This window comes from Kurthia sp. YJT4 (genome assembly GCF_030219945.1).
GTDB lineage: Bacteria > Bacillota > Bacilli > Bacillales_A > Planococcaceae > Kurthia > Kurthia gibsonii.
On sequence record NZ_CP126689.1, the window covers coordinates 2945001 to 3002671 of the forward strand.

At 38.9% G+C, this 57671-nt stretch carries 69 protein-coding genes, 1 rRNA gene and 2 other annotated features (2 of these 72 cut by a window edge); of the genes, 3 read left to right on the top strand and 67 right to left on the bottom strand.

The annotated features are described in order from the left end of the window. Window positions 1-1425, bottom strand: a 16S ribosomal RNA gene (locus QN089_RS14710); it reaches 123 nt to the left of the window's first position. A 515-nt stretch (window positions 1426-1940) separates the two neighbouring features. After that, window positions 1941-3014: a P-loop NTPase gene (locus QN089_RS14715; protein WP_156422313.1), complete on the bottom strand. Its 1074-nt coding sequence runs from the start codon at window positions 3012-3014 to the stop codon at window positions 1941-1943. Between the two features lie 296 nt (window positions 3015-3310). Between QN089_RS14715 and QN089_RS14720 the strand changes: the two genes are divergently transcribed. After that, window positions 3311-3586, top strand: coding sequence for a nucleoside deaminase (locus QN089_RS14720; RefSeq protein WP_285215618.1), 276 nt, complete (start codon window positions 3311-3313; stop codon window positions 3584-3586). 183 nt (window positions 3587-3769) lie between these two features. On the opposite strand, the gene QN089_RS14725 is transcribed toward QN089_RS14720, so the two are convergent. The 65 genes from QN089_RS14725 to QN089_RS15045 all read right to left on the bottom strand — a co-directional run bounded on the left by QN089_RS14725 (window position 3770) and on the right by QN089_RS15045 (window position 55343). Then, window positions 3770-4300 (bottom strand): GNAT family N-acetyltransferase, encoded by a 531-nt coding sequence (locus QN089_RS14725; protein ID WP_285215619.1) that lies wholly within the window; start codon window positions 4298-4300, stop codon window positions 3770-3772. A 105-nt stretch (window positions 4301-4405) separates the two neighbouring features. Next, entirely contained in the window at window positions 4406-4798 is a 393-nt protein-coding gene (gene rpsI / locus QN089_RS14730; RefSeq protein ID WP_068450183.1) for a 30S ribosomal protein S9, read from the bottom strand. 21 nt (window positions 4799-4819) lie between these two features. Continuing rightward, the gene (rplM, locus tag QN089_RS14735; protein ID WP_068450181.1) at window positions 4820-5257 is read right to left on the bottom strand and encodes a 50S ribosomal protein L13; all 438 of its coding nucleotides are present in this window, start codon (window positions 5255-5257) and stop codon (window positions 4820-4822) included. Between the two features lie 175 nt (window positions 5258-5432). After that, the gene (gene truA / locus QN089_RS14740; RefSeq protein WP_285215620.1) at window positions 5433-6185 is read right to left on the bottom strand and encodes a tRNA pseudouridine(38-40) synthase TruA; all 753 of its coding nucleotides are present in this window, start codon (window positions 6183-6185) and stop codon (window positions 5433-5435) included. A gap of 15 nt (window positions 6186-6200) precedes the next feature. Then, window positions 6201-7004, bottom strand: a complete 804-nt coding sequence (locus QN089_RS14745) for an energy-coupling factor transporter transmembrane component T family protein (protein ID WP_068450177.1) — start codon at window positions 7002-7004, stop codon at window positions 6201-6203. Continuing rightward, window positions 7001-7873, bottom strand: coding sequence for an energy-coupling factor ABC transporter ATP-binding protein (locus tag QN089_RS14750; protein ID WP_121176048.1), 873 nt, complete (start codon window positions 7871-7873; stop codon window positions 7001-7003). Before QN089_RS14750 ends, QN089_RS14745 begins: the two co-directional genes overlap by 4 nt. Beyond that, window positions 7849-8694, bottom strand: a complete 846-nt coding sequence (locus QN089_RS14755; RefSeq protein ID WP_068450173.1) for an energy-coupling factor ABC transporter ATP-binding protein — start codon at window positions 8692-8694, stop codon at window positions 7849-7851. The genes QN089_RS14750 and QN089_RS14755 overlap by 25 nt, the downstream gene beginning before the upstream one ends. A 476-nt stretch (window positions 8695-9170) precedes the next feature. Then, on the bottom strand, window positions 9171-9551 hold the full coding sequence (gene rplQ / locus QN089_RS14760) for a 50S ribosomal protein L17 (protein ID WP_068450171.1): 381 nt from the start codon (window positions 9549-9551) through the stop codon (window positions 9171-9173). A gap of 56 nt (window positions 9552-9607) precedes the next feature. Then, a complete protein-coding gene (locus QN089_RS14765; RefSeq protein ID WP_068450169.1) occupies window positions 9608-10552 on the bottom strand; it encodes a DNA-directed RNA polymerase subunit alpha in 945 nt (314 codons plus the stop codon). Window positions 10553-10677: 125 nt separating this feature from the next. Then, window positions 10678-11067 (bottom strand): 30S ribosomal protein S11, encoded by a 390-nt coding sequence (gene rpsK / locus QN089_RS14770; protein WP_068450167.1) that lies wholly within the window; start codon window positions 11065-11067, stop codon window positions 10678-10680. Window positions 11068-11093: 26 nt separating this feature from the next. Beyond that, on the bottom strand, window positions 11094-11459 hold the full coding sequence (gene rpsM / locus QN089_RS14775; RefSeq protein WP_068450165.1) for a 30S ribosomal protein S13: 366 nt from the start codon (window positions 11457-11459) through the stop codon (window positions 11094-11096). Between the two features lie 24 nt (window positions 11460-11483). After that, entirely contained in the window at window positions 11484-11597 is a 114-nt protein-coding gene (gene rpmJ, locus QN089_RS14780; RefSeq protein WP_000868344.1) for a 50S ribosomal protein L36, read from the bottom strand. A 38-nt stretch (window positions 11598-11635) separates the two neighbouring features. Further along, window positions 11636-11854, bottom strand: a complete 219-nt coding sequence (infA, locus tag QN089_RS14785) for a translation initiation factor IF-1 (protein ID WP_038179110.1) — start codon at window positions 11852-11854, stop codon at window positions 11636-11638. Between the two features lie 456 nt (window positions 11855-12310). Continuing rightward, window positions 12311-12964, bottom strand: a complete 654-nt coding sequence (locus tag QN089_RS14790) for an adenylate kinase (RefSeq protein ID WP_068450164.1) — start codon at window positions 12962-12964, stop codon at window positions 12311-12313. A 65-nt stretch (window positions 12965-13029) separates the two neighbouring features. Next, the gene (secY, locus tag QN089_RS14795; RefSeq protein WP_068450162.1) at window positions 13030-14316 is read right to left on the bottom strand and encodes a preprotein translocase subunit SecY; all 1287 of its coding nucleotides are present in this window, start codon (window positions 14314-14316) and stop codon (window positions 13030-13032) included. Beyond that, window positions 14316-14756 carry a 50S ribosomal protein L15 gene (rplO, locus tag QN089_RS14800; RefSeq protein ID WP_068450160.1) on the bottom strand — a complete coding sequence of 147 codons (441 nt, stop codon included), beginning with the start codon at window positions 14754-14756 and terminating at the stop codon, window positions 14316-14318. Before rplO ends, secY begins: the two co-directional genes overlap by 1 nt. A 36-nt stretch (window positions 14757-14792) precedes the next feature. After that, the gene (gene rpmD, locus QN089_RS14805; RefSeq protein ID WP_068450158.1) at window positions 14793-14975 is read right to left on the bottom strand and encodes a 50S ribosomal protein L30; all 183 of its coding nucleotides are present in this window, start codon (window positions 14973-14975) and stop codon (window positions 14793-14795) included. Between the two features lie 15 nt (window positions 14976-14990). After that, the gene (gene rpsE, locus QN089_RS14810; RefSeq protein WP_068450156.1) at window positions 14991-15494 is read right to left on the bottom strand and encodes a 30S ribosomal protein S5; all 504 of its coding nucleotides are present in this window, start codon (window positions 15492-15494) and stop codon (window positions 14991-14993) included. A gap of 21 nt (window positions 15495-15515) precedes the next feature. After that, window positions 15516-15875, bottom strand: a complete 360-nt coding sequence (rplR, locus tag QN089_RS14815) for a 50S ribosomal protein L18 (RefSeq protein ID WP_068450154.1) — start codon at window positions 15873-15875, stop codon at window positions 15516-15518. Window positions 15876-15908: 33 nt separating this feature from the next. Next, window positions 15909-16448 (bottom strand): 50S ribosomal protein L6, encoded by a 540-nt coding sequence (rplF, locus tag QN089_RS14820; protein WP_068450152.1) that lies wholly within the window; start codon window positions 16446-16448, stop codon window positions 15909-15911. 32 nt (window positions 16449-16480) lie between these two features. After that, a complete protein-coding gene (gene rpsH, locus QN089_RS14825) occupies window positions 16481-16879 on the bottom strand; it encodes a 30S ribosomal protein S8 (RefSeq protein ID WP_068450150.1) in 399 nt (132 codons plus the stop codon). 30 nt (window positions 16880-16909) lie between these two features. Beyond that, the gene (locus QN089_RS14830; RefSeq protein WP_068450148.1) at window positions 16910-17095 is read right to left on the bottom strand and encodes a type Z 30S ribosomal protein S14; all 186 of its coding nucleotides are present in this window, start codon (window positions 17093-17095) and stop codon (window positions 16910-16912) included. A 16-nt stretch (window positions 17096-17111) separates the two neighbouring features. Beyond that, window positions 17112-17651: a 50S ribosomal protein L5 gene (gene rplE / locus QN089_RS14835; protein ID WP_068450146.1), complete on the bottom strand. Its 540-nt coding sequence runs from the start codon at window positions 17649-17651 to the stop codon at window positions 17112-17114. 24 nt (window positions 17652-17675) lie between these two features. Further along, complete coding sequence (rplX, locus tag QN089_RS14840) at window positions 17676-17984, bottom strand: 50S ribosomal protein L24 (protein ID WP_068450144.1); 309 nt, start codon at window positions 17982-17984, stop codon at window positions 17676-17678. A 34-nt stretch (window positions 17985-18018) separates the two neighbouring features. Further along, window positions 18019-18387, bottom strand: a complete 369-nt coding sequence (rplN, locus tag QN089_RS14845; protein ID WP_068450143.1) for a 50S ribosomal protein L14 — start codon at window positions 18385-18387, stop codon at window positions 18019-18021. A 39-nt stretch (window positions 18388-18426) separates the two neighbouring features. Further along, window positions 18427-18690 carry a 30S ribosomal protein S17 gene (gene rpsQ, locus QN089_RS14850; RefSeq protein ID WP_068450141.1) on the bottom strand — a complete coding sequence of 88 codons (264 nt, stop codon included), beginning with the start codon at window positions 18688-18690 and terminating at the stop codon, window positions 18427-18429. A 22-nt stretch (window positions 18691-18712) separates the two neighbouring features. Continuing rightward, the gene (gene rpmC, locus QN089_RS14855; RefSeq protein ID WP_068450139.1) at window positions 18713-18910 is read right to left on the bottom strand and encodes a 50S ribosomal protein L29; all 198 of its coding nucleotides are present in this window, start codon (window positions 18908-18910) and stop codon (window positions 18713-18715) included. After that, window positions 18900-19334, bottom strand: a complete 435-nt coding sequence (gene rplP / locus QN089_RS14860; RefSeq protein WP_068450137.1) for a 50S ribosomal protein L16 — start codon at window positions 19332-19334, stop codon at window positions 18900-18902. Before rplP ends, rpmC begins: the two co-directional genes overlap by 11 nt. Window positions 19335-19336: 2 nt before the next feature. Beyond that, on the bottom strand, window positions 19337-19993 hold the full coding sequence (gene rpsC / locus QN089_RS14865) for a 30S ribosomal protein S3 (protein WP_068450135.1): 657 nt from the start codon (window positions 19991-19993) through the stop codon (window positions 19337-19339). A 3-nt stretch (window positions 19994-19996) separates the two neighbouring features. Continuing rightward, window positions 19997-20341, bottom strand: a complete 345-nt coding sequence (rplV, locus tag QN089_RS14870; protein WP_068450132.1) for a 50S ribosomal protein L22 — start codon at window positions 20339-20341, stop codon at window positions 19997-19999. A gap of 22 nt (window positions 20342-20363) precedes the next feature. Beyond that, window positions 20364-20645: a 30S ribosomal protein S19 gene (gene rpsS / locus QN089_RS14875; protein WP_068450130.1), complete on the bottom strand. Its 282-nt coding sequence runs from the start codon at window positions 20643-20645 to the stop codon at window positions 20364-20366. Between the two features lie 60 nt (window positions 20646-20705). Continuing rightward, window positions 20706-21536, bottom strand: a complete 831-nt coding sequence (gene rplB / locus QN089_RS14880) for a 50S ribosomal protein L2 (RefSeq protein WP_068450128.1) — start codon at window positions 21534-21536, stop codon at window positions 20706-20708. 33 nt (window positions 21537-21569) lie between these two features. After that, window positions 21570-21848 (bottom strand): 50S ribosomal protein L23, encoded by a 279-nt coding sequence (gene rplW, locus QN089_RS14885; RefSeq protein ID WP_068450125.1) that lies wholly within the window; start codon window positions 21846-21848, stop codon window positions 21570-21572. Further along, on the bottom strand, window positions 21848-22471 hold the full coding sequence (rplD, locus tag QN089_RS14890; RefSeq protein ID WP_068450123.1) for a 50S ribosomal protein L4: 624 nt from the start codon (window positions 22469-22471) through the stop codon (window positions 21848-21850). The genes rplW and rplD overlap by 1 nt, the downstream gene beginning before the upstream one ends. A gap of 26 nt (window positions 22472-22497) precedes the next feature. Next, window positions 22498-23127, bottom strand: a complete 630-nt coding sequence (gene rplC / locus QN089_RS14895) for a 50S ribosomal protein L3 (protein ID WP_068450120.1) — start codon at window positions 23125-23127, stop codon at window positions 22498-22500. A 48-nt stretch (window positions 23128-23175) separates the two neighbouring features. Further along, window positions 23176-23484, bottom strand: coding sequence for a 30S ribosomal protein S10 (rpsJ, locus tag QN089_RS14900; protein ID WP_029500598.1), 309 nt, complete (start codon window positions 23482-23484; stop codon window positions 23176-23178). A 385-nt stretch (window positions 23485-23869) separates the two neighbouring features. Then, window positions 23870-25057: an elongation factor Tu gene (tuf, locus tag QN089_RS14905; protein WP_285215621.1), complete on the bottom strand. Its 1188-nt coding sequence runs from the start codon at window positions 25055-25057 to the stop codon at window positions 23870-23872. Between the two features lie 142 nt (window positions 25058-25199). Beyond that, window positions 25200-27281, bottom strand: a complete 2082-nt coding sequence (gene fusA / locus QN089_RS14910; protein ID WP_285215622.1) for an elongation factor G — start codon at window positions 27279-27281, stop codon at window positions 25200-25202. 42 nt (window positions 27282-27323) lie between these two features. After that, window positions 27324-27794, bottom strand: a complete 471-nt coding sequence (rpsG, locus tag QN089_RS14915) for a 30S ribosomal protein S7 (RefSeq protein WP_066790941.1) — start codon at window positions 27792-27794, stop codon at window positions 27324-27326. A gap of 37 nt (window positions 27795-27831) precedes the next feature. After that, complete coding sequence (gene rpsL / locus QN089_RS14920; protein ID WP_068450113.1) at window positions 27832-28251, bottom strand: 30S ribosomal protein S12; 420 nt, start codon at window positions 28249-28251, stop codon at window positions 27832-27834. Window positions 28252-28699: 448 nt separating this feature from the next. Continuing rightward, window positions 28700-32299 carry a DNA-directed RNA polymerase subunit beta' gene (rpoC, locus tag QN089_RS14925; protein ID WP_068450111.1) on the bottom strand — a complete coding sequence of 1200 codons (3600 nt, stop codon included), beginning with the start codon at window positions 32297-32299 and terminating at the stop codon, window positions 28700-28702. Window positions 32300-32427: 128 nt separating this feature from the next. Continuing rightward, a complete protein-coding gene (gene rpoB / locus QN089_RS14930) occupies window positions 32428-35988 on the bottom strand; it encodes a DNA-directed RNA polymerase subunit beta (protein WP_068450108.1) in 3561 nt (1186 codons plus the stop codon). A gap of 245 nt (window positions 35989-36233) precedes the next feature. Then, on the bottom strand, window positions 36234-36833 hold the full coding sequence (locus tag QN089_RS14935; RefSeq protein ID WP_285215623.1) for a class I SAM-dependent methyltransferase: 600 nt from the start codon (window positions 36831-36833) through the stop codon (window positions 36234-36236). An 82-nt stretch (window positions 36834-36915) separates the two neighbouring features. Then, window positions 36916-37275: a 50S ribosomal protein L7/L12 gene (rplL, locus tag QN089_RS14940; protein WP_068450104.1), complete on the bottom strand. Its 360-nt coding sequence runs from the start codon at window positions 37273-37275 to the stop codon at window positions 36916-36918. A 77-nt stretch (window positions 37276-37352) separates the two neighbouring features. After that, entirely contained in the window at window positions 37353-37853 is a 501-nt protein-coding gene (gene rplJ, locus QN089_RS14945; RefSeq protein WP_068450102.1) for a 50S ribosomal protein L10, read from the bottom strand. Window positions 37854-37887: 34 nt separating this feature from the next. After that, window positions 37888-38036, bottom strand: a sequence feature (ribosomal protein L10 leader region). Window positions 38037-38082: 46 nt separating this feature from the next. Continuing rightward, a complete protein-coding gene (gene rplA, locus QN089_RS14950) occupies window positions 38083-38778 on the bottom strand; it encodes a 50S ribosomal protein L1 (RefSeq protein ID WP_068450100.1) in 696 nt (231 codons plus the stop codon). A gap of 124 nt (window positions 38779-38902) precedes the next feature. Next, window positions 38903-39328, bottom strand: a complete 426-nt coding sequence (gene rplK, locus QN089_RS14955; RefSeq protein ID WP_068450098.1) for a 50S ribosomal protein L11 — start codon at window positions 39326-39328, stop codon at window positions 38903-38905. A 167-nt stretch (window positions 39329-39495) separates the two neighbouring features. Continuing rightward, window positions 39496-40029 (bottom strand): transcription termination/antitermination protein NusG, encoded by a 534-nt coding sequence (nusG, locus tag QN089_RS14960; protein ID WP_285215624.1) that lies wholly within the window; start codon window positions 40027-40029, stop codon window positions 39496-39498. Between the two features lie 97 nt (window positions 40030-40126). After that, entirely contained in the window at window positions 40127-40312 is a 186-nt protein-coding gene (gene secE / locus QN089_RS14965) for a preprotein translocase subunit SecE (protein WP_068450094.1), read from the bottom strand. A gap of 34 nt (window positions 40313-40346) precedes the next feature. Next, window positions 40347-40514, bottom strand: coding sequence for a 50S ribosomal protein L33 (gene rpmG, locus QN089_RS14970; RefSeq protein ID WP_255314689.1), 168 nt, complete (start codon window positions 40512-40514; stop codon window positions 40347-40349). A 47-nt stretch (window positions 40515-40561) separates the two neighbouring features. Then, complete coding sequence (gene sigH, locus QN089_RS14975) at window positions 40562-41200, bottom strand: RNA polymerase sporulation sigma factor SigH (RefSeq protein ID WP_373863103.1); 639 nt, start codon at window positions 41198-41200, stop codon at window positions 40562-40564. Window positions 41201-41273: 73 nt separating this feature from the next. Then, complete coding sequence (locus QN089_RS14980; RefSeq protein ID WP_068450092.1) at window positions 41274-41783, bottom strand: NYN domain-containing protein; 510 nt, start codon at window positions 41781-41783, stop codon at window positions 41274-41276. Window positions 41784-41793: 10 nt separating this feature from the next. Further along, the gene (gene rlmB / locus QN089_RS14985; RefSeq protein WP_285216442.1) at window positions 41794-42519 is read right to left on the bottom strand and encodes a 23S rRNA (guanosine(2251)-2'-O)-methyltransferase RlmB; all 726 of its coding nucleotides are present in this window, start codon (window positions 42517-42519) and stop codon (window positions 41794-41796) included. A gap of 165 nt (window positions 42520-42684) precedes the next feature. Then, window positions 42685-43092 (bottom strand): Mini-ribonuclease 3, encoded by a 408-nt coding sequence (locus QN089_RS14990; protein ID WP_276309703.1) that lies wholly within the window; start codon window positions 43090-43092, stop codon window positions 42685-42687. 4 nt (window positions 43093-43096) lie between these two features. After that, window positions 43097-44497, bottom strand: coding sequence for a cysteine--tRNA ligase (gene cysS / locus QN089_RS14995; RefSeq protein ID WP_087681984.1), 1401 nt, complete (start codon window positions 44495-44497; stop codon window positions 43097-43099). 59 nt (window positions 44498-44556) lie between these two features. Beyond that, window positions 44557-44792: a binding site (T-box leader), on the bottom strand. A gap of 46 nt (window positions 44793-44838) precedes the next feature. Next, the gene (gltX, locus tag QN089_RS15000; RefSeq protein WP_285215625.1) at window positions 44839-46299 is read right to left on the bottom strand and encodes a glutamate--tRNA ligase; all 1461 of its coding nucleotides are present in this window, start codon (window positions 46297-46299) and stop codon (window positions 44839-44841) included. A 78-nt stretch (window positions 46300-46377) separates the two neighbouring features. After that, on the bottom strand, window positions 46378-46854 hold the full coding sequence (gene ispF / locus QN089_RS15005) for a 2-C-methyl-D-erythritol 2,4-cyclodiphosphate synthase (RefSeq protein ID WP_068450084.1): 477 nt from the start codon (window positions 46852-46854) through the stop codon (window positions 46378-46380). Further along, entirely contained in the window at window positions 46847-47545 is a 699-nt protein-coding gene (ispD, locus tag QN089_RS15010) for a 2-C-methyl-D-erythritol 4-phosphate cytidylyltransferase (RefSeq protein WP_068450082.1), read from the bottom strand. The genes ispF and ispD overlap by 8 nt, the downstream gene beginning before the upstream one ends. 98 nt (window positions 47546-47643) lie before the next feature. After that, window positions 47644-48723: a PIN/TRAM domain-containing protein gene (locus QN089_RS15015; protein WP_068450080.1), complete on the bottom strand. Its 1080-nt coding sequence runs from the start codon at window positions 48721-48723 to the stop codon at window positions 47644-47646. Between the two features lie 91 nt (window positions 48724-48814). Then, on the bottom strand, window positions 48815-50194 hold the full coding sequence (radA, locus tag QN089_RS15020; protein WP_285215626.1) for a DNA repair protein RadA: 1380 nt from the start codon (window positions 50192-50194) through the stop codon (window positions 48815-48817). A gap of 109 nt (window positions 50195-50303) precedes the next feature. Further along, window positions 50304-52742, bottom strand: coding sequence for an ATP-dependent Clp protease ATP-binding subunit (locus QN089_RS15025; protein ID WP_068450076.1), 2439 nt, complete (start codon window positions 52740-52742; stop codon window positions 50304-50306). Then, the gene (gene mcsB / locus QN089_RS15030; RefSeq protein ID WP_087681988.1) at window positions 52732-53835 is read right to left on the bottom strand and encodes a protein-arginine kinase McsB; all 1104 of its coding nucleotides are present in this window, start codon (window positions 53833-53835) and stop codon (window positions 52732-52734) included. Before mcsB ends, QN089_RS15025 begins: the two co-directional genes overlap by 11 nt. Continuing rightward, a complete protein-coding gene (locus tag QN089_RS15035) occupies window positions 53825-54379 on the bottom strand; it encodes a UvrB/UvrC motif-containing protein (RefSeq protein WP_285215627.1) in 555 nt (184 codons plus the stop codon). The genes mcsB and QN089_RS15035 overlap by 11 nt, the downstream gene beginning before the upstream one ends. A 17-nt stretch (window positions 54380-54396) precedes the next feature. After that, the gene (locus tag QN089_RS15040; protein WP_068450070.1) at window positions 54397-54867 is read right to left on the bottom strand and encodes a CtsR family transcriptional regulator; all 471 of its coding nucleotides are present in this window, start codon (window positions 54865-54867) and stop codon (window positions 54397-54399) included. A gap of 161 nt (window positions 54868-55028) precedes the next feature. Then, window positions 55029-55343, bottom strand: a complete 315-nt coding sequence (locus tag QN089_RS15045) for a DUF4870 domain-containing protein (RefSeq protein ID WP_068450068.1) — start codon at window positions 55341-55343, stop codon at window positions 55029-55031. Between the two features lie 136 nt (window positions 55344-55479). On the opposite strand from QN089_RS15045, the gene corA reads away from it, so the two are divergent. Both corA and QN089_RS15055 read left to right on the top strand, forming a co-directional pair. Then, on the top strand, window positions 55480-56445 hold the full coding sequence (gene corA, locus QN089_RS15050) for a magnesium/cobalt transporter CorA (RefSeq protein WP_087681991.1): 966 nt from the start codon (window positions 55480-55482) through the stop codon (window positions 56443-56445). Window positions 56446-57070: 625 nt separating this feature from the next. After that, window positions 57071-57671, top strand: partial view of a globin-coupled sensor protein gene (locus tag QN089_RS15055; protein WP_087681992.1) — the start only. 704 nt of this gene lie beyond the right edge of the window; 601 of the gene's 1305 nt are visible here — the first part of the coding sequence; it begins with the start codon at window positions 57071-57073; the stop codon falls past the right edge of the window.

Genomic DNA, 57671 nt, shown 5'->3' on the forward strand with positions numbered 1-57671 from the left:
CTCTCGTGGTGTGACGGGCGGTGTGTACAAGGCCCGGGAACGTATTCACCGCGGCATGCTGATCCGCGATTACTAGCGATTCCGGCTTCATGCAGGCGAGTTGCAGCCTACAATCCGAACTGAGAACGATTTTATGAGATTAGCTTACCCTCGCGAGTTTGCGACTCTTTGTATCGTCCATTGTAGCACGTGTGTAGCCCAGGTCATAAGGGGCATGATGATTTGACGTCATCCCCACCTTCCTCCGGTTTGTCACCGGCAGTCTCCTTAGAGTGCCCAACTAAATGATGGCAACTAAGAATAAGGGTTGCGCTCGTTGCGGGACTTAACCCAACATCTCACGACACGAGCTGACGACAACCATGCACCACCTGTCACCAATGTCCCCGAAGGGAAAATCCTATCTCTAGAACGGTCATTGGGATGTCAAGACCTGGTAAGGTTCTTCGCGTTGCTTCGAATTAAACCACATGCTCCACCGCTTGTGCGGGCCCCCGTCAATTCCTTTGAGTTTCAACCTTGCGGTCGTACTCCCCAGGCGGAGTGCTTAATGCGTTAGCTGCAGCACTAAGGGGCGGAAACCCCCTAACACTTAGCACTCATCGTTTACGGCGTGGACTACCAGGGTATCTAATCCTGTTTGCTCCCCACGCTTTCGCGCCTCAGTGTCAGTTACAGACCAGACAGTCGCCTTCGCCACTGGTGTTCCTCCAAATCTCTACGCATTTCACCGCTACACTTGGAATTCCACTATCCTCTTCTGCACTCAAGTTCCCCAGTTTCCAATGACCCTCCACGGTTGAGCCGTGGGCTTTCACATCAGACTTAAGAAACCACCTGCGCGCGCTTTACGCCCAATAAATCCGGACAACGCTTGCCACCTACGTATTACCGCGGCTGCTGGCACGTAGTTAGCCGTGGCTTTCTAATAAGGTACCGTCAAGGTACGTTCATTTCCTAACGTACTTGTTCTTCCCTTACAACAGAGTTTTACGATCCGAAAACCTTCATCACTCACGCGGCGTTGCTCCATCAGACTTTCGTCCATTGTGGAAGATTCCCTACTGCTGCCTCCCGTAGGAGTTTGGGCCGTGTCTCAGTCCCAATGTGGCCGATCACCCTCTCAGGTCGGCTATGCATCGTTGCCTTGGTAGGCCGTTACCCCACCAACTAGCTAATGCACCGCGGGCCCATCCTACAGTGACGCCGAAGCGCCTTTCAACTTCAAAACATGTGATTCGAAGGATTATCCGGTATTAGCCCAGGTTTCCCTGAGTTATCCCGATCTGTAGGGCAGGTTGCCCACGTGTTACTCACCCGTCCGCCGCTAAATCAGAGAAGCAAGCTTCTCGTCATTCGCTCGACTTGCATGTATTAGGCACGCCGCCAGCGTTCGTCCTGAGCCAGGATCAAACTCTCCATAAAAGTAGTTTGAAAGCTCATTTGCTTTGCTAGCGTTATCTTTTTTGATAACAATTGCTTATTCACTTAATGTGATAAGACTTGTTTGTGATTATCTTCTTGCTTGTTTAGTTTTCAAGGTTCATGTTGTTTCGTTGTTTTCTTGTGACAACTTAAAATATCTTACCACATCTTCATTCAAGTTGTCAACAACTTTTTAAAAATGTTTTTTAGTTATTTAAAGCGTCTTTGTTAGCGACTCTTAATATTATAAATGTTTGTTATTTATAAGTCAACAACTTTTTTAAAGAAAGTTTTTCACAAGTTAAAGTGACTTGTTCGAACTGACTTTTACTACTATACGCGCAATTATTATGTAAGTCAATGCTTTTACGAAAAAAAGTTGAACAAAGGAAAAGAAATAGCATGAGAGAAAAGAAATAAGTGTTCTTTCTACTACGATAAAGAGTTTTATTATAAAGAAAAAATCGCGCCAAAGCGCGATTTCTAAATATCTATACACATCTATTCAAGCAATTTTACTGCTCTTGATCTAACTTATCTAAAGCATCAATTACTTTTTGAGCCATCTCTAAATATAATTGTCCTGTAGAATGATTCTTTGCATAAACTGAAGGAGCAAAGTCTTCTTCAAGGATATCTGGTTGGCCTAGTGGAATTTGCGCAAGTAACTCTGTACGTAATTCCTCTGCTAATTTAGGACCGCCGCCTTTACCGAATACATATTCCTTCTCACCCGATACATCTGATTGGAACCATGACATGTTTTCGACTACACCTAAAATGTGGTGTTCTGTTTTAATTGCCATTGCACCAGCACGAGCTGCTACAAATGCTGCTGTTGGATGTGGTGTTGTTACAACGATTTCATATGACTCTGGTAACATTTGGTGAATATCTAAAGCAACGTCGCCTGTGCCTGGAGGTAAATCTAATAGTAGATAATCTAATTCGCCCCACTCTACATCGCGGAAGAATTGATCTAATACTTTACCTAACATTGGTCCACGCCATACAACTGGTGCATTGTTTTCAACAAAGAATCCCATTGAAATCATTTTTACACCAAAGCGCTCTACTGGATAAATGCGATCTTCTTTAATGACAGGCATCGTTTGAACACCCATCATATCTGGAACACTAAATCCATAAATATCTGCATCAATTAAACCAACTTTTTTACCTTGGCGTGCTAGTGCTACTGCTAAGTTAACCGATACAGTTGATTTACCAACGCCACCTTTACCAGATGCGATTGAGATAAATTTTGTTTTATTTAATGGTGAAAGCATACCTTGCGCTTCTGCTGCAGTTGCTTGTCCACGGAATTTTTCTAAAACGGATGCGTCTAACTCAGTGAAACGAATACCTACTGACTTTGCACCTGCTCCTTTTAAAACGTTTACAATTTCCATTTGAAGATTAAGTTGTTCAGGTGTACCTGTCTTTGCTACAGCAATTTTAACACTCACATGTTCTTTTTCTTCTTTGATTGTTACTTCAACAATGCCATCTGTTTCAGCTAATGTTTTATGTAGAAAAGGATCATGTAAAGCACCTACTAATTCACGAACTTGTTGTTCATTGATCACGTCTAACACTCCTTATTTATATAAATCAATATCAATTGTTAGTATAACATATTCATTTATAAAACTATTTATATTTTGCCCACATATTACTACATTACATTTATGTAAAAAAATAGGTCAAAAAACCTCTTTCATTCGAAGTTGTTTTATATTTAATGTAGAAAAGAATCGTCGTCGCTATTCTGCTCGCATGGAAACCATTTGAGATGATATTACGAACTATTGAGAAAAATATTGCAAAACCATTCCAACCAAAAGATACATTAGTGAGTAAAAAACAATTTAGGAGAATTTAAATGGAACAAGATATTCTATTTTTACGAAAAGCCATTGAACTAGCCAAACAGGAAAAACAAGAAAAGGACGAACCATTCGGCGCACTACTCGTAAAGAATAGCGTAATCGTCGCTACAGGACAAAATTACGTAAAACGAAATCAGAACCCCATCGCACACGCTGAACTTGAAGCAATTTATACCTATTGCGCACAATCTGGAATGACAGATTTACAAGATTACACACTTTATAGTAGTTGTGAACCTTGTCCGATGTGTATGAGTGCGGCTATCTAGGCAAATGTTGGACGCATTGTTTACAGTGTTCCAGCAAAACAAGCAGCTGAAAAAATCGGCTCAATGTTTCAATTAAGTAGTGAAGATCTTGCTACACATAGTACCAACAAACCAAAATTAATTGGGCCATTACTTCAAGATGAAGGTATTCGAGTATTTGAATAAACGAAAAAAGAGCAGTTGCTACTCTAAAGCTCTGCTCTTTTTATATTCATCTGCTAAAATCGCATAATAAAATTCATCCCACCAACCATCAGCAGTTGGAATACACTGTTTAAATAATCCTTCTTTTCGCATACCAATCTTCTCCATAATTCGCCATGATGCGATATTTTCCGGCTGACATGTTGCGACAATCCGATGTAACCCTAATTCAGTGAACCCATAGTTGATCATTGCCGCAGCTGCTTCAGAAGCATATCCCTTACCTGTATAACAAGGATTCATTACCCATCCAATTTCATATGTATGCGTTCCAAAGTAAGGCTCAAAAAATAGATGACCCATTAATTGATTCGATGACTTCTCGATGATTGGAAAATATCGTGCCTTCTCTCCCTTATTTTCTAAAATAAAACGTTTCACATCCTCTTTTGAAAAAACACCTTCTGGTATATAGTGCATCACATCTGCTTGGGATGTATAAGCATATACTGCTTCACAGTCTTCTTCTGTAAACAAACGAAGGATTACTCTCTCTATTTGAATGTACATCTATATTTCCCCCTTTCTCTCACAATACAAATCTCTGTAAAAAAATACAAACAAAAAAGCCACTCCACAAAAGTGAAGTGACTTTTTGAATCGTAAATCGAATGATTAACGTTTTGAGAACTGAGGTGCACGACGAGCGCCGCGTAAACCTGGTTTTTTACGTTCTTTCATACGAGGGTCACGAGTAAGTAATCCTGCTGATTTAAGAGCTGGACGGAAATCAGGGTCAACAGTTAGTAACGCACGAGCGATACCGTGGCGAATAGCGCCAGCTTGACCTGTGAATCCACCACCGTTCACGTTAACGTGAACATCATAGCTACCTAGAGTTTCTGTAGCTACTAATGGTTGTTTAATAACTTCGCGTAAAGATGCGAATGGGACGTAGTTTTCAACGTCGCGGTTGTTGATAACGATTTTACCTTCGCCTGGTACTAAACGTACGCGGGCAGTAGAGCTTTTACGACGACCTGTGCCGATATATTGAACTTGTGCCAAGGGAATATCCTCCTCTATTAATTATCCGCGAAGCTCGTAAGCTTCTGGTTTTTGTGCTGCATGTGGGTGTTCTGCACCTGTGTAAACGTGAAGTTTACCGAACATTTGACGACCTAAAGAGTTTTTAGGAAGCATGCCTTTTACTGCTAGTTCCAACATTTGAGTTGGGTATTTTTCTTTCATTTCGCCAGCAGTACGAGTTTTTAAACCACCTGCAAATTGCGTGTGACGGTAGTAAATTTTACCTTGTAATTTATTACCTGTTAACTCGATTTTTTCAGCGTTGATGATGATTACATGATCACCTGTATCAACGTTTGGTGTGAATGTTGGTTTGTTTTTACCACGTAAAATAGCAGCTACTTCTGAAGCTAAGCGACCAAGAGTTTGGCCTTCAGCATCTACAACTAACCATTTACGTTCTACTTCGTGACCTTTAGCCATGAATGTTGTACGCATTTTAGTATCCTCCTACTAACTAATTGTTCTATAGTTCTGTTCCAATTGTTTTCTTTATCCTCAAAAGCTAAGATTCGGGGCTTATCTTGTGGGGTAATGAAAATACCATACGTTATCTTATAATAAAAAACAATGAAAGTCAAGTGCTTTAAGTAAAACACCAGGTGATGTTGTTTCACTGTGGATAATGAACTTTTTCAAGGTATAAACCCTGTGCTGGCGCGGTTTTACCGGCTTTCGAACGGTCCATCGAAGCAATGGTGGCAGATAATGTATTCACATCTCTTTTACCAATACCTACTTCCCATAATGTACCCGCAATAATGCGCACCATGTTATATAAAAAGCCATTCCCCTCAATGGTCATATGCAATTCCTCATCATGCCATTCAAAGTTAATTGCATGCACTGTACGTACTTTATCTTTTACTCCTGTATTTGCTGCACAAAAACAAGAAAAGTCATGTGTACCCAAAATATACTGTGCCGCTTCTTTCATTAAAGTCACATCTGGTTTCACCCCATTGGTGGGTGTTGCATAAAAACGTCGAAATGGATTTTGAATCTTTTCACAAGACCAAATATAGCGATAACGTTTTCCACTCACACCATAGCGCGCGTGAAAATCATCTGCTACTCCCTCTATTTCTAACACACGAATATCTCGTGGTAATTGAACGTTTAATGCGTGTGCATAACGATCAAGGGGAATGGATAAAGTCGTATCAAAGTGTAGTACTTGACCAGTTGCATGTACACGAGCATCTGTACGACCACTCGCTACTACATGCACGATTTCATCACTCTTATGCATCGCTGTCAGTACTTTCTCAATTTCTTCTTGGACTGTTCGCTGTTGAGGCTGAACCTGATATCCTGCGAAATTTGTACCGTCATATGCAATTGTAGCTTTCATTCTTCTTTTCATCGTTATGCAAGTCTCCTAATAATAAATTCTTAAATAAATTAAAATGGCTGCTAATACTACAAATACAACCATTGCAATTGTATCACGCCCCGTCCATTTCAACTGACGATAACGCGTTCTTCCTTCACCACCACGATAGCCTCTTACCTCCATCGCTGTAGCTAAGTCCTCTGCTCGTTTAAATGCACTAACGAACAATGGAATCAATAATGGTACAACTGCTTTAATACGCTCTTTAATCGGCCCTGACGTTACATCTGAACCTCGTGCCATCTGTGCTTTCATAATTTTATCTGTTTCATCCATTAATGTTGGAATAAAACGTAGCGCAATCGACATCATCAATGCTAATTCATGCACAGGTACTTTAATTTTCTTTAATGGATTCAGCAATGTCTCTAAACCATCTGTAATCGAAATAGGCGATGTTGTTAAAGTTAAGATGGATGTAACAAATACTAAAACTAAGAATCGAATCGAAATAAAAATCCCTTGTTTCAATCCTTCTTCATAAATCTTCACAAAACCAATCTCAACTAATAAATCGCCACCTTTTGTAAAGAATACATGGAGTAAAAAGGTGAAAATCATCAAAATTAAGACCGGCTTCAACCCATTAATTAAAAAGTACAAACGAATACGTGATACAAAGACAATAAAGAAAGTAAATACAACAAGTGCAATATAAGCTGGAATGTTATTTGCCACGAATACAACAAAGATGAAAGCAAAAACAAAAATCAATTTTGCACGCGGGTCCATCTTATGTACAAATGAATCCCCTGGAATAAATCGTCCGAAAATCATTTTTTCCATCATGATTGATCACGCTCCTCACGTACAAGCTGACCAATCTCTTTTGCTAATTCTTCTTCAGTTAGACATAGCGTATTCAACTTTCGCCCAATTTTCGCCTCTAATTGCTTTTGGAATTGAATAATGTGTGGCACTTCCAAACGATAAGCAGCGAGCTTCTCTGCATCGCTAAATACTTCTCTCGGTGTACCATGTAATACGCTCTCCCCGTCATACATAATTGTAATCGCATCTGCATAACGTGCTGCATCTTCCATGCTATGTGTCACAAGAATCATCGTTAGATTCTTCTCATGGTGTAGACGATTGAATAACTCCATAATTTCTTGGCGACCACGAGGATCAAGTCCTGCTGTTGGCTCATCCAACACAATAACTTCTGGGTCCATCGCTAACACACCTGCAATCGCAACACGACGCATTTGACCACCCGACAAATCAAATGGTGACTTTTCTAATATCGCTGGTGGCAAGCCGACTACTTCAATTAATTGACGTGCGCGCTGTTCTGCTTCTTGCTCTGGAACACCGAAGTTCATCGGACCAAAACAAATATCTTTCAAAACCGTTTCTTCAAACAGTTGATGTTCAGGAAATTGAAACACGATCCCTACTTTTTGACGTACAGCACGTAAATCTTTTTCTTTCTTACCTGCCACAATCGTCTTTTCACCAATTTGAATTTGCCCTTCAGTTGGTTTTAAAAGCGCATTTAAATGTTGTAGAACCGTTGATTTACCCGATCCTGTATGACCAATAATCGCGTGGAAAGTGCCATTTTCAATCGCAATATTCACATCATGTAATGCTCGCTTTTCAAAAGGCGTATTTTGAGCGTATGAAAAACCTACTTCTTGAAGTTTGATATCCATAGATCTTCCACCAACTCTCTCTCCGACATATGTGTTCCTTCTAACGAAACACCTTCCTGCATTAATAGATGAGCCATCTTCATTGAGAATGGTAAATCTAATCCCAATGCGATCAACTGCTCACCCAATGCAAAAATCTCTGAAGGTTTTCCTTCTGCAAACTTCTCACCTTGATTCATGAATAAAAGACGGTCTGCTAAAATCGCTTCTTCTAAATCATGTGTAATTGATAAAACCGTCAAACCGGTTTCTTCTCTTAATGTACGAACTGTATCTAAAACTTCTTGTCGCCCTTGTGGATCTAACATCGAAGTCGCTTCATCTAAAATTAATAATTTCGGTCTTAATGCTAACGCACCCGCAATCGCGACACGCTGCTTTTGACCACCAGATAAATGTTGTGGTTCATGATTCATGAAACCCGACATTTTTACTTGCTCTAACGCTTGCTCAACTCGACTCACCATATCTTCATATGGCACCCCATTATTTTCTAACGCAAAAGCAACATCATCTTGTACAGTTGCTCCAACAAATTGATTATCTGGATTTTGAAAAACCATGCCCAGTTGTGAACGAATCGACCATAGATTTTCTTCGTTCATTGGCATACCAAAAATTTCTACTGTTCCTTCTTGCGGAAACAATAAACCATTCATGATTTTGGCAATCGTCGATTTACCCGACCCATTATGACCAACAATGGCAATCCATTCGCCTTGTTCTACAGAAAATGAAACATCTTCTACAGCATTTTTCACTTCTGGCTGCTCCAGATCATATGTGAATGTTATGTTTTGTAAAGATAAAATCTCCGTCATATGACCATCTCCTCGTGCTAGTTTACTAAGCTCTGCTCATCTCTTTACGTTACACTGTTTTCTCTTTAAATGCTAGACAGAATTTTCTATGTATAAATAAACGAGGCTACCTAAAAGCCTCCGTAAGACGTCCTTCTCGAACTGTTAAGATGAAAAAACTTATGTTATAAGATTTTTGTCATTCAACTCAAAAAAACGTGCAACTTGGAAGTTTTTAAATAGCCTCGTGCATTAATGCAATAAAAAAGCGCGCACCCCATTCAAGAGAAATGCGCAATAATCGAATATTCTCACCTTCTAAGGTTGCTCAGACCTTAGAGTGAATGGGGTGCGTAGAGCTAAACGAGACAGCACTTATGTCCGCTCATCATAACGCTCGGCTTTTAAATTTGTCGTATAAATCTTGTTTTTATAAAAAAGAGGGTGCAAAGTTCATTTGCGTGAACAAGTACACCCTCCATCGCATTTCGCAATGATTAAACTAGTTCAATCACAACTACAGGCGCACCGTCACCACGGCGAGGTCCCATTTTCATAATGCGAGTATAACCGCCTTGACGGTCAGCGTAGCGTGGTGCTACATCATCAAACAATTTTTGTAATGCAAAAACTGTTGATTCATTACCTTCAGCGTCAGTGATTGTAGCCACTTCACGACGAATGTATGCTGCCGCTTGACGACGAGCATGTAAATCACCGCGTTTACCTAAAGTAATCATTTTTTCTACAACCGAGCGTAATTCTTTCGCACGCGTTTCAGTTGTTTGAATACGTTCGTTAATGATTAAGTCAGTTGCTAAATCACGTAACATCGCTTTACGTTGAGAACTTGTACGTCCAAGTTTTCTGTAACCCATGGATGTTTCCCTCCTTCGTTCAATTACTGATCATACATTTTTTTATATAAAATCGCTTAGTCTTCTTCTCGTAATCCTAAACCAAGCTCTTCTAACTTAGCTTTTACTTCTTCAAGTGATTTACGACCTAAGTTGCGAACTTTCATCATATCATCCTCAGACTTGTTAGCAAGTTCAAGAACAGTATTGATACCAGCACGTTTTAGGCAGTTGTAAGAACGAACAGAAAGATCAAGCTCTTCGATAGTCATCTCTAATACTTTTTCTTTTTGATCTTCTTCTTTTTCAACCATGATTTCAGCTGTTTTAGCTTCATCAGTTAAACCAACGAAGATATTTAGATGCTCGGTTAAAATTTTTGCTCCGAGCGAAATCGCCTCTTTAGGACCGATGCTGCCATCTGTCCACACATCTAGTGAAAGTTTGTCGAAATCAGACGATTGTCCAACACGAGTATTCTCCACAGTGAAGTTGACGCGTGAAACTGGAGTGTAAATAGAGTCGATCGGGATAACGCCGATAGGAAGATCCTCGCGTTTGTTTTGATCAGCTGGAGTGTATCCACGTCCACGTTGTGCGTGCATACGCATGCGCAAATGACCGTTTTTAGCAACAGTTGCGATATATAGATCTGGGTTTAACACTTCCACATCACTGTCATGCATGATGTCAGCAGCTGTGATAACACCTTCGCCTGCAAAATCAATTTCAATAACTTTTTCTTCGTCAGAGTAAATTTTTAATGCAAGTTTCTTTAAATTCAAAATGATTGAAGCAACATCTTCAACTACACCCTCAATAGTAGAGAACTCGTGAAGTACGCCGTCAATTTGAATAGAAGTTACAGCAGCGCCTGGTAAAGAAGACAGCAGAATGCGACGTAGTGAATTACCCAAAGTAGTACCATAACCACGTTCAAGTGGCTCTACAACAAATTTGCCATATTTAAGGTCATTACTGATCTCAACGGTTTCAATCTTTGGTTTTTCAATTTCGATCATTCAATTTACCCTCCTTAAAAACATCGAATATATATCTATTTCAACATAAAATCAAATGTCAATCAATCTTTACGATATTAAATATATGTGTACATTAAATCTAGTCGACAAGACAAGAAACTTAATTATACGCGACGACGTTTTGGTGGGCGGCAACCATTATGAGGAACTGGAGTTACGTCTTTAATAGCTGTAACTTCTAAACCTGCAGCTTGAAGTGCACGAATAGCAGCTTCACGACCTGCACCAGGACCTTTAACAGTTACTTCTAATGTTTTTAAACCGTGTTCCATTGCAGTTTTAGCAGCAGTTTCAGCAGCCATTTGAGAAGCGAATGGAGTAGATTTACGTGATCCACGGAAACCTAATGCACCAGCAGAAGACCAAGAAATAGCGTTACCTTGTACATCTGTGATGGTTACGATTGTATTATTAAATGTAGAACGGATGTGAGCGATACCAGATTCGATATTCTTTTTCACACGACGTTTACGTGATTGTTGTTTACGTACCATGTTAAGAAGAAACCTCCTTTACTTAATTATTTTTTCTTGTTCGCAACAGTTTTACGAGGACCTTTACGCGTACGCGCATTGTTCTTCGTATTTTGTCCACGAACTGGTAAACCACGACGGTGACGGATACCGCGGAATGAAGCGATCTCCATTAGACGTTTGATGTTAAGTGAGATTTCGCGACGTAAGTCACCCTCTACTTTATACTTGTCTAATTGTTCACGGATTTGGTTTAATTGATCTTCAGTTAGATCTTTTACACGAGTATCTTCTGAAACACCTGCGTCTGCAAGAACTTGTTTAGCAGTTGTGTTACCGATACCGTAAATGTATGTTAATGAAATTACAACGCGTTTTTCGCGTGGAATGTCAACACCAGCAATACGTGCCATGTACGATGTGCACCTCCTTTAGAATTATCCTTGTTTTTGTTTGTGTTTAGGATTTTCACAGATTACCATTACTTTACCGCGTCGACGAATAACTTTACATTTTTCGCAGATCGGTTTTACTGATGGTCTTACTTTCATCTTAACCTAACCTCCTTAGTGGTCCGGAGTGCAAAAGATTATTTAAAACGGTATGTGATACGACCGCGTGTTAAGTCATACGGAGATAATTCAATTGTAACTTTATCTCCAGGTAAAATACGGATAAAGTGCATACGGATTTTGCCAGATACATGAGCTAGCACTGTATGACCATTTTCTAATTCTACCTTAAACATCGCGTTTGGCAAAGTTTCAACAACTGTACCTTCGATTTCAATTACATCGTCTTTCGCCATCGAGCCTGTCTCCCTTCTATATGCAATTCAGGTTCTCATCGTCAAATTCAAACGGAATTTGCTGCAAGCTTCATCTTAAACAAGATAATTCGCATCAACAATGGTTTGGTTTATGAGGATGTTCGAAAGACGTTCATCAGGTTTCGCATCTCATAATCCCAGGATAATATGTCCCCGGAGAACCTTGTATCCCTTCATGTCAACACGATCACCCGGAATGTCCTAGATGAGATCCTGCATACCTGTTAAAAACAGATACTTTTCACGAAACCCATTATACCCTGTTCGAATACTGATTGCATCTAGGAAAAAGGGTATCCTTTAAACGAAACAATCCATTCTTCAGTGCATAGACCGGGCACAATATGCTTTTGCAGCTCTCGAAAATTAACTTTCCGTTGTGCCACCGCATACTACCTTGCCTCAGCAAAATCAATGCGCCCGAGACACGGGTTATTAGTTGCGGCTGCTCTGTAAAAGAGCGTCTACATCAGCAAACACTTTACCGATTTCTTGATCGCCATTAATGTTTGTTAAAACATTTTTAGCAGCGTAGAAATCTAATAATGGTTGTGATTGCTTAATATTTACTTCCAGACGGTTATTAACTGTCTCTGGATTATCGTCTGCTCTTTGATAAAGTTCTCCTCCATCTTTATCACATTTTCCTTCCTCTTTTGGAGGGTTGAAAATTAAATGATAAGATGAACCACATACTTTACAGATACGACGACCTGTTAAACGTTTAACCAGATCTTCTTTAGCTACTTCAATATTTACCACATGTTCAATTGATTTACCTAAATCAGCTAGAATTGCATCTAGTGCTTCAGCTTGCTCAATTGTACGTGGGAAACCATCAAGTAGGAATCCTTGGTTACAATCAGGTTGGCTTAAGCGCTCGCGAACGATACCAATCGTTACTTCATCCGGAACTAAAGAACCGTTATCCATAAACGATTTCGCTTGTAAGCCTAATTCCGTACCGTTACTAATAGCTGCACGGAACATATCGCCTGTAGAAATATGAGGGATATCGTACTTCTCAACAATTTTGTCTGCTTGAGTACCTTTACCAGCACCAGGCAAACCCATTAAAACGATATTCATACGGTGAGCCCCCTCTTTCAATTATGATGGTTCAAAGGAACGAAAACGCCCCTGAAAACCAACTTTTATTTCATAAAACCTTTGTAGTGACGTTTTACTAACTGTGATTCAAGTTGTTTCATTGTTTCGAGTGCAACACCCACAACGATGATTAAACTTGTACCGCCAATTTGAGCCGACTGCGGAAGATTAGCGATATTTACGAATAAAATCGGTAAAATTGCCACAACTGACAGATAAATAGCCCCAACAAAAGTTAAGCGATATAAGACACTTGTTAAATAACTTTCAGTACTTTTACCTGGGCGAATACCCGGGATATAAGCACCTTGTTTTTTCAAGTTGTCCGCTACTTTTTCCGGATTCACTTGTACGAAAGCATAGAAGTACGTAAATGCAACAATCAATGCAACGTAGATAATCATACCAACTGGTTTTGAATAATCAAAAGTGTTTTGGATAAAGATAGCTACTTTCCCATCACCGAAGAAACTAGCCAATGTTCTAGGTGTTACGATGAACGCAACCGCAAAGATTACTGGAATAACGCCGGCAGCGTTAACTTTCAATGGTAAATGAGATTGTTGTGCTCCACGATTAGCACTTGTGCCTTTTGCATATTGAATTGGAATTTTACGATCCGCTTGTTGGAAGTAAATGATTCCGACAATAATAAGAAGAGCTGCAAGAGCAATCAGTACGACTTTGATAATGTTGATGAACATTTGATCACCAGCATTTTCAAATTCTTGAGCATAAATTTGGTTCACTGTTGTTGGTAAAGCGGCTACGATACCTGCGAAGATAATGATTGAAACACCATTACCAACACCTTTATCAGTAATTTGCTCACCTAACCATAAAAGAAATGCTGTACCAGCAGTTAACACAATAGCAATTGTAAAGTAAGTTAGGAAACCTTCACCTTGAATCAATTCCCCACCGTACATACGGTTGAAACCGTAAGACATGGCGATTGATTGGATGAATGCAAGAATAATAGCAAAGTAACGAGTAAATTGCGCACTTTTCTTACGTCCTGCCTCACCTTGTTTTGACCACTCTGTAAACTTCTTAACAACGTCCATTTGCAACAGCTGTACGATGATCGATGCCGTAATGTAAGGCATAATCCCCATCGCAAAGATTGAGAAGTTTTGTAAGGCTCCTCCACCGAATGTATTTAAAAAGCCGACAAGACTATATTGGTCTGTTTGCTTTAATACGTCAGCGTTCACATTTGGCACTGGCACAAATGTTCCAATACGGAACACTACCAGCATCAAAAGTGTAAAGATGATTTTATTTCGAATATCTCTCACACGTAAAAAGCTCGAGATTGTCTGAAACATTAAATCACCTCAATGTTCCCGCCCGCATTTTCGATTGCTTCTTTTGCTGAAGCTGAGAATTTGTGGGCTTTAATAGAAAGCTTTTTATCAAGTGATCCATTACCTAGGATTTTGATACCAGATTTTTCATTGCCTACAACACCAGATTCGATAAGTAAAGCTGGTGTAACTTCTGTACCTTCTTCAAAACGGTTTAACGCATCAAGGTTCACGATAGCGAACTCTTTACGGTTAATGTTTGTGAAGCCGCGTTTTGGTAAACGACGGAATAAAGGGTTTTGACCACCTTCAAAGCCCGGACGAACGCCGCCGCCAGAACGTGCTTTTTGACCTTTATGACCACGACCAGAAGTTTTACCGTTACCAGTCGCGATACCACGACCTACACGGTTACGTTCTTTACGTGAACCAGCAGTTGGTTGTAACTCATGAAGTTTCATTATTAGATGGCACCTCCTTATATATAGAATAATGTATTATTTTTCAATAACAGTTACTAAGTGAGCAACTTTTGCAATCGCACCGCGAACAGCAACGTTATCGTTGTGTTCAACAGTTTGATTCATTTTGCGTAAACCTAGAGCTTGTGCAGTTGCACGTTGACCTGGTTTAGCGCCAATTAGGCTTTTTGTTAGGGTAACTTCTAATTTGTTTGCCATAGTCATTTCCCTCCCTTAACCTAATAACTCTTCTACTGATTTACCACGAAGTTTTGCAACTTCTTCAGCGTGTTTAAGTTCTGTTAAACCTTTAATAGTCGCACGTACCATGTTGATTGGTGTGTTTGAACCTAAAGATTTTGAAAGAATGTCCGTAATACCAGCTAACTCTAATACAGCACGCACTGGACCACCAGCGATAACTCCTGTACCAGGAGCAGCAGGTTTGATCATGATGTTTCCTGCACCGAATTTACCAATTACTAAATGAGGTGTAGTACCACCAACACGTGGAACTTCCACTAGGTTTTTCTTCGCATCTTCAACAGCTTTACGAATAGCATCAGGTACTTCTTGAGCTTTACCTGTACCAAAACCAACATGGCCATTGCGGTCTCCTACTACTACTAATGCAGTAAAACGGAAACGACGTCCACCTTTAACAACTTTAGCTACGCGGTTGATTGTAACAACGCGTTCTTCAAGTTCTAGTTTGTTTGCGTCAATAATGTGACCCATGAAATGTGTACCTCCTTCTTATTAAAATTCTAAACCGTTTTCGCGAGCAGCTTCAGCTAAAGCTTTTACGCGTCCGTGGTATAAGTAACCGCCGCGGTCAAATACAACAGCTTTGATGTTTTTTTCTGCAGCTTTTTTAGCGATAGTTTCACCAATTTTAGATGCAGCTTCTACGTTCCCTGCAGAACCTTCGAAACCTTTATCCATTGTTGAAGCTGAAACTAATGTTACGCCTTGAGAATCGTCGATGATTTGAGCGTAAATGTTTTTATTAGAACGGTACACGTTTAAACGAGGACGTTGTGTAGTACCAGAAATTTTTGAACGTACGCGTGCATGACGTTTTTTACGAACTTGATTCTTATCTTGTTTCGTAATCACAAAAGGTCACTCCTTTCTAATGCTTATGCAGCATTATTTACCTGTTTTACCTTCTTTACGACGAACGTATTCGCCTTCGTAACGGATCCCTTTACCTTTGTAAGGCTCTGGAGGACGAACGTCACGGATGTTAGATGCAAGAGCACCAACTTTTTCTTTTGAAATACCTTTAACGATAACTTTTGTGTTAGAAGGTACTTCAACTTCAACACCGTCTTCTGGTGTAAACTCAACTGGGTGAGAATAACCAACGTTAAGTACTAGTTTTTTGCCTTGTAATTGAGCACGGTAACCTACACCGATTAATTCTAATGATTTAGAGAATCCTTCAGATACACCAGTTACCATGTTAGCAAGTAACGCACGAGTTGTACCGTGGTTAGTACGGTGCTCTTTAGATTCAGAAGGACGAGTGATTGTAATCACGTTACCTTCTTGTTCGATTTTCATATCTTTGTGGAAAGAACGAACTAATTCGCCTTTTGGACCTTTAACAGTTGCTACGTTGTTTGCATCTACTGATACAGTAACACCTGCAGGTACCTCGATTGGTTTTTTACCTACGCGAGACATTTAATGTTGCACCTCCATTCATTTGTTGCTTATTACCAAACGTATGCTAAAACTTCGCCGCCAACTTTTTGAGCGCGAGCTTCTTTATCTGTTAATAAACCGTTTGAAGTAGAAACTAAAGCGATCCCTAGACCGTTTAATACTTTAGGTAATTCTTCAGTTTTAGCGTAAACGCGTAAACCCGGTTTAGAAATACGTTTTAAACCTGTAATAACACGTTCGTTATTTTGACCGTATTTTAAGAAGATACGGATAATTCCTTGTTTGTCATCTTCAACATACTCTACATCACGTACAAAACCTTCACGCTTTAAAATTTCAGCGATCTCTTTTTTGATATTAGAAGCTGGAAGCTCTAATTTTTCGTGACGAACCATGTTCGCGTTACGTACGCGAGTTAGCATGTCAGCGATTGGATCTGTCATTGTCATTACATTTACCTCCTTCCCAATATTAGGGGATTACCAGCTGGCTTTTTTCACGCCAGGAATTTGTCCCTTGTAAGCAAGTTCTCGGAAACAAATACGGCAAAGTTTAAATTTGCGGTATACAGAGTGTGGACGGCCACAGCGTTCACAGCGAGTATATTCTTGTACTTTGAATTTAGAACCGCGTTGTTGCTTGATGATCATAGATTTTTTTGCCACGATCTCGCCTCCCTTATTATTTTTGGAATGGCATACCGAATTGTGTTAACAACTCGCGAGCTTCTTCGTCAGAGTTCGCAGTAGTAACGATAACGATATCCATACCGCGTACTTTTGATACTTTATCATAGTCGATTTCTGGGAAAATTAATTGTTCCTTCACACCAAGAGTGTAGTTACCGCGACCGTCGAATGCTTTTTTAGAAACACCGTGGAAGTCACGTACACGTGGTAATGAAACAGCGATTAATTTATCTAAGAAGTCATACATACGCTCTCCACGTAATGTAACTTTTGCACCGATTGGCATACCTTCACGTAGACGGAAGCCAGCGATTGATTTTTTCGCTTTTGTGATAACTGGTTTTTGACCAGTGATTAAAGCTAATTCTTCAACAGCAGAGTCAAGAACTTTAGAGTTTTGAACAGCGTCACCAACACCCATGTTAACAACGATTTTCTCAACTTTTGGTACTTGCATTACTGATGTATATTCAAATTTGCTCATTAGAGCAGATGATACTTCATTTACAAATTTGTCTTTTAGGCGGCTCATTTGTATACCTCCTCTCTATTACTATTAGTCGATTACTTTACCTGATTTTTTTGAAACACGAACTTTTTTGCCATCTTCCATTTTGTAACCTACGCGAGTCGGCTCGCCAGTTTTCGGATCGATTAACATTACGTTCGATACGTGAATTGCAGCTTCTTGGCTTACAATTCCACCTTGTGGATTTAGTTGGTTAGGCTTAACGTGTTTTTTAACGATGTTAACACCTTCAACTAAAACGCGATCTTTTTTCGGGAATGCAGATAGGATAACGCCTTCTTTGCCTTTATCTTTACCTGTAATCACTTTTACTTTATCGCCTTTTTTAACGTGCATTTGTCGCACCTCCTTGATGGCTACTTTCATGTAATTAAAGAACTTCCGGAGCTAATGAAACGATTTTCATGTAGTTGCTATCACGTAGTTCACGAGCAACTGGTCCGAAAATACGAGTTCCACGTGGTGACTTGTCATCACGGATGATTACGCATGCGTTCTCATCGAATTTGATGTAAGTACCGTCTTTACGACGTGCACCGCTCTTAGTACGAACGATTACAGCTTTAACTACTTCGCCTTTCTTGACAACGCCACCTGGTGTTGCTTTCTTAACTGTACAAACAATAACATCACCGATATTAGCAGTTTTACGGCCAGAACCACCAAGTACTTTAATTGTAAGTACTTCTTTAGCACCTGAGTTGTCGGCAACTTTCAAACGACTTTCTTGTTGAATCACTTAGGTTACCTCCCTTCGGATCGAGTGTTCCGAAATTATTTAGATAATAACCGCTTTTTCTACAACTTCAACTAAACGGAAACGTTTAGTAGCTGATAGCGGACGAGTTTCCATAATGCGTACGATATCTCCAACTTTTGCTGTGTTGTTTTCATCATGCGCTTTGAACTTTTTAGAGTATTTTACACGTTTACCGTAAAGTGAGTGTTTCTTGTATGTTTCAACGACTACTGTGATCGTTTTATCCATTTTGTCAGAAACAACACGGCCTGTGTAAACTTTGCGTTGGTTACGCTCAGACATGCTTGCAAACCTCCTTTATCAGTTAATTAGCACTGATTTCTCTTTGACGAATAACAGTTTTCATACGAGCGATAGTTTTACGTACCTCACGAATGCGAGCTGTGTTTTCTAATTGACCAGTCGCTAATTGGAAGCGAAGGTTGAAAAGCTCTTCTTTCAGTGATTTTACTTGATCTTCAATTTCAACACTTGTAAGTTCACGAATTTCATTAGCTTTCATTAGATTCACCACCAATTTCTTCACGTTTAACAACTTTACACTTAACAGGTAACTTATGAGATGCTAAGCGAAGTGCTTCACGAGCGACTTCTTCCGAAACCCCACCGATTTCAAACATTACACGGCCTGGTTTTACAACTGCTACCCAACCTTCAGGAGCACCTTTACCAGAACCCATACGTACTTCTAGAGGCTTTTTAGTGTAAGGTTTGTGTGGGAAGATGTTAATCCATACTTTACCACCACGTTTTGTATAACGTGTCATTGCAATACGGGCTGCTTCAATTTGACGGTTAGTGATCCAGCTAGCTGATTGAGCTTGTAAACCGAATTCACCGAATGTTACTGTAGTACCGCCTTTTGCTTGGCCACGCATTTTACCACGGTGTACACGACGGTATTTAACGCGTTTTGGCAATAACATAATTATTTGCCTCCTTCCACAGAGTTCTTCTTAGTTGGAAGTACTTCTCCACGGTAGATCCATACTTTAACACCTAACTTACCATAAGTAGTGTCAGCTTCAGCGTGAGCATAATCGATGTCAGCGCGAAGTGTATGAAGTGGAACAGTTCCTTCACTGTAGTGCTCAGCACGAGCGATATCAGCGCCACCTAGACGACCAGATACTTGAGTTTTGATACCTTTAGCACCTGCACGCATAGTGCGTTGAATTGTTTGTTTTTGTGCACGACGGAATGATACACGGTTTTCTAATTGGCGAGCGATGTTCTCAGCAACTAGTTTTGCATCAAGATCTGCACGTTTGATTTCAACGATGTTGATGTGTACGCGTTTGCCAGTCATAGCGTTAAGGTTTTTACGAAGTGCTTCAACTTCAGTACCACCCTTACCGATAACCATACCTGGTTTCGCTGTACTAATTGTAATGTTAATTCTGTTAGCAGCACGTTCAATTTCTACTTTAGAAACTGATGCTTCTTTTAAAGTTTTTTCAATGTAATTACGTACTTTGATATCTTCGTGAAGTAATGTTGCGTAGTCTTTCTCAGCGTACCAGCGAGATTCCCAATCACGAATGACACCTACACGTAAACCTATTGGATGTACTTTTTGACCCACGTATTATCCCTCCTTCTTCTCAGATACCACTAGAGTAATGTGGCTTGTACGTTTGTTGATCGCACTTGCACGACCTTGTGCGCGTGGACGGAAACGTTTTAATGTTGGACCTTCGTCTACGAATACTTCAGAAACGATTAGGCTGTTTACATCTAAATCATAGTTGTGCTCTGCATTAGCGATTGCTGAGTTTAAAACTTTCTCTACTACAGGAGAAGCTGCTTTAGGAGTATGTTTTAAAATAGCGATTGCTTCGCCAACTTGCTTGCCTCTAATTAAGTCTACTACTAGACGTACCTTACGAGGAGCAATGCGAACTGTGCGAGCGATTGCTTTAGCTTGTTGCATTAGGATTAACCTCCCCTCTTAATTAGCGTACTGATGTTCTCTTATCATCTGCACCGTGACCTTTATAAGTACGTGTTGGTGCGAATTCGCCAAGTTTATGACCTACCATATCTTCAGTCACGTATACAGGCACATGTTTGCGTCCATCATATACTGCGATTGTTAATCCGATAAAGTTCGGGAAGATTGTAGAGCGGCGAGACCAAGTTTTAATAACTTGCTTTTTTTCTGAATCTTGTTGAGCTTCAACCTTAGTCATTAAGTGAGCGTCAACAAAAGGTCCTTTTTTCAAGCTACGACCCATTTTGGAACCTCCCTCCGTGATTCCACCACGGTTCGACCATTGAACCGTAGTTTAACCACTTTATTTTTTACGACGACGAATAATAAGCTTGTCAGATTTTGCTTTTTTGTTACGAGTTTTGTAACCAAGTGCTGGTTTACCCCATGGAGTCATTGGTGACTTACGTCCAACTGGAGCTTTACCTTCACCACCACCGTGTGGGTGATCGTTAGGGTTCATTACAGAACCACGTACAGTTGGGCGTTTACCCATCCAACGTTTACGTCCAGCTTTACCAATGTGGATAAGTTCGTGTTGTTCGTTACCTACAGCACCGATTGTAGCGCGGCATGTAGCAAGAATCATACGTACTTCACCAGATTGTAAGCGTACAATTACATACTTACCTTCTTTACCAAGTACTTGAGCTGAAGTACCTGCAGAACGTACTAATTGTCCACCTTTACCAGGTTTCATTTCGATATTGTGGATTGTTGTACCCATTGGGATATTTGTTAATGGTAACGCGTTACCAACTTTAATATCAACATCTGGACCTGAAACAACTTCCATACCTACTTTAAGACCTTTTGGTGCTAAGATATAGCGTTTTTCACCATCAGCATAGTTAATTAATGCGATGTTAGCAGATCGGTTTGGATCATACTCAATAGTAGCGACTTTACCTGGGATACCGTCTTTGATACGTTTGAAATCAATGATACGGTATTGGCGTTTATGTCCACCACCATTATGACGAACAGTGATTTTACCCTGGTTGTTACGACCAGCTTTGCGTTTTGTAGACTCTAATAATGATTTTTCTGGCTTATTAGTAGTGATTTCAGCAAAGTCCGATGAAGTCATGTTACGACGTCCATTAGTGGTAGGTTTATACTTTTTAATCGCCATGTGTTTTCCCTCCTTTAAAAATGTCTATTCGAATTACATTTCGAATAATTCGATTTCGCCTTCAGCTAGTGTTACAACAGCTTTACGACGTTTGTTTGTTAAACCAGTGTAGCGGCCAACGCGTTTCTTTTTACCTTTGTAGTTCATGATGTTTACTTTCTCAACTTTAACTCCAAAGATTGTTTCAACAGCGTTTTTCACTTCTGTTTTGTTGGCACGAGTGTCAACTTCGAAAGTGTATTTTTGTTCTGCCATTTGTTCTGAAGAAAGCTCAGTAATGACAGGACGTTTTAAAATGTCACGTGCTTCCATTAACCAAGCACCTCCTCAATTTTTTCTACAGCAGATTTAGTCATTACAACTTGGTTATGACCAACTAGGTCAAGAACGTTGATGCCTTCAGCTGTTAATACTGTTACACCTGGAATATTACGAGCAGCAAGTGCTACGTTTTCTTCCACATCAGCAGTTACGAATAAAGCTTTAGATTCGATTTTAAGATCTGAAAGAACTTGTACGAAATCTTTAGTTTTAGGTGCTGCTAATGTTAATGCGTCTAATACTACTAATTCAGTATCTGCAACTTTTGCTGATAATACTGATTTAAGAGCTAAACGACGAACTTTTTTAGGAAGTTTGTATGCATAGCTACGTGGTGTTGGACCGAATACGATACCACCGCCGCGCCATTGTGGAGAACGGATTGAACCTTGGCGAGCACGACCAGTACCCTTTTGACGCCATGGTTTACGACCACCACCTGCAACTTCAGAACGATTTTTTACTTTGTGTGTACCTTGACGTAGTGAAGCGCGTTGAGCGATTACTGCATCAAATACAACTGATTCATTTGGTTCGATTCCGAAGATCGCATCGTTTAATTCGATTTCGCCTACAGAAGAACCTGTTTGACTAAGTACATTAACTTTTGTCATTCCTGTTTCCTCCTTTCTTCGGAAAATTAGTTACCTTTAATAGCAGATTTAACTGTTACTAATGATTTTTTAGAACCAGGAACATTACCTTTTACTAAAATAAGGTTACGTTCAGCATCCACTTTAACGATTGTTAAGTTTTGGATTGTTACTACTGTACCACCCATTTGACCAGGTAATTTCTTTTGTTTGAACACGCGGTTCGGAGCAACTGGACCCATTGAACCAGGACGACGGTGGTAACGAGAACCATGTGACATAGGTCCACGAGATTGTCCGTGGCGTTTGATAACACCTTGGAAACCTTTACCTTTAGTAACACCTGTTACATCTACTACATCGCCTTCTGCGAAACTATCAACTTTGACTTCTTGACCAATTTCGTACTCAGCTAAGTTTGCATTGCGAATTTCGCGAATGAAGCGCTTAGGAGCAGTGTTTGCTTTAGCTACGTGCCCTTGTTCAGGTTTGTTAGAAAGCTTTGCACGCTTATCTTCGAAACCTAATTGAATTGCTTCGTAACCATCAGTATCAACTGTTTTCTTTTGAAGAACTACGTTTGGAGTAGCTTCGATTACAGTTACTGGAATTAGATCGCCATTCTCTGCAAAAACTTGCGTCATACCGATTTTTCTACCTAAGATTCCTTTAGTCATTTAGTCGCACCTCCTGTAAGATTTAAAATATTATTTTTATTTTTACCATTAAAGTTTGATTTCAATATCAACGCCAGATGGTAAATCAAGTTTCATTAACGCATCAACAGTTTGTGGTGTTGGGTTAACGATATCGATCAGACGTTTATGTGTACGCATTTCGAATTGTTCACGAGAATCTTTGTACTTATGAACCGCACGTAAGATAGTGTAAACTGATTTTTCAGTTGGTAGTGGAATCGGACCTGATACACCAGCACCTGAACGTTTAGCAGTTTCAACAATTTTCTCAGCCGATTGATCAAGAATTCTGTGATCATATGCTTTTAAACGGATACGAATCTTTTGTTTTGCCATTATTTTCCCTCCCTTTTCGCCTATTTCCTAGACAATTCTCCACGAAAATTTTCCGAGCACTCGCCATGGCAATGCGGCCGGGTGTGTCGGTAACCTCTCGCTTCATCGCAGTCAAAGACCAACATTCAATATTATACATAATAATATCGCAATGTGCAAGTCGTTTCAGGAAAATATTTTATATGTAACTCGTTTCCCTTATTTCTTCACGCGTTCGGTCTTTACAACGCTTTATAGTATATAAAATTATGAACTCAATTTCAATTGTTAACTGTATATTTTTAAAAAATCTTTTGATCTTATTTAACAATAGCTAAAAGAAAAACCCAAGGAGTGCGCACTCCTTGGGTTTTATTACAGTTATAACATTCTTCAATAGAAGAAATTATTTTTGGATTGAAGCTACAACGCCAGCGCCTACTGTACGGCCACCTTCACGGATTGAGAACTTAGTACCATCTTCGATAGCGATTGGGTGAATTAATTCAACGTCCATTTCAACGTTATCGCCAGGCATTACCATTTCAACGCCTTCTGGAAGAGTGATAACACCAGTTACATCAGTTGTACGGAAGTAGAACTGAGGACGGTAGTTAGAGAAGAATGGAGTGTGACGTCCACCCTCTTCTTTTGATAATACATAAACTTCAGCTTTGAAGTTTGTGTGTGGAGTGATTGAACCTGGTTTAGCTAATACTTGACCACGTTGGATATCTTCACGAGAAACACCACGTAATAAAGCACCGATGTTATCGCCAGCTTCAGCGTAATCTAATAATTTACGGAACATTTCAACACCAGTTACAGTTGTTTGAGCAGTTTCTTCAGCGATACCTACGATATCGATTACGTCGCCGACTTTAACTTGACCACGTTCAACACGGCCAGTTGCAACTGTACCACGACCTGTGATAGAGAATACATCCTCTACAGGCATCATGAATGGTTTGTCAGTTTGACGTTCTGGAGTTGGGATGTAAGAATCAACAGCGTCCATTAATTCAACGATTGCTTCTTCCCATTTTTCTTCGCCTTCTAAAGCTTTAAGAGCAGAACCTTTGATTACAGGAACATCGTCGCCTGGGAAATCGTATTCTGATAATAAGTCACGAACTTCCATTTCAACTAATTCTAGTAATTCTTCGTCGTCTACCATATCGCATTTGTTTAAGAATACAACTAGGTATGGAACACCTACTTGACGAGATAAAAGGATGTGTTCACGAGTTTGTGGCATTGGACCATCAGCAGCAGATACTACTAAGATACCGCCGTCCATTTGTGCAGCACCAGTGATCATGTTTTTAACATAGTCAGCGTGTCCTGGGCAGTCAACGTGAGCGTAGTGACGTTTTTCAGTTTCGTACTCGATGTGAGAAGTGTTGATTGTGATACCGCGCTCTTTTTCTTCTGGAGCGTTATCGATTTGATCGTATGATTTAGCTTCCCCGCCTTGTTTTTTAGCAAGAACTGTAGCGATTGCAGCAGTTAAAGTTGTTTTACCATGGTCAACGTGTCCGATTGTACCAATGTTAGCATGTGTTTTAGAACGGTCGAATTTTTCTTTAGCCATTTTAAATGTGCCTCCTAGGGTTTGTAATTTAGTTTATAGTCATAATTTATTGAAGGGGCAGGGCCCTACCCCAGAATAAATCATAGCTTACATAGTTATTTATACTTGATAACAGTAGAAAATTCAATTAAAAATAATTGAATTATTCACCTTTGTGTTTCTTGATGATTTCTTCAGAAACTGATTTTGGTACTTCTTCGTAGTGGTCAAATACCATTGAGAATGTACCGCGACCTTGTGTAGCTGAACGTAAAGTTGTTGCATAACCGAACATTTCAGCAAGTGGAACCATTGCACGAACAACTTGTGCGTTACCGCGAGCTTCCATACCCTCAACGCGTCCGCGACGAGCAGTAATGTTACCCATGATATCACCAAGGTATTCTTCTGGCATTACAACTTCTACTTTCATAACTGGTTCTAAAAGAACTGGGTTACAAGCAGTTGCTGCTTTTTTAACTGCAAGAGATGCAGCCACTTTGAAGGCCATTTCGTTTGAATCGACATCATGGTAAGAACCATCGTATAACTTAGCTTTAACGTCGATTAGTGGGAATCCAGCTAATACACCGTTTGCTAATGAGTCTCTTAAACCAGCTTCGATTGCAGGGATGTATTCACGTGGAACAACACCACCAACGATTGCGTTTTCGAATTCGAAACCTTTACCTTCTTCATTTGGAGTGAACTCAACCCATACGTCACCGTATTGACCGCGACCACCTGATTGACGAGTGAATTTACCTTGAACTTGAGCTGATGAACGGAAAGTTTCACGGTAAGAAACTTGTGGAGCACCAACGTTAGCTTCAACGCGGAATTCACGCTTCATACGATCAACTAAGATATCTAAGTGAAGTTCACCCATACCTGAGATGATTGTTTGTCCTGTTTCAGGATCAGTATGTGCACGGAAAGTTGGATCTTCCTCTTGAAGTTTTTGTAAAGCTTGACCCATTTTATCTTGGTCAGCTTTTGATTTTGGTTCTACAGAAAGTGAGATTACTGGCTCAGGGAATTCCATAGACTCAAGGATTACTAAAGATTTTTCGTCACATAAAGTATCACCAGTAGTTGTAACTTTTAAACCTACAGCTGCTGCGATATCGCCTGCGTAAACGCGTTCGATTTCTTCACGTGAGTTAGCGTGCATTTGTAGGATACGACCTACACGTTCACGCTTACCTTTAGATGAGTTTTGCACGTAAGAACCTGATTCTAAGATACCAGAGTACACACGGAAGAAAGTTAATTTACCAACATAAGGGTCAGTCATAACTTTGAACGCTAGTGCAGCGAATGGCTCTTCATCAGATGAATGACGTACGATTTCTTCGTCGCCGTCAACAGATGTACCAGTAATAGCAGCTACGTCTGTTGGAGCTGGTAAGTAGTCAATTACTGCATCAAGCATTAATTGAACACCTTTGTTTTTGAATGCTGTACCACATACTACTGGGTAGAATTCAACAGATAGAGTTGCTTTACGGATACCCGCTTTTAACTCTTCAGTTGTAATTTCTTCGCCTGCGAAGTATTTTTCCATTAGCTCTTCGTCTAATTCAGCAACAGCTTCGATTAATTTTTCGCGGTATTCTTCAGCTTGAGCTTTGTATTCCTCAGGAATTTCTTTCACTTCAGCGTTAGAACCGTCGTCACCTTCTTTGTAGAATGTAGCGTTCATTTCTACAAGGTCGATGATTGCGTGGAACTCATCTTCAGCACCGATTGGTAACTGAATTGGGTGAGCGTTTGCTTCTAAACGTTCTTTAAGAGTTCCTACAGAGTATAGGAAGTTTGCACCGATTTTATCCATTTTGTTAATGAATACGATACGTGGTACACCGTATGTTGTAGCTTGACGCCATACAGTTTCAGTTTGTGGCTCTACACCTGATTGAGCATCAAGTACAGTTACAGCACCATCAAGTACACGAAGAGAACGTTCAACTTCTACAGTGAAGTCTACGTGTCCTGGTGTATCGATGATGTTTACGCGGTGGCCTTTCCATTGAGCTGTTGTCGCAGCAGAAGTGATTGTGATACCACGTTCTTGCTCTTGCTCCATCCAGTCCATTTGAGAAGCACCTTCGTGAGTTTCACCGATTTTGTGAATCTTACCAGTGTAATAAAGGATACGCTCTGTAGTTGTTGTTTTACCAGCATCGATGTGAGCCATGATTCCGATATTACGAGTGTTCTCTAGTGAGAATTCTCTAGTCATGCGGTATTTCTCCTTCCATAATGGATTAAGATATTTTTAATATTACCAACGGTAGTGAGCGAACGCTTTGTTTGCTTCTGCCATTTTGTGCATATCTTCGCGTTTTTTAACTGACGCACCAGTGTTGTTAGAAGCGTCTAAAATTTCGTTAGCAAGACGTTCTTCCATTGTTTTTTCGCCACGAAGACGAGAGTAGTTTACTAGGTAACGAAGACCAAGAGTTGTACGACGTTCTGGACGTACTTCTACTGGTACTTGGTAGTTAGCACCACCAACACGACGAGCGCGTACTTCAAGTACAGGCATTACGTTGTTAAGTGCAGCATCAAATACTTCTAGTGGATCTTGACCTGAGCGTTCTTTTACTAATTCGAAAGCTCCGTATAAGATTTTTTGAGAAGTACCTCTTTTACCATCTACCATCATTTTATTGATTAAACGAGTTACTAGTTTTGAATTATAAATTGGATCTGGTAACACGTCACGTTTGGAAACAGGACCTTTACGAGGCATGTGTTTTCCTCCTTTCAGCTATATAGCTCAATGTAAATTATTTTTTCTCTTTAGGTTTTTTAGCACCGTATAATGAACGTGATTGCATACGTCCTTGTACAGCAGCAGTATCAAGCGCACCACGTACGATGTGGTAACGAACACCAGGTAAATCCTTTACGCGTCCGCCACGGATAAGAACAACACTGTGCTCTTGTAAGTTGTGGCCTTCACCAGGGATATAAGCGTTAACTTCGATTTGGTTAGTTAAACGCACACGAGCGTACTTACGTAACGCTGAGTTAGGTTTTTTAGGTGTCATTGTACCAACACGTGTACAAACACCACGTTTTTGTGGTGAGTTAACGTTTGTTAACGCTTTGTCAAAGCTGTTATAGCCTTTGTTTAGTGCTGGTGAGTTTGATTTCTTACTTTTGGATTGACGAGGCTTACGTACTAATTGGTTAATTGTAGGCATCGATTCTTCCTCCTCTCATTGATTGTGTTTTAAATCCACACATCCAGGTGGTTCATTTTAGGGTAAAAAACAAAGCTTTCGCATGATCAGTGCAAAAACTACCATCAATACTAATATCGCTTGCCACATGTTCAAATAATAAAATTCTCTACTAGCTTAGCTGCCAGTTCAAATGCAACGGGAACACCAATATATGTGCTACTAGTCGCACCGCATGCGTGGCCATTCGATCGTATACATTTAGAGGTTCATTATCCTCATACATGACCAACAAATATTAACTATTGTTCGTTTTAAACCAGACTGTTGATTTTTCCGTGAGAAAATTTTCATATCCTCCGAAATGATAGACAGACAACTATCAACCTAAAATATATTATCATTCTCGAAACAACGTGTCAACCCAAAATAAAAAATCGAGGGAGAAATCTCCCTCGATTTTCATCAGTTATTCAGCAGAAACTGCTTCTTCTGATTTTTGCTCGTCTTCACCAGCAATTTGGATTTGACGGTAGCGTTGCATACCTGTACCAGCAGGAATCAACTTACCAAGGATAACGTTCTCTTTAAGTCCTAATAACTCATCGCGTTTTCCTTTGATTGCAGCATCTGTAAGAACACGAGTTGTTTCTTGGAATGATGCAGCAGATAAGAATGATTCTGTTTCAAGTGATGCTTTTGTAATACCAAGAATCACTGGTGTACATGTAGCAGGTAGTTTACCTTCTTTAAGAACAGTTTTATTTGCATCATAGAATTGGTGAACATCTAGAAGTGAACCAGGTAATAAATCAGTATCACCAGCTTCGATTACGCGTACTTTGCGTAGCATTTGACGAACCATTACTTCAATGTGTTTATCGCCAATTTCTACCCCTTGCATACGGTAAACTTTTTGTACTTCTTTTAATAGATATTCTTCTACAGTTGAAACATCTGTTACTTTGATTAATTGTTTTGGATCAATTGAACCCTCTGTTAATACTTGACCATGAACAACTTCATCGTTTACTTGTACTTTTAAACGTGCATTGTATGGTGCTAAATATTTACGTGATTCAATTGGGCTTGTTACCGTAATTTCTTTTTGACCTTCACGAATTTCCTCAATATCAGAAACAACACCAGTGATTTCACTGATTACTGCTTGACCTTTTGGATTACGTGCTTCAAAAATCTCTTGGATACGAGGAAGACCTTGTGTGATATCGGCACCGGCAACCCCACCAGTATGGAATGTACGCATTGTTAACTGTGTACCTGGCTCACCGATTGATTGAGCTGCGATTGTACCAACCGCTTCACCCACTTCAACTTTATCTCCTGTAGCTAAGTTCATACCGTAACATTTTTTACATACGCCGTGACGTGTGTTACATGTAAATGCAGAACGAATTGTAACTTCTTCGATTCCAGCATCAATAATTACGCGAGCTAACTCTTGCGTAATTAATTCGTTACGCGCAACGATTACTTCTTCTGTTTCTGGGTGACGAATTGTTTTCTTCGCATAACGACCGATAATACGCTCGTCTAATGCTTCGATAATTTCAGAACCCTCTTTTAATGAAGTAATTGTTAAACCACGGTCAGTACCGCAATCATCTTCACGTACGATTACATCTTGCGCTACGTCAACTAGACGACGAGTAAGGTAACCTGAATCGGCTGTTTTAAGTGCTGTATCGGCAAGACCTTTACGCGCACCATGAGTCGAGATGAAGTACTCTAATACTGTTAAACCTTCACGGAATGATGATTTGATTGGTAACTCGATGATACGACCAGATGGGTTTGCCATCAGACCACGCATACCAGCTAACTGTGTAAAGTTAGATGCGTTACCACGGGCACCAGAGTCACTCATCATGAAGATTGGGTTTTCAGCTGGTAAAGATTTCATCAGACGTGCTTGAATTTCGTCTTTTGCAGCACCCCAGAATGAAATAACGCGATCATAACGCTCTTCTTCTGTGATTAAACCACGACGGAATTGTTTTTGTACTTTATCTACTTGTTCTTGCGCATGATGTAAAATTTCACCTTTGTCTGGTAATACGATGATATCTGAGATACCGATTGAAATACCAGCTTTAGTAGAATATTTGAAACCTAAGTCTTTCATACGGTCTAACATAACAGATGTTTCTGTAATATGATAACGTGCAAAGACTTCCGCAATAACATTACCTAAGAATTTCTTTGTAAATGGTTTTACTACGTCTGTATTTTCGAAGTATTCTTTTACATTTGTATTCGTTGGTAAGAAGAAGTGATCTGGTGTTTCTAATAAGTTATCATTTGATGGTTCATTAATGAACGGGAAGTTCTCATCAAGAATTTCGTTGAAAATAATTTTACCAACAGTTGTAACTAATAGTTTACCATTCTGTTCTTCTGTAAATGTTTTATTATTTAAAGATGATGCTTTAATTGCTACACGTGTATGCAGATGTACTTCAGTGTTTTGGTAAGCTACCATTACTTCTTCAGCATCTGTAAATACTGTACCTTCACCAGGTGCACCTTTACGTTCTAAAGTTAGGTAGTAGTTACCTAATACCATATCTTGAGAAGGCGTTACAACTGGCTTACCATCTTTAGGGTTCAAGATGTTTTGAGCAGCTAACATTAATAGACGAGCTTCTGCTTGCGCTTCTGCTGAAAGTGGTACATGGACCGCCATTTGGTCACCGTCGAAGTCAGCATTGTAAGCTGTACATACTAACGGATGAAGACGAATCGCTTTACCTTCAATTAATGTTGGTTCGAATGCTTGGATACCTAAACGGTGAAGCGTTGGTGCTCGGTTTAGTAATACTGGGTGCTCGCGAATGATTTCTTCTAAAACATCCCATACATCTTCATGCATACGTTCAATTTTACGTTTTGCAGATTTAATGTTGTGCGCTAAACCACGCTCAACTAATTCTTTCATTAGGAAAGGTTTGAATAGCTCGATTGCCATACCTTTTGGTAAACCACATTGGTACATTTTTAAAGATGGACCAACTACGATTACTGAACGACCAGAGTAGTCAACACGTTTACCAAGTAAGTTTTGACGGAAACGACCTTGTTTACCTTTTAACATATGTGAAAGTGATTTTAATGGACGGTTACCAGGACCTGTAACAGGACGGCCACGACGACCATTATCGATTAATGCATCTACCGCTTCTTGTAACATACGTTTTTCGTTTTGTACGATGATGCCAGGAGCACCAAGGTCTAATAAACGTTTTAAACGGTTGTTACGGTTGATTACACGACGATATAAATCGTTTAAATCTGAAGTCGCAAAACGACCACCATCAAGTTGTACCATTGGACGTAATTCTGGTGGAATTACAGGTAGTACATCTAAAATCATCCATTCAGGACGGTTACCTGAGTGACGGAACGATTCAACTACTTCAAGACGTTTAATCGCACGTGTACGGCGTTGACCTTGAGCAGTTTTTAATTCTTCTTTTAACATTTCTGTTTCTTTATCAAGGTCGATTTCACGTAAAAGGTCTTTAATCGCTTCAGCACCCATTGATGCTTTGAATGTTGAACCGAACTTTTCACGATAAGCACGATACTCTTTTTCAGAAAGTAATTGTTTTTTCTCTAAAGGTGTATCAGCTGAATCGATTACTACGTAAGAAGCAAAGTAGATAACTTCTTCTAGTGCACGAGGTGACATGTCTAAAATTAGACCCATACGAGATGGAATACCTTTAAAGTACCAAATGTGTGATACAGATGCTGCTAATTCGATGTGACCCATACGTTCACGACGAACTTTAGCACGTGTTACTTCTACGCCACAACGGTCACAAACTACGCCTTTATAACGAACGCGTTTGTATTTACCACAATGACATTCCCAGTCCTTTGTAGGTCCGAAAATACGCTCACAGAATAAACCATCTTTTTCTGGTTTTAGTGTGCGGTAGTTGATTGTTTCAGGTTTTTTTACTTCTCCATAAGACCATGAGCGGATTTTATCTGGTGAAGCTAAACCGATTTTCATATACTCAAAATTATTAACGTCTATCAAGGAGCCTACCTCCCTTTATTCTGAAGTCTATTTGACTTATAAATTAGCTCGACGATTGATTTTTATAGATAAATTGGAATTAGGACAAGCCCAAAAAGAGCCTGTCCATCTTCCACAAAAATACTCGATTAATCTTCTTGTACAGTCGCTGATGCTTCTGCATTTTCATCATTTGGAAGAATGTTTAATGCGTTATTTGATGTGTTTTCTTCTTCATCATCTAAGTCGCGTAGTTCAATTTCTTCGTCATTGATGTTTAACATTTTCACATCTAAACCTAAAGATTGTAACTCTTTAATTAATACTTTGAATGATTCTGGAACGCCTGGTTCTGGAACCGGATCGCCTTTTACGATTGCTTCGTATGTTTTCACGCGACCAACAACGTCATCTGATTTAACAGTTAAGATTTCTTGAAGTGTGTGCGCAGCACCATATGCTTCAAGAGCCCAAACTTCCATCTCACCAAAACGTTGTCCACCGAATTGCGCTTTACCACCAAGTGGTTGTTGCGTAACAAGTGAGTAAGGTCCTGTTGAACGTGCGTGAAGTTTATCGTCAACCATGTGCGCAAGTTTGATCATGTACATAACCCCAACTGATACGCGGTTGTCTAATGGTTCACCTGAGCGACCATCATAAAGAACTGTTTTACCATCACGGTTCATACCAGCTTCTTCCATCACTTTCCATACATCTTCATCTGACGCACCATCGAATACTGGTGTAGCCATGTGAACACCTAAGTAACGAGCAGCCATACCTAAATGAAGCTCTAATACTTGTCCGATATTCATACGAGATGGTACCCCAAGTGGGTTAAGCATGATATCGACTGGTGTACCGTCTGGTAAGAATGGCATATCTTCTTCTGGAAGGATACGCGAGATAACCCCTTTGTTACCATGTCGTCCGGCCATTTTGTCACCAACGCGAATTTTACGTTTTTGAACAATGTAAACACGAACTAATTGGTTAACACCTGGAGATAATTCGTCGCCATCTTCACGGTTGAAGACTTTAACATCAAGTACGATACCACCGGCACCATGTGGTACACGAAGTGATGTATCACGTACTTCACGTGCTTTTTCACCGAAGATTGCATGTAATAGACGTTCTTCAGCAGTTAATTCTGTTACACCTTTTGGCGTTACTTTACCTACTAAAATATCACCGTCATTTACTTCAGCACCGATACGAATAATACCACGTTCGTCAAGGTTACGAAGTGCTTCTTCTCCGACATTTGGAATGTCACGAGTGATTTCTTCAGGCCCTAGCTTTGTATCACGTGCTTCTGATTCATATTCTTCGATATGAACTGAAGTGTATACATCTTCTTTAACTAGGCGTTCATTCATGATGACAGCATCCTCATAGTTATAACCATTCCAAGTCATGAAGGCTACAACTACGTTACGACCTAATGCAAGTTCACCTTTTTCCATTGATGGACCGTCAGCAAGAATATCGCGTGGTTTTACGCGCTCGCCTACGCTCACAAGTGGACGTTGGTTATAACTTGTACCTTGGTTTGAACGAACGAATTTTTGTAGTTTATATTTAGTTAAATCTCCTTGAACCTCTTTACCGTCTACAACTTCAATACGGCGTACGTGGATTGAACGAGCTTCTACATGTTCTACAATACCAGCATATTTCGCTACTACTGCAGCACCAGAATCACGTGCATCTACGTGTTCCATACCAGTTCCAACGAATGGAGCTTCAGGGTTTAATAAAGGAACAGCTTGTCGTTGCATGTTGGCACCCATTAGAGCACGGTTTGAGTCATCGTTTTCTAAGAATGGGATACATGCTGTCGCAGCAGATACTACTTGTTTAGGAGATACGTCCATGTAGTCAATTGTTTCACGCTTGAAAACAGAGTTATCTCCACGGAAACGACCTACCACTTCACTCTCTACGAATGTACCATCTGGATTTAATGGTGAGTTCGCTTGAGCTACTACATAGTTATCTTCCTCATCTGCTGTTAAGTAATCGATATGCGCAGTTACAGCACCCGTTTCAGGATCGACACGACGATATGGCGTTTCGATGAAACCAAATGGATTAACTTTTGCATAAGAAGATAGTGAGTTGATTAAACCAATGTTCGGTCCCTCAGGAGTTTCAATCGGACACATACGGCCATAGTGAGAATAGTGAACGTCACGTACTTCAAAGCCAGCACGTTCACGTGTTAAACCACCAGGTCCTAATGCAGATAGACGACGTTTGTGCGTTAATTCTGCAAGTGGGTTTGTTTGGTCCATGAATTGAGATAATTGAGAACTACCAAAGAATTCTTTAATAGACGCAATTACTGGACGAATATTGATTAATTGTTGTGGCACGATTGATTCAGTATCATTGATTGACATACGTTCACGTACAACACGTTCCATACGAGATAAACCGATACGGAATTGGTTTTGCAGTAACTCACCTACAGAACGTAGACGACGGTTACCTAAGTGATCGATATCATCTGTATCACCGATACCATATAATAAATTAAAGAAGTAAGATACTGAAGCAACAACATCTGCTGGTGTTAAGTGTTTTACTTCATCATCAACATATGCATTACTAATAACTTTAATTTCTTTTTGAGCTTCGTCATTCGGCGCGAAGATTTTTACTTCTTGTACTAATACGTCGCCTTCGATTACGCCACCCACTTTAGAAAGTGTTTTGAAACCAACACCATTCTCAAGGTTTGGAATAATTTTGTCTAGGACACGACGATCAATTAATGTGCCTTTTTCAACTAAAATTTCGCCTGTTTCTGGATCTACCAGTGTTTCAGCGATTGTTTGGTTGAATAAACGATTTTTAATGTGAAGCTTTTTGTTCATTTTATAACGACCTACAGCTGCTAAATCATAGCGTTTTGGGTCGAAGAAACGAGAATACAATAAGTTTTTCGCACTTTCTACTGTTGGTGGTTCACCAGGACGTAGACGCTCATAAATTTCTAGAAGCGCTTTTTCTGTGCTTTCTGTATTATCTTTTTCTAATGTATTACGCAAGTACTCGTTATCACCGATTAAATCGATGATTTCTTGGTCTGAAGCGAAACCTAATGCACGTAAAAGTACTGTTACTGGTAATTTACGTGTACGGTCGATACGAACATGTACTACATCTTTCGCATCTGTTTCATATTCAAGCCATGCACCACGGTTAGGAATCACTGTAGCTCCGAAACCTTTTTTACCGTTTTTATCAGTTTTATCGTGGTAGTATACACTTGGTGATCTTACTAATTGGGAAACGATAACGCGTTCTGCACCGTTAATAATGAAAGTACCTGTTTCAGTCATTAATGGGAAATCACCCATGAATACTTCTTGTTCTTTCACGTCTCCAGTTTCTTTGTTATGCAAACGTACTTTCACACGCAATGGCGCGGCAAAAGTTGCGTCGCGTTGTTTACATTCATCGACATCATATTTTGGTTCCCCAAGACTGTAATCGACAAACTCTAGTGATAAATTCCCTGTGAAGTCTTCAATCGGTGAAATATCGCGGAACATTTCACGTAATCCTTCTTCTAGGAACCACTCGTTAGATGCGGTTTGAATCTCAATAAGATTCGGAAGTTCCAGCACCTCTTTAATACGCGCGAAGCTTCTACGCTGGCGGTGTTGTCCGTACTGAACTAGTTGACCTGTCAACTCATTCACCCCTCATAAAGCGATAATAGGTCTTTCAAAATCTTTACACATCGTGTATGATTTGAAAGACAAAAAAGAAAACGAGTTCATATAATTTAGAGCTCATTCTCGTTTAACCAAACTTAAAAAATTGCTGACTTTTTACCTTGAACGATAAAAAGACATACCTATGCAATTTAAATATTTTTGCATTTTCTTATAATATCATAGCCAATTTGTCAAGTCAATCTTTTATTGTTGACAAATTATTTAACAGCTCTGATAATCCAATAACCTTTGACCTTATCAACAACTTCTACCAAACGGAACTTTTCAGCTAAATGATCCATCGTCGAAGGGGCTCCTTGCTTCTTTTGAATTACAATCCACAGCTCGCCTTCTTCTCTTAGCACATCATACGCTTGGTCGTAAAAACGAAAAATCGTTTTCTTTCCTGCGCGGATTGGCGGGTTTGTCAAAACAGCAGCGACTTGATCTGTTTTCACAGATGAAAGTGCGTCACTCTCATAAATCTGCACATTTTGTACTCCGTTATTTTCCGCATTTCTCTCAGCTAAACTTAATGCCCGATCATTCACGTCCATCATATGAACTATGCGATCCGGATAACTTTTAGCAATCGACAACCCTATCGGCCCATAACCACAACCTACATCTAAAATATCTCCAGAAACACTCGGTAATTCAAAGCAGTCGATTAACACACGGGATCCAAAATCTACTTCGCTTTTACTAAACACGCCTGCGTCAGTTTCAAAAGAAAATGTAAAACCTCTTAATGTGAAATTCCACTTTCTTGGTTTGCTTTCTACATGCGGGTTTTTTGAATAATAATGTTCTGACATGTTTCGCCCTCCTTCACATAAAATGAAGAAAAGCTCGTCAATAAGTATATTGACGAGCTTTTGTTAATCAATAGAAAATTAATTACTTAACTTCTACGTTTGCGCCAACTTCTTCAAGTTTAGCTTTGATTTCTTCAGCTTCTTCTTTAGATACGCCTTCTTTAAGAGCTTTAGGAGCGTTATCTACAACTTCTTTAGCTTCTTTAAGACCTAAACCAGTGATTTCACGAACCACTTTGATTACTTTAATTTTAGATTCACCAGCAGATGCTAATACAACATCAAATTCTGATTTTTCTTCAGCAGCACCAGCAGCGCCACCAGCAACAGCTACAGGAGCTGCAGCAGTTACACCGAATTCTTCTTCGATTGCTTTTACTAAGTCATTTAATTCTAAAACTGTCATCTCTTTGATTGCAGCTAAGATTTGTTCTTGGTTCATTATGAGTTCCTCCTATTTGGAATCTAATTTTTTATTTTTTTTGTGCATATTACTATGCGATGAAGATCAACTTGCTATTAAGCGCCTTGTTCTTCTTTTTGGTCTGCAACAGCTTTTGTTGCAAGCGCGAAGTTGCGCATTGGTGCTTGTAGAACTGATAAAAGCATAGATAATAGACCTTCGCGTGATGGAAGTTCTGCAAGTGCTTTGATTTCTTCAGCAGAAGCCACAGCGCCTTCGATTAAACCAGCTTTAATTTCAAGTTGTTCGTTTTCTTTCGCGAAGTTGTTGATAATACGGGCTGGAGCGATTACATCTTCAGTTGAGAATGCAATAGCGTTAGGGCCTGTTAATGCAGAATTTAAATCAGCATGACCAACTTCTTCAGTAGCACGGCGAACTAAAGTATTTTTGTATACTTTGAATTCAACACCAGCTTCGCGTAATTGTTTACGTAATTCAGTTACTTGTGCAACTGTAAGACCACGGTAGTCAACTACTACTACTGACGCTGCGCTTTTGAATTTCTCAGCGATTTCTTGAACAACAGTTTGTTTCATTTCAACTGCTTTGCTCATGATTGGACACCTCCTATAAGAATGGGTCACTTATACCGACAAAAGAAAAGCCCCTCATCAATAAAATAGAGAGGGGCGGAAATTCATCATCATTAAAGAGTCTGAGTTCCTTTGCCCTCGGTAGGATCATTAAGTAGTCAATTAAGCTACCCCTACTGTCTATGGTACAAATGGATAATTCACAACGTTGTTTATTTTAACAATAGAACAGTACATTGTCAATGTGAAATTATTTTGCTAAAGAAAGAGAGTCAATTTTGATTGATGGTCCCATTGTAGTTGTTACGTGAACAGACTTCATGTAAACACCTTTAGCAGTTGCAGGTTTAGCTTTTGTGATTACATCAACGATTGTTTGGATGTTTTCAGCTAATTTGTCAGCTTCGAATGAAACTTTACCTACTGGTGCGTGTACGATACCAGCTTTGTCAGCACGGTATTCAACTTTACCAGCTTTGATTTCGTTAACAGCTTTAGTTACGTCGAAAGTAACTGTACCTGTTTTAGGGTTTGGCATTAAACCTTTAGGTCCTAATACACGACCAAGTTTACCAACTTCACCCATCATGTCTGGAGTCGCAACGATTACGTCGAAATCGAACCAGCCACCTTGGATTTTTTGGATGTACTCAGCATCGCCTACGTAGTCAGCGCCAGCAGCTTCTGCTTCTTTGATTTTTTCACCTTTAGCGAATACTAAAACTTTTTGAGTTTTACCAGTACCGTTTGGTAGTACTACTGCACCACGGATTTGTTGGTCGTTTTTACGAGTATCGATGTTTAAGTTGAAAGCAACTTCTACAGTTGCATCAAAGTTTACAGCGCTTGTGCTTTTTGCTAACTCAGCAGCTTCTGCTACTGTGTATAGTTTATTTTTATCTACTAGCTTAGCAGCTTCTTGTAGTTTTTTACCTTTTTTAGCCATTATAATTTCCTCCTTGATTGTGGTTGTAGCGGAATAAACCTCCCACGAATAAAGGCTGCGAGTTTCAATCTTGTGAAACTGTCGCAACCTCCAAAAAACAAAACTTCTCTATCAAGTAATGGGATTAGTCTTCGATGACAATACCCATGCTACGTGCAGTACCTTCTACCATTAACATAGCAGCTTCTACAGAACCTGCGTTTAAGTCTGGCATTTTTGTTTCAGCGATTTCGCGAACTTTATCGCGTTTCACTGTAGCTACTTTAACACGGTTTGGTTCACCTGAACCGGATTTAATACCAGCTGCTACTTTAAGTAACACTGCTGCCGGCGGAGTTTTTGTAATGAATGTGAATGAACGATCCTCAAATACAGAAATCTCTACTGGAATGATTAAACCTGCTTGGTCTTGTGTACGAGCATTGAATTCTTTACAGAATCCCATGATGTTAACACCTGCTTGACCTAGTGCAGGACCTACTGGTGGAGCTGGATTTGCTTTACCAGCTTCAATTTGAAGTTTTACAACTTTTACAACTTTTTTAGCCACGAGACACACCTCCTTAAGTCCGTGATGTGGTCAAAGGGTTTCCCCTCCCACTCAATATCTGTCTGTCGGCTTATTCCGATAACATTAAAAATTACGGTAGTCATACATTACAGTCTGACCTTTGAAATGATAACACTTTTATGTTTTTGTGGCAAGTTCAAAAGTGATTAAACTTTTAAAAATTGTGCAAAATCTAGTTCCATAACCGTTTCACGGCCGAACATATCAACATTTACTTTAATTTTTTGTTTATCAGCATCAATTTCTTCAACCACACCTTGGAAGTGTGCGAAAGGTCCTTCTTTCACTTCTACTAAGTCGCCTACTGCGAAATCTAGTTCTACAGTTGGTGAGTTCGCTTCCATTTGCGCAAGGATGACTTCTACTTCTTCTGGTAATAATGGAGTTGGCTTAACACCGCCACCTGATGAACCGATAAATCCTGTTACACCTGGTGTATTACGTACTACATACCAAGCATCGTCTGTCATAATTAACTCGACAAGAACGTAACCTGGGAATGTTTTACGCATATATGTTTTTTTCTTACCATCTTTTACTTCTGTTTCTTGTTCTTCTGGGATGATTACGCGGAAAATTTTATCCGACATTCCCATTGTTTCGATACGTTTTTCGAGATTTAACTTTACTTTATTCTCGTAACCTGAATACGTATGAACAACATACCAATTCTTCTCCATAATTGTCTGGACGCGTGGTCCATTCCCTCCTTTTTTAAGGCAAATGAAAAAACCCGTACACATTACGGGCTCTTTCACAAATCATAACATTTTTCGTCTATAAATCCAAATACATACGGAATAATTTTGAGATTCCTAAGTCCACTAGCATAAAGAATACTGCCATAAAGATTAATGTAGAAATTACAACAAGTGTATATTTACTAAGCTCTTTACGTTTCGGCCAGCTTGTTTTTCGCATCTCAGATAGGACGTTTTTGAAAAACTGCTTTAACTTTGCCATCTAACCTAACCTCCGAATAAATCTTATATAAATGCTATCGTGTCTGCTTATGTAATGTGTGTTCATTACAAGTTGAGCAGAATTTTTTTAACTCCATGCGTTTTGAAAGATCTTTTGGGGCCGGTAAATGATAATTACGAGCGCCACATTTTTCACAACATAAAACGATTTTGTTTGCCATTGTCATCACCTTTTTAGGCATTGTTCTGTTAAAAGACTAACACTTTACAATCTTTTCTGTCAACTAGCTCATATATTCAAAATATGATGTTCTAACTTGCGCTTAATACGTTGTAAAGCATTATCAATCGACTTCACTTCTTTTTTCAGTGCTAATGACATCTCTTGATATGTACAATCATCTAAATAGAGAGCCAATACTTGTTTTTCAAACGCACTAAGCACATCTTTTATTTGCGATTCCATGTAATGGACTCGTTCTTTACTCACCATCACTTCTTGCGGATCATCTTGTTCATTCGTCGACAAAATATCTAACAATGTATTCACTTGTTCATCATCATTAATCGGCTTATCAAGCGAAACAGAAGAATTCAAAGGAATATGTTTTTGACGCGTCGCTGTTTTGATTGCTGTGATAATTTGACGTGTGATACATAGTTCCGCAAAAACTTTAAATGTTACTTGCTTATCTTCGTTAAAATCTCGAATCCCTTTATATAGACCAATCATGCCTTCTTGCACAATATCTTCTCGGTCAGCTCCTATTAAAAAATAAGATCCTGCTTTATGTCGAACAATGTTTTTATACTTTGTAATCAAAAAATCTAGCGCATCACTATCGCCCTCACGAGAACGAACGACTAACTGCTCATCTGTAAGGGTTTTAAACCGTTGTTGCTTTTCTTGTAATTGATCAGTTATCAAAGTATCACCCCAATTTATGCTCCCTGCATAGTTAGACCTAGTATAACGTAACTAACAATATTTATCCATATACCTAAAATTTTCCTCTACGCATTTTTTCAAGCGCTTCATGTACTTCTTCTGACATATTTAGTGGACGCACAGGTTTTTCTTTCAGCGTTTGTCGTACTTTTTCTTCAATACCTTTTTGAGCAGTTTGAACATCGATTTCAAATTCACGCGCTGATTTTCTTAATGCACCATTACCAAAAATGACATTTTGTTCAGCCATATCATTTGTGGCTACATAAACTTTTGTTCGACGTGACATTAACTCATTCGATAATTTTTCAATACGAGCATCTGCTGTTTCTTTTGATTTTGTAAAAATAACTTCGACTTCGTGTTTTTTCAGTTTGGTCGCATTCCCTGGGACAAGGTATGCATCGAAAACGACGATTACTTTCATGCCTGAATACGCTTGGTAATCTGCCATCATTTCAATTAAACGATCACGTGCTTCAATTAGTCCATGCTTTTTTAATTCTTGTAGCTCTTTCCAAGCTCCGATGATGTTATACCCATCTACCAACATAATATCCATAGGCAATCACTTATAATTCGTGACGCTTACGGTACACTTCATACATCAATAATGATGCAGCTACCGAGGCGTTTAATGACGTAACATGTCCAACCATTGGTAAATTGTAAAGGAAGTCACACTTCTCTTTTAATACTCGACTCATTCCTTTGCCCTCACTACCGATAATGATGGCAAGAGGTAATGTTGCATCCATGCGACGATAATCTTCAGAACCTTTTGCATCTGTCCCAGCAATCCATACACCACGCTCTTTTAATTCATCAACGATTTGCGATAAATTACCGACACGTACTGTTGGAATGTACTCAATTGCACCAGTTGAAGCTTTTGCGACCACTGCTGTTAAAGCAACTGAGCGACGTTTTGGAATGATGATGCCATGTGCACCAACAGCATCTGCTGTACGCATAATTGAACCTAAATTATGCGGGTCTTCTAATTCATCTAAAATTAAAATAAATGGATCTTCACCACGTTCTTCAGCAACCGCAAAAATATCATTTAATTCCGCATAATTATATGCAGCTACTGATGCAACAACACCTTGATGGTTTTCAGAAGTTAGACCGTCGACTTTTTGTTTTGGTACAAATTGTACAACAATTCCACGTTCTTTTGCCAATTCAAGTAGTTCTGCAATCCCTGCTTTTTTTACACCTTCTGCTATCCAAATTTTATTAATATCGCGTGTCGCGCGCAATGCTTCTAATACAGGGTTTTTACCTGCAATCATTTCTTTATCTTTTTGTTCTACCTCGACAACTTCTACGATTTCTTTTGGCTCTTCGTATGGTCTTCTTGTATGTTTTTTAGGTTTGCGACCATCGCGTGTAATTTTATTACCGCGACGATCACGTTCCTCTCGTTTACCTCGTCTGTTATCCATATTGATAACCTCCTATTTCTCAGCTTCCACTGTTTCAATCGTATAGGAAATTATTTCCGCTATACGTTCTTCTTGTCCTAATAAATATAAATAACCTAAAACAGCTTCAAATGCTGAACTGTAATGATATGTTTGTACGTCTGTATTCTTCGGTACAGAACCTGATTTTGCGTTGCGTCCTCTTCTTAATACGCCCGCTTCATCTTCCGTAAAGAACTCTTCTTCAATCATTTTTCGTACAACTTTTGCTTGTGCTTTCGCAGAAACATAGCGCGTTGCTTCACGATGTAAAATATTCGGCTTCACTTTACCATTACGCAATAAATGTTCACGTACTGCAATTTCTAAAACAGAATCTCCCATATAAGCAAGCGCTAAAGCATTCAATTGTTTTACATCAATATCTCGTAATTGTCCCAATTGATTAGCCTCGTTTCCAACGTACACCTTGACGTGTATCTTCTAAAATGATGTTTTGTTCTTTTAAGATATCGCGAATTTCATCTGCGCGTGCAAAGTTGCGGTCTTTACGAGCTTGCTGGCGTTCTTCGATTAACGCATCGATGTCTGCGTCTAATAATTCCTCTGCTTGCGCTAATTGAATACCTAATACACCTGTTAATTCTTCTAGTGCTGTTTTATACGCTTCTAAAACTTCTGTGTTTGTATTTTCAGCTGTTAAATATTTATTTGCAGCAGTTGAAATGGTGAATAGTGCTGAAATGGCATTTGCTGTATTGAAATCGTCATCCATTGATTCAACAAAATAAGCTTTTGCATCTTCAATAATTTGTAATTCAGCTTCGTCTACCTCAACTAAATTCGTTGCTGCTTTTAAACGATGTTGTAAGTTTTGATGCGTTGTACGAAGGCGATCTAAACCATTCGCTGCTGCTTCCACCAAGTCTTGCGCAAAGTTAATTGGGTTACGGTAATGTACAGATAGAATAAAGAATCGTAACACTTGTGGGTCAATTTGTTGAATGATGTCATGTACTAAAATAAAGTTACCTAGTGATTTTGACATTTTTTCGTTATCAATATTGATATACCCGTTATGCATCCAATAATTTGAGAATTTTTTATCTGTATAAGCTTCTGATTGTGCAATCTCGTTCTCATGGTGAGGGAATTTCAAATCTTGTCCACCAGCGTGAATATCGATTGTATCACCAAAATGATTGTGAACCATAACAGAACATTCGATATGCCAACCTGGACGACCTTCGCCCCAAGGACTCTTCCATGAGATCTCACCTGGTTTTGCAGCTTTCCATAATGCGAAATCTAAGTCATCTTCTTTTTTTGTTCCTGCTTCAATACGCGCGCCTACTTTTAAATCATCTACAGATTGATGTGATAATTGTCCGTAATTTTTAAATTTACGTGTACGGTAATACACATCACCTTGTGATTCATACGCATATCCTTTTTGTACTAATACATCAATGAACTCAATAATTTCATCCATATGTTCTGTTACACGTGGATGGGCATCTGCTTTTTGCGCTCCTAGTGCTGTAATATCTTCAAAATATGCTGCAATGAAACGCTCTGTTAGTTCAGATACGTCTTCACCTAATTCATTTGCTGCTTTGATGATTTTGTCGTCTACATCTGTGAAGTTTGAAACGTAATCTACTTCATAACCACGGTATGTTAAATAGCGACGAACTGTATCATAAACGATTACTGGACGTGCATTTCCGATATGAATGTAGTTGTAAACAGTTGGTCCACATACATACATGCGCACCTTTCCTTCTTCGATTGGTTTAAATTCTTCTTTTTCGCGTGTTAATGTATTAAAAATTTGAATAGCCAAATGAAACACTCCTTTAGATATTAAGTTTAATAAAAAAACCTCCATCTATCGTAAAGATAGACAGAGGCGAGAAAGTACGCGGTTCCACTCTGATTGAATAGGACTAATCAGCCTCTATTCCACTCAAGGTCGATAACGGTGACAAACCGATTTGACCTACCCCATTAAAAACATGGTTCAATCAAATACTCAGAGGTGCATTTCTGCTTTACAGAGGCTCAGACCACTTTCAGCCGATGATGGTCCTCTCTTTTTCGAGCTTGCGTCACGTACTTCTCCTCTTCAACGCTTTATGTTGTATAAGTAACTCTATTCTACAATGTCTTTGCAAAAAAGAAAACTTATTTAATAAATGGTTCGATGCGTGCAATGACTGTTTCTTTACCTAAAAGCTCAAGTGCATCTGTTAATTCTGGTCCATGCATTTCGCCTGTTGTTGCAACACGAATTGGCATGAATAGATTTTTACCTTTATGACCTGTTTCTTTTTGAACAGCTTTGATCGCTTTTTTAATTTCTGGTGCTACGTAGTCTTCAAGTGCTTCTAGTTGTGCTTTGAATGAAGCCATTACTTCTGAAACTTGTTCACCAGCTAATACTTCTTGTTCTTCTTCACTATATGTTAATGCGTCTGTGAAGAATTGTGCTGATAATTCAACGATTTCTGCACCGTAACTCATTTGCTCATGGTACAAGCCGATTAAACGAGATGCCCATGCTTCTTCTTCTTCTGTTGGATTTTCAGGAACAAGACCTTCTTTTTGTAAGAATGGTAAGCATAGTTCAACCACTTGCTCATGCGATAACTTCTTCATGTATTGGTTGTTCATCCATTTTAACTTTTGAGTATCGTACATAGAAGGTGATTTTGTTAAACGTTTTTCAGTGAATTGAGCGATTAACTCATCCATTGAGAAGATTTCTTCTTCACCCTCTGGAGACCAACCAAGTAATGCAAGGAAGTTGACCATTGCTTCTGGTAAGTAACCTAAATCTTTATATTGTGAGATGAATTGAATAATTGACTCATCACGTTTTGATAATTTTTTATGGTTTTCGTTTACGATTAATGTCATATGACCAAAACGAGGTACTTCCCAACCAAATGCACGGTAAATCATCATTTGTTTTGGTGTGTTTGATAGATGCTCTTCACCACGGAAGATGTGTGTCATCTCCATTAAGTGATCATCTAAAACAACGGCATAGTTGTATGTTGGGATTCCATTTGCTTTTACGATTACCCAGTCACCGATATCTTTTGATTCAAACGTTACTTCGCCACGAATTAAATCATCAACTACATATGTTTCTTCTGCTGGTACTTTAAAGCGAATCGTGTATGGTAAACCCGCTGCTTCTTTTTCTGCAACTTCTTCTGCAGTTAAGTGACGACAAGTCCCTTTATACATAGGAGCGGCTACACCATTTGCACGTTGCGCTTCGCGTTCTGCTTCTAATTCTTCTGATGTACAGAAACATTTGTAAGCAAGACCTTTTTCAAGTAATTGTTGTGCATGCTCTGTATATGTGTCTAAACGTTCCATTTGACGATATGGACCGTATGGACCGCCAATGATTGGTGATTCTACAGGGATGATGCCTAACCATTCAAGGTTGTGAAGTTGAGATTCTTCTCCGCCTTCGATGTTACGAGCTACATCTGTATCTTCAATACGGAATACGAAATCCCCATCATAATGTTTTGCGTATAGATAATTAAATAATGCTGTACGTGCGCCACCGATGTGTAGGTGTCCTGTTGGACTTGGTGCGTAACGTACACGAACTTTTTTAGTCATAATTCAGATCCTCCTAATTTGTCGAGAAAAATTCAACTTTTCTCATTTTACCACTCGCTCCTTGAAATTTAAAGGAACTCAGGCTTTGATTAACAAAATTGTTGCCATTGCTGCAATACCTTCTTCACGACCAACAAATCCAAGCTTTTCTGTTGTTGTTGCTTTCACATTTACTTGATCTGGTTCTGCATTTAATAGTTCTGCAATACGATTACGCATTGGTTCGATATATGGAGCCATTTTAGGACGTTGTGCCATGATTGTACAATCTACGTTTCCTAACTTATACCCTTTCTCCTCAACAATCTTCCAAATGTACGCTAATAATTTTGCTGAATCTGCATCTTTGAACTCTGGGTCTGTATCTGGGAAGTGTCGCCCGATATCCCCTTCACCGATTGCGCCTAATGCTGCATCTGTTACCGTATGTAACAATACATCTGCATCTGAGTGTCCAATCAATCCTTTTTCATGTGGAATTGTAATACCACCGATAATTAATGGTCGCCCTTCCGCAAACTCGTGTACATCAAAACCTTGTCCAATTCTAAACATATGAATGTCCTCCTGTTCTACGATTTAAAATCGCTTCACCAAAAACTAAATCTTCTTTGGTTGTCATTTTTATATTTTCATAACTACTTTCTACAATATAGATAGCTTCGCCTAAACGCTCAACTAACATCGCTTCATCGGTTCCTAAAAAACCGTCCTCTGCCGCTTGTTGCTCTGCACGATTTAATAATTCAAAACGAAACGCTTGTGGTGTTTGAATCATCCAGAGATTTGAACGATCCACCGTTTCTTGTATTTTACCATCTTGTACATTCTTCATTGTATCTTTTGCTCGAACACCTGCGATTGCTGCACCCTTTTCTGTTGCCTGTTGTACAAGCTCATGTATCGTCGGTAATTCAATGAATGGTCTTGCTGCATCATGAACAAGAACAATTTCACTATTCTTGATTTCTTGCATACACGCATAAACACTATGCTGGCGTTCTTCACCACCATCAGGCATCGCAACTACTTTATGAATTTCATATTGTGCCAATTGTTGCTGAATATAATCACGTTCTTCTGATTTTACAGCTAAATAAATTGCTCGACACTGCGTATCTTGTTCGAAAACACGTAATGTATGAATCAAAATAGGTACGCCTGCTAATTCTAAAAACAACTTATTTTGATTAGCGCCCATTCGTTTCCCACTACCAGCAGCAGGTAAAATCACGTCATACTGCATATAACGTACACTCCTTCAATATAAAAGGGGCTTGTCCGTAAAAAACCTCAATTGGTTCTTGGGGACAGCCCCTGTTCGTTTATACATTTATACTACCATTATTTATGGTTTTTTGGCTTAGCAAAAATCATTCGTCCTGCTGAAGTTTGGAGAACAGACGTCACAATTACAACAATCGCTTGTCCAATATATGACTTTCCTTCTTCTACAACAATCATCGTACCATCATCTAAATAGGCAACCCCTTGATTATGTTCTTTACCATCTTTGATGACGACGACATTCATTTCTTCACCTGGAATGACGACAGGTTTTACTGCGTTGGCTAAGTCATTAATATTCAACACACTTACTTTGTGTAGCTCACATACTTTATTTAAGTTAAAATCATTCGTTAGAATCTGCGCACCCATCTTTTTAGCCAGACGTACTAATTTTAAATCCACTTCAGGTACATCTTCAAAATCGATTTCAGTAATTAAGACATTTGAATTTGAAGCATCTTGAAGTACTTTTAAAATATCAAGTCCTCGTCGACCTCTTGTACGCTTTAATGTATCAGATGAGTCGGCAATATGCTGTAATTCCGTTAATACAAATTGCGGAACAACTAAAATACCTTCAATAAAACCGGTTTTTGAAATATCTGCAATACGACCGTCAATAATAACACTTGTATCAAGCAGCTTGTAACCTACTTCGTTAAAACTCTCCGCACCTACATCAGCTTCTTTTTTCTTATTAGAACGCGATGTGAAAACAGACATTAATTCGTCGCGTTTTTTGAAGCCGACTTGGAAGAAAACATATCCTAAAACAATGGATAATAGGATTGGTGCAATATCACTAATTACTGCTAAATGAAGACCATCAAGTGCGACACCTACTAAAAACGCTAATGTTAAACCGATGATTAAACCAATTGTTCCAAATAATAAGTCGCCCACAGGTGCTTTTAATAGGCGCTCTTCAAAGAATTTCATAAACCGAATAAACGGATCTGCCAATACAAAAGACAGAATGAATAAAAGAACTGCACCTAGCGAAACCGTCACATAGGGATTGTTAATCCAAGAGTTTGAACTTAAATGAATAACATCGAATAATGGCGGTAATAATATAAACCCTAATGTACCCCCGATGAACAAAAATGCGACTTGAACGATTCGTTTTAACATTTCTCTCACCTCCCCTTGAGCTCATTATACATACTTTGCCAACTAAACTCTCTTTTGAGGTGGACGTTTTGTCATTTTCTTTTTGAAATCATTACATTTCTTTGAACGCAATTTTCAAAGCTTGGTTTACGGTCTCTACACCCATTACTTGAATCCCTTCTGGGTACTCCCAACCACCTAAGTTAGATGCCGGAATAATCGCGCGTTTGAAACCGAGTTTCGCTGCTTCTTGAACACGTTGTTCGATACGTGATACACGTCGCACTTCACCCGTTAAACCAACCTCACCTACAAAACAGTCCGTAGCGTTAGCATTCGCATCTTTAAAACTCGATACGATACATACTAGGACGGCTAAATCGATGGCAGGTTCGTCTAACTTTACACCACCTGCTACTTTAATATAAGTATCCTGTGCTTGTAGCATTAAACCCATACGTTTTTCTAAAACAGCCATTAATAATGAAATTCGATTTTGATCCAATCCTGTTGCCATGCGTTTTGGATAGTTAAAACTTGATGGTGTTACAAGAGCTTGAATCTCTACTAGGATCGGTCTTGTTCCTTCCATTGAGGCGACAACTGTAGAGCCAGGCGCACCTTGTGAACGTTCCTGTAAAAATAACTCTGATGGATTTAGTACTTCCTTCAACCCACCTTGCAACATTTCAAAAATCGCAATTTCATTCGTAGAACCGAATCGATTTTTTTGACTGCGTAAAATACGATATGTGTGATGACGTTCTCCTTCAAAATAAAGAACGGTATCTACCATATGTTCTAAAATACGCGGTCCTGCAATTTGCCCTTCTTTCGTTACGTGACCAACTAAGAAAATAGCGATATTTTTCGTTTTTGCAATACGCATTAATTCCGCTGTACATTCACGTACTTGCGATACACTCCCAGGTGCACTCGTTACTTCTGGATGATGTACGGTTTGAATGGAATCGACAATCACAAACTTCGGCTGTACTTCTTCAATTGTTTCATGTAAAAATTCTAAATTTGTTTCAGAATAGATATAGAGTTCAGCAGATTTTACCCCTAAGCGTTCTGCGCGTAGCTTCGTTTGGCGAACTGATTCCTCACCAGATATATATAAAACGCGATGTCCTTGATTCGATAATAAAGCAGACACTTGTAGTAATAATGTCGATTTCCCAATCCCTGGGTCGCCACCGATTAAGACAAGCGAACCTGGTACAACACCACCACCTAACACGCGATTCAACTCGTGTAATTCTGTTTGTACACGTGGTTCTTCTTGTGTTTCGACTGAAATAATCGGCATGGCTTTTTGTTGTGATTTACTCACTGTATGTTGGAATGCACCGCGAGGGCCTTTTTGTACAATCTCAACATCTTCAATCATCGTATTCCATTCACCACAACCTGGACAACGCCCCATCCATTTTGGTGCTTCATAACCGCACCCTGTACACATAAACTTTGTTTTTTTCTTTGCCACTTTGTGCACCTCCGTATTCATATTCCCTTATTATAAAGCAAAACACCCCAAACGTCTGTTTGGAGTGTTTTTGAATTTTAATTTCGTACAGGTTTTCACCTATCTAAAATTAGTTTTTCGCTTTTTCTTTGACATGAACAACAAAATCGCCATCTTGTACATCAAATACAACAACTTGATCTGTTAGAACTGTACCTTTTAGAATTTCTTCTGATAAACGGTCTTCTACATTTTTCTGAATTGCACGACGTAGTGGTCTTGCACCATATTCTGGGTCATAACCTTCATTTGCAATTCGATCTAATGCAGCTTCTGTTAATTCTAATTCAATGTTTTGTTCTTTTAGACGTTTTGTTAATTGAGCTGCCATTTTTTCAACAATCTCATTCAACTCTTTCTTCTCAAGTGCATGGAAGACAATCATTTCATCCACACGGTTTAAAAACTCTGGACGGAATGCTTTTTTCAGTTCTTCTAACATCACTTGTTTTGAATTTTCTTGTGATTGTTTTTTCTCTTGTGCGCCGAAACCAAGAGATTTACGGTATTTCAATGCTTCTGCACCAATATTTGAAGTCATAATAACGACTGTGTTACGGAAATCAACAACGCGTCCTTTTGAGTCTGTTAAACGCCCATCATCTAGTACTTGTAATAGAATGTTGAATACATCTGGATGCGCTTTTTCAATTTCATCTAGTAAGATAACTGAATATGGTTTACGACGTACTTTTTCTGTTAATTGACCACCTTCGTCGAATCCTACATAGCCTGGAGGTGAACCAACTAAACGAGAAGTAGAATGTTTTTCCATGTACTCAGACATATCAACGCGAATCATCGCATCTTCTTCACCGAACATAACTTCAGCTAACGCACGAGCTAATTCTGTTTTACCTACACCAGTAGGTCCTAAGAAGATGAATGAACCAATCGGACGTTTTGGATCTTTTAACCCTGCACGAGCACGACGAATCGCACGAGAGATTGCTTCAACTGCTTCACTTTGCCCTACTACACGTTTGTGTAATTCTTCTTCTAAATTTAGTAACTTTGTAGACTCTTCTTGTTCTAGTTTTGCAACTGGAATGCCTGTCCACATCGAAACAACTTCTGCAATATCATTCACTGTCACTTCAGACTCTGAACGACCTTGGTCTTCTTTCCATTGTTTCTTTGTCTCTTCTAATTGCGCTACTAATTTTTGTTCAGAATCGCGTAGGTTCGCCGCTTTTTCAAACTCTTGACTTTGCACCGCTTCATTCTTTTCTGAGCGAAGTGCTTCTAATTGAACTTCTAACTCTTTCAAGTTCGGAGGTGTTGTGTAAGAGCGTAAGCGTACTTTTGAACCTGCTTCGTCAATTAAGTCAATCGCTTTATCTGGTAAGAAACGATCTGAAATGTAACGGTCACTCATTTTAACAGCTGCTTCTACTGCAACATCTGAGATTTTCACACGGTGATGCGCTTCATAACGATCACGTAAACCTTCGATAATTTGAATCGCTTCTTCTACAGAAGGTTCATCTACTTGAATTGGTTGGAAACGACGTTCTAATGCAGCATCTTTTTCAATGTATTTACGATACTCATCTAATGTTGTTGCACCGATACATTGTAGTTCACCACGCGCTAGAGAAGGTTTTAAGATATTTGATGCATCAATTGCACCTTCTGCACCACCCGCTCCAATCAATGTGTGTAACTCATCAATGAATAAGATAACGTTACCTGCTTGGCGTATTTCGTCCATCACTTTTTTCAAGCGATCTTCAAACTCACCACGATATTTTGTACCTGCAACTACCGTTCCCATATCAAGTGTCATAACACGCTTATCACGTAGGATTTCAGGCACTTCATTATTCACAATTTGTTGTGCTAATCCTTCTGCAATCGCTGTTTTACCTACACCTGGTTCACCGATAATAACAGGGTTGTTTTTTGTACGACGAGATAATACTTCAATCACACGTGTAATTTCTTTACTACGTCCAATTACTGGATCTAAATTACCTTCACGCGCCATCTCTGTTAAATCACGCGCTAAGCTATCTAATGTTGGCGTATTTGCTGTCGGTGCAGCAGCATTACCATTTTGACCTGCATCTGCACTACCAAGCAGTTGTAACACTTGTTGACGCGCTTTATTTAAGCTAACACCTGCATTATTTAATACACGTGCAGCAACACCTTCACCTTCACGAATAAGAGCTAATAAAATGTGCTCTGTTCCGATATATGAATGACCTAATTTACGAGATTCATCTACTGATAACTCAATGACTTTTTTAGCACGAGGTGTGTAATGAACGATTGGCCCAACATTTTTAGAACCTGTACCAACAAGTTCTTCAATGCCTTCTTCAATCATTTCAGGACTCACTTCAATAGCCTCAAGAGCTTTTGCAGCGATTCCGCCACCTTCTCGAATTAATCCAAGTAAGATGTGTTCTGTTCCAATCGCTTCATGCTTCATACGAACGGCTTCTTCTTGTGCTAATTGCAATACTTTTTGAGCTCTTTGTGTAAATCGATTAAACATCATATGAGTCCTCTCCTTCATCTTCCAATTTATGTTGGCATGCTTCGCCAATCATGTCGCGAATCAATGTCGCGCGGTACACATCTCGCTCATTTGGCTTCAATGTTGTACCTGTATATTGTTGTAAGAAGCCTGGTTGCATAATCAGCATACATTTATTTAAAACTTCATTTGGAATTCTTTGTATGATACCTAAATCTATACCCAAACGCACGTTAGATAAACAATTCGCAGCTTCTGTACTCGATAGGATTCGAGCTGTTTGTAAGACTCCTAGCGAGCGATGCAAACGGTCTGAAATTGCAATCGGCGCATGTTCTAACATCGCCTTTCTAGCTTCTACTTCTTTTGCAACAACTTGTTCTACAATTGTTTCCAATTCTTGAATGATTTCTTCTTCTGATTTACCAAGTGTTACTTGATTTGAAATTTGATAATAATTCCCTACAGCTTCGGTTCCTTCACCATAGATTCCACGTACGATTAAACCTAGTCGTGGCATCATGTTGATTAAGGCACGAACTTGATTCGTCATCGTAAGAGCTGGTAAGTGCATCATGACGGAAGCACGTAACCCTGTTCCTACATTCGTCGGACAAGTAGTCATATAACCAAATTGTTCATCAAATGCATAGTTCACTTGTTTTTCAATACAATCATCAATTTCATTTGCTTTTAGTAACGCTTTTTTAAGATTAAGTCCTGGTTCTAAACATTGAATACGAATGTGGTCTTCTTCGTTAATCATGACACTAATTGATTCATCTTCAGATACGAGAATCGAACCAATCCGTTCTTTTTTCGCAAGTTGCGGACTAATTAAATGCTTCTCTACTAAAATTTGTTTTTGCAAAGAAGGTCTTTGCCCCAAATCAAAATGATAGAGTGGTGTTTGAAGTGTTTCACAGTCGAGTAAAGCACTGCTCACTTGACGATCAACAGCCATCGCTTCTTCTTCACTAAAGGCACGTGGGAAACGATACGCGGACATGTTACGCGCTAAACGAATACGTGTACTCATGACAATATCACCGTGCTCACCATCGCCAGCCATCCAACTAATATTGTCACCTTTTAGAAAATGATCAATTTTCATCGTTCGCTGCACCACCTTGCGTTAACTGTTTTTCAAGTTGCTTTACCTCATCTCGAAGTTTTGCTGCTTCTTCAAACTCTTCTTGCTCTACAGCTGATTTCATCTTCTGACGTAATACTTCAATCTCTTTTTTAATTTGATATGTTTTATTTAATCCGCCCGGTATCTTACCAGTATGTTCTGTTGCACCATTATGAAGTCTTTTAAATACTTCAGGCAAACGTTCATAAAAAGCATGATAACAATTTGGACAATTAAATTTACCTTCTTTTAAAAACTGTTGGTACGTCATACCACATGTCTCGCATTGCTGCTTTTCTTGCGATGGTTGTTTTGACTGAGGTGCGTTGGATGACCATGTTGGAATACCAAACCAGTCCGAAAAGATTTGTTCGATTGTCACAGGCTTTACTTCTTCATCTATATGCAAATAATCTTGTTGCCCACTGCAAACTTCGCAGTAGTGTTTTACGACTTCTTCATTATTTTTTGTCATCGTAATGGTGACAGTAGCTGGACGTTGTTTACAGTTTTCACAGATCATCCTCTATACACCTTCTTTTAAGATTCTTTTTCATACTTCAGTGCTACTAGCATTGCTTGTAAAATACGAGAGCGGAGCTGATCACGATATGGTAAATCAATCGCAATGACTTCTCGGTCCATAGCAGTAAGAATGAGCTTTGCCTCACGTTTTGTAATTGCTTGCTCTTCAGTTAAGCGATGTACAATATCCTCTGCAGCCGTTTGCGAGATTTGATAATTGATTTGAGATAGAATATCGTCTAACAGTTCTGTTTTCGAGTTCGTACGTACACGTAAAATGCGAATATACCCCCCACCTCCACGTTTACTTTCGACGATATAACCTCTCTCTACTGTGAATCTTGTATTGATGACGTAATTTATTTGCGACGGTACACATTGGAAGCGGTCTGCAATCTCACTTCGTTTAATCTCAATGTGTCCATTACCGCCCATTTCAATAATTTCTTTCAAATACGCCTCAATAATATTCGACATATTCTTCATGTCGAGTCCCCACCTCCTTTAATCAAGCTGACTTTGACTATCTTTGACTATATTATAAATAAATTGTTTTATAAATTGCAATAAAAATGCTCGTTCCTTTTTTGTTTTATAAAAAAACAGACATCCTAACCATTACAATTAGAATATCTGTCTATTTATGATTATTTAACCCAGCGTCCAACGATTGGATAATTCCAATACTCACCTTGCAATGCACGAATAATCCCGATAATTGGAACAATGAACCCCATTAATCCAAAGACGATTAAAAACGGAATTCCAATTAACACATACGAGAATACAACTGAAATACCAATAAGAATTGACATAACAATTTGGAATAACAATGCTTGTAGTGATAAACTTTTCACTCTCGAATCATCAATTAAGAGCATAAAGAGTAATGGAAGTAGAATCGGTAAATAATATGCACTTGAGTGTAGTACAACTTTAATCCATTTATTGTCTTGTTCCATCTAAAACACGCTCCTTTTCTTTCTTATATATACGCATGAACAGTGTCATCCGTTTCATTTTATTTTTGTGATGATGTGACAAAAAAATTAAATTATGGGAAGATATAGAGTAAATAGATCGTGAAGAGGTGACAAAATGATTTACACTCTAGGTCTTACAAAAGACCAGCAGCTCGTGGAAAACTTCCCTTTAGAACATATTAAAGAAGATCGTTTCGATTGGTTTTGGGTTGATTTTTCAGAACCTACTGCAAAAGAAAATTTATTACTGCATACTTTTTTCCAATTTCATCCCCTAGCTGTAGAAGATGCCTTGATGCGTTTACAGCGTCCAAAAATAGATTACTATGATGATTATTATTTCACTGTTGTCCATAAATTAAACCCAAAAGAACTAACATCTGAGGAGATTAGTCTATTTATTTCTTCTAAATTTGTCGTCTCATATCATCAATTCCCTGTTCACGAATTTGAAATCGTCAAACGTGAATTAGAAAGTCATCCGAATCGCTGGGATCGCGGTACATTTTTCATCATGTATCAAACAATCGATAAAATTGTCGATGAGTTTTTCCCCCTTGTTTTTACTATTGAAGATCGACTTAATACCATTGAAGATCAGTTAGATTATAAAAATAGCGTAGACTTAATGAACGATGTATTCGATCTCCGCAATGATTTACTCCATATAAGAAGAACGGTTCTCCCAATGCGTGATTTGTTATATCGGATTTTAAATTCAAACCGCCTAAATTTAACACAAAAAGAAAAAGCCTATTTTAGTGATGTACACGACCATCTCGTGAAATTGACTGAAATGGTTGAATCAAATCGTGAATTAACTGCTGACATGCGAGATAGTCATATGTCAATGAACGCAATTCGTATGAATAATATTATGATGACGCTTACCATTGTATCAACTATTTTTATCCCACTCACATTCATCGCAGGAGTTTATGGCATGAACTTTGTGAATATGCCCGAATTGAATTGGCATTATGGATACTTCATTACATTAGGACTTATGATTTTCATCGTATTTGCGATGCTCATGCTATTTAAAAAACGTGGTTGGCTTGGATTTTTTAAAGATGATTAGTAAGGTATGTCTAAGACAGTAGTATTTTAAACAGCGGAAACCCCGTATGATTGAAATGACGCCTAAAAGTTAGACACGGTTATTTCATCAGGCAATGGTTTGGGTATGCGTTCGATATTGTATCGGACTCATACCTTTTAATTTTGCCTTGATGCGTTTCGCGAGCAGGGATTATTTTTTCTATGCATTTAATTAATTTGATTATCCGTGTTTGAAACACTCTAATTTTACTCTGTTGTAAGCTCTTTATTTTCAACCTATTTACGAATCAAAAAAATATCATGTATTCATTAATAACCATATGAATTACTCATATTTTATTATTACTTAACTTTTTTCACTGTTAAATACATTTTATACTCTTTTTATTTCAAAAAAACGATTTAAATCATCATTTTATATTTCTGTTGCTATAAACACAAATATATAGAAATTTATGTGAAATCTCTTTTTTTTCGTTGAATACGGTTCTCTTTTTCTTAATAAAATGATAAATTATTAGATGATACACCCCAACATTTAAAACTTATTACTTATTCTTTTTCAAAAAACAAGACTAAAGAAATGACATACCCTTTTAAGATTAGAAAGACTTTTTTACTATAATATTTTGGAGGCTTCATCTATGATTTGGAACCGTTCGAAAAAGACAAAGAACGAGACTTTTTTCGATATAGAACAATATAAGAAAAACGTCAAAATTGATTTATCACATAATCAGCACTTACAAAAACAAATTGAACTACTTAGTTTAACATTAGAGGACTTAGCTATTATTCATCAATTAAAATTTGTTGCAGCAGATACTTTTGTACATATGACAGATGCATTCTATGATGCGATTGTAAAAGCACCTGAATTAACACATATGATTTCACAGAACTCTAGTATTGATCGTTTAAAAGTAACGCTAACAAAGCATATCAGCGAAATGTTCGATGGACGAATTGATGCACAATATATTGAACAGCGAAAAATTATTGCACACGTTCACGTTAAGATTGGTCTACCTTCAAAATGGTACTTAAACTCATTCCAATCACTAACAAATTCATTCATTGACTTTATTGAAGATTTACAAATTTCAACACGTGAATCTGCTCAAGCAATTAAAGCATTTACAAAACTGATTAACTTTGAACAGCAAATTGTTATTGAAGCTTATGAAAATCGAGTGGATGCCATTCGTGATGAACACGGTCGTGTAAAACAACAAGTTATTCATA

Bases quoted from the DNA above. Each gene is read 5' to 3' on its own strand.
- rplF (WP_068450152.1), bottom strand. From the start codon at position 16,448: ATGTCTCGCGTAGGTAAAAAACCAATCGAGGTACCTGCAGGTGTTACT.
- gltX (WP_285215625.1), bottom strand. From the start codon at position 46,299: ATGACTAAAAAAGTTCGTGTACGTTACGCACCAAGTCCAACAGGACAC.
- rpmD (WP_068450158.1), bottom strand. From the start codon at position 14,975: ATGGCAAACAAATTAGAAGTTACCCTAACAAAAAGCCTAATTGGCGCT.
- mcsB (WP_087681988.1), bottom strand. From the start codon at position 53,835: ATGAAAATTGATCATTTTCTAAAAGGTGACAATATTAGTTGGATGGCT.
- rpmC (WP_068450139.1), bottom strand. From the start codon at position 18,910: ATGAAAGCTAATGAAATTCGTGAACTTACAAGTGTTGAAATTGAAGAT.
- QN089_RS15045 (WP_068450068.1), bottom strand. From the start codon at position 55,343: ATGGAACAAGACAATAAATGGATTAAAGTTGTACTACACTCAAGTGCA.
- nusG (WP_285215624.1), bottom strand. From the start codon at position 40,029: ATGGAGAAGAATTGGTATGTTGTTCATACGTATTCAGGTTACGAGAAT.
- QN089_RS14745 (WP_068450177.1), bottom strand. From the start codon at position 7,004: ATGATGGAAAAAATGATTTTCGGACGATTTATTCCAGGGGATTCATTT.
- rpsK (WP_068450167.1), bottom strand. From the start codon at position 11,067: ATGGTACGTAAACAACAATCACGTAAACGTCGTGTGAAAAAGAATATC.
- rpsH (WP_068450150.1), bottom strand. From the start codon at position 16,879: ATGACAATGACAGATCCAATCGCTGACATGCTAACTCGCGTACGTAAC.
- QN089_RS15015 (WP_068450080.1), bottom strand. From the start codon at position 48,723: ATGTTAAAACGAATCGTTCAAGTCGCATTTTTGTTCATCGGGGGTACA.
- rplV (WP_068450132.1), bottom strand. From the start codon at position 20,341: ATGCAACAAGCTAAAGCAATCGCTCGCACAGTTCGCATTGCTCCTCGT.
- rplW (WP_068450125.1), bottom strand. From the start codon at position 21,848: ATGGAAGCACGTGACATTTTAAAACGTCCTGTCATTACTGAGCTTTCT.
- rplM (WP_068450181.1), bottom strand. From the start codon at position 5,257: ATGCGTACAACATTCATGGCTAAAGGTCACGAAGTAGAACGTAAATGG.
- infA (WP_038179110.1), bottom strand. From the start codon at position 11,854: ATGGCGAAAGACGATGTAATTGAAATCGAAGGTACAGTTGTTGAAACT.
- QN089_RS14720 (WP_285215618.1), top strand. From the start codon at position 3,311: ATGGAACAAGATATTCTATTTTTACGAAAAGCCATTGAACTAGCCAAA.
- rpsJ (WP_029500598.1), bottom strand. From the start codon at position 23,484: ATGGCAAAACAAAAGATTCGTATCCGTTTAAAAGCATATGATCACAGA.
- secE (WP_068450094.1), bottom strand. From the start codon at position 40,312: ATGGCAAAGTTAAAGCAGTTTTTCAAAAACGTCCTATCTGAGATGCGA.
- QN089_RS14725 (WP_285215619.1), bottom strand. From the start codon at position 4,300: ATGTACATTCAAATAGAGAGAGTAATCCTTCGTTTGTTTACAGAAGAA.
- fusA (WP_285215622.1), bottom strand. From the start codon at position 27,281: ATGACTAGAGAATTCTCACTAGAGAACACTCGTAATATCGGAATCATG.
- rpsE (WP_068450156.1), bottom strand. From the start codon at position 15,494: ATGGGTCACATTATTGACGCAAACAAACTAGAACTTGAAGAACGCGTT.
- rlmB (WP_285216442.1), bottom strand. From the start codon at position 42,519: ATGATTGCAGGTAAAAACCCTGTATTAGAAGCATTGCGCGCGACACGC.
- secY (WP_068450162.1), bottom strand. From the start codon at position 14,316: ATGTTTCAGACAATCTCGAGCTTTTTACGTGTGAGAGATATTCGAAAT.
- rplP (WP_068450137.1), bottom strand. From the start codon at position 19,334: ATGTTATTGCCAAAACGCGTTAAATACCGTCGTGTACACCGTGGTAAA.
- rpsS (WP_068450130.1), bottom strand. From the start codon at position 20,645: ATGGGTCGTAGCTTGAAAAAAGGACCTTTTGTTGACGCTCACTTAATG.
- QN089_RS14765 (WP_068450169.1), bottom strand. From the start codon at position 10,552: ATGATCGAAATTGAAAAACCAAAGATTGAAACCGTTGAGATCAGTAAT.
- QN089_RS14980 (WP_068450092.1), bottom strand. From the start codon at position 41,783: ATGGATATTATGTTGGTAGATGGGTATAACATCATCGGAGCTTGGAAA.
- ispF (WP_068450084.1), bottom strand. From the start codon at position 46,854: ATGTTTAGAATTGGACAAGGTTTTGATGTACACGAGTTTGCGGAAGGG.
- rpmJ (WP_000868344.1), bottom strand. From the start codon at position 11,597: ATGAAAGTAAGACCATCAGTAAAACCGATCTGCGAAAAATGTAAAGTT.
- ispD (WP_068450082.1), bottom strand. From the start codon at position 47,545: ATGCAGTATGACGTGATTTTACCTGCTGCTGGTAGTGGGAAACGAATG.
- rpmG (WP_255314689.1), bottom strand. From the start codon at position 40,514: ATGCCTAAAAAGGTGATGACAATGGCAAACAAAATCGTTTTATGTTGT.
- rpsQ (WP_068450141.1), bottom strand. From the start codon at position 18,690: ATGTCTGAGCGTAACCAACGCAAAGTTTACACAGGCCGTGTTGTTTCT.
- QN089_RS15025 (WP_068450076.1), bottom strand. From the start codon at position 52,742: ATGATGTTTAATCGATTTACACAAAGAGCTCAAAAAGTATTGCAATTA.
- corA (WP_087681991.1), top strand. From the start codon at position 55,480: ATGATTTACACTCTAGGTCTTACAAAAGACCAGCAGCTCGTGGAAAAC.
- rplL (WP_068450104.1), bottom strand. From the start codon at position 37,275: ATGAACCAAGAACAAATCTTAGCTGCAATCAAAGAGATGACAGTTTTA.
- tuf (WP_285215621.1), bottom strand. From the start codon at position 25,057: ATGGCTAAAGAAAAATTCGACCGTTCTAAAACACATGCTAACATTGGT.
- rplE (WP_068450146.1), bottom strand. From the start codon at position 17,651: ATGAGCCGCCTAAAAGACAAATTTGTAAATGAAGTATCATCTGCTCTA.
- rplA (WP_068450100.1), bottom strand. From the start codon at position 38,778: ATGGCTAAAAAAGGTAAAAAACTACAAGAAGCTGCTAAGCTAGTAGAT.
- rpsM (WP_068450165.1), bottom strand. From the start codon at position 11,459: ATGGCACGTATTGCTGGTGTTGACATTCCACGCGAAAAACGCGTTGTA.
- QN089_RS14750 (WP_121176048.1), bottom strand. From the start codon at position 7,873: ATGGATATCAAACTTCAAGAAGTAGGTTTTTCATACGCTCAAAATACG.
- QN089_RS15035 (WP_285215627.1), bottom strand. From the start codon at position 54,379: ATGATCTGTGAAAACTGTAAACAACGTCCAGCTACTGTCACCATTACG.
- QN089_RS14755 (WP_068450173.1), bottom strand. From the start codon at position 8,694: ATGACGGAGATTTTATCTTTACAAAACATAACATTCACATATGATCTG.
- rpsG (WP_066790941.1), bottom strand. From the start codon at position 27,794: ATGCCTCGTAAAGGTCCTGTTTCCAAACGTGACGTGTTACCAGATCCA.
- QN089_RS14935 (WP_285215623.1), bottom strand. From the start codon at position 36,833: ATGTCAGAACATTATTATTCAAAAAACCCGCATGTAGAAAGCAAACCA.
- truA (WP_285215620.1), bottom strand. From the start codon at position 6,185: ATGAAAAGAAGAATGAAAGCTACAATTGCATATGACGGTACAAATTTC.
- rplX (WP_068450144.1), bottom strand. From the start codon at position 17,984: ATGCACGTTAAAAAAGGCGATAAAGTAAAAGTGATTACAGGTAAAGAT.
- rplD (WP_068450123.1), bottom strand. From the start codon at position 22,471: ATGACAAAAGTTAATGTACTTAGTCAAACAGGTTCTTCTGTAGGCGAA.
- QN089_RS14790 (WP_068450164.1), bottom strand. From the start codon at position 12,964: ATGAATATCGTTTTAATGGGTTTGCCTGGTGCTGGTAAAGGTACTCAA.
- rplJ (WP_068450102.1), bottom strand. From the start codon at position 37,853: ATGAGCAAAGCAGTTGAAATGAAACAAACTGTTGTTCAAGAAATCGCT.
- QN089_RS15040 (WP_068450070.1), bottom strand. From the start codon at position 54,867: ATGAAGAATATGTCGAATATTATTGAGGCGTATTTGAAAGAAATTATT.
- rplB (WP_068450128.1), bottom strand. From the start codon at position 21,536: ATGGCGATTAAAAAGTATAAACCTACCACTAATGGACGTCGTAACATG.
- rplC (WP_068450120.1), bottom strand. From the start codon at position 23,127: ATGACTAAAGGAATCTTAGGTAGAAAAATCGGTATGACGCAAGTTTTT.
- rpsL (WP_068450113.1), bottom strand. From the start codon at position 28,251: ATGCCTACAATTAACCAATTAGTACGTAAGCCTCGTCAATCCAAAAGT.
- rplO (WP_068450160.1), bottom strand. From the start codon at position 14,756: ATGAAACTTCATGAGTTACAACCAACTGCTGGTTCACGTAAAGAACGT.
- rplQ (WP_068450171.1), bottom strand. From the start codon at position 9,551: ATGGGTTACAGAAAACTTGGACGTACAAGTTCTCAACGTAAAGCGATG.